This is a genomic window from Roseibacillus persicicus, from assembly GCF_014651675.1.
In the GTDB taxonomy this organism is placed as follows: Bacteria; Verrucomicrobiota; Verrucomicrobiia; order Verrucomicrobiales; family Akkermansiaceae; genus Roseibacillus; species Roseibacillus persicicus.
This window is the reverse complement of sequence record NZ_BMXI01000020.1, coordinates 1-57671: the sequence shown is the minus strand read 5'-3', so window position 1 is coordinate 57671 and position 57671 is coordinate 1. Positions and strand designations below refer to the sequence as shown.

44 protein-coding genes, 1 tRNA gene and 1 CRISPR repeat array (1 of these 46 running past the window's edge) are annotated in these 57671 nt (G+C 56.2%); of the genes, 29 read left to right on the top strand and 16 right to left on the bottom strand.

What is annotated here, in order from left to right; all coding sequences use genetic code 11:
• Nucleotides 1-1879, top strand: the 3' portion of a protein-coding gene (gene murJ, locus IE099_RS18865; protein WP_189573729.1) for a murein biosynthesis integral membrane protein MurJ. It extends 203 nt beyond the left edge of the window; only the last 1879 of its 2082 coding nucleotides appear in the window; the start codon falls outside the window, past its left edge; it ends in the stop codon at nt 1877-1879.
• 10 nt (nt 1880-1889) lie between these two features.
• Here murJ and IE099_RS18860 read toward each other — a convergent pair whose 3' ends face one another.
• Nucleotides 1890-2684: a glycine-rich domain-containing protein gene (locus tag IE099_RS18860; RefSeq protein WP_189573726.1), complete on the bottom strand. Its 795-nt coding sequence runs from the start codon at nt 2682-2684 to the stop codon at nt 1890-1892.
• A 202-nt stretch (nt 2685-2886) separates the two neighbouring features.
• Here IE099_RS18860 and gap point away from each other — a divergent pair, with 202 nt between their 5' ends.
• Nucleotides 2887-3891, top strand: coding sequence for a type I glyceraldehyde-3-phosphate dehydrogenase (gap, locus tag IE099_RS18855; RefSeq protein WP_189573724.1), 1005 nt, complete (start codon nt 2887-2889; stop codon nt 3889-3891).
• A gap of 183 nt (nt 3892-4074) precedes the next feature.
• Nucleotides 4075-5121, top strand: a complete 1047-nt coding sequence (locus tag IE099_RS18850) for a ThuA domain-containing protein (protein ID WP_189573707.1) — start codon at nt 4075-4077, stop codon at nt 5119-5121.
• A 137-nt stretch (nt 5122-5258) separates the two neighbouring features.
• Here IE099_RS18850 and hemQ read toward each other — a convergent pair whose 3' ends face one another.
• The gene (hemQ, locus tag IE099_RS18845; protein WP_189573705.1) at nt 5259-6095 is read right to left on the bottom strand and encodes a hydrogen peroxide-dependent heme synthase; all 837 of its coding nucleotides are present in this window, start codon (nt 6093-6095) and stop codon (nt 5259-5261) included.
• Nucleotides 6092-7333: a hypothetical protein gene (locus tag IE099_RS18840; RefSeq protein WP_189573702.1), complete on the bottom strand. Its 1242-nt coding sequence runs from the start codon at nt 7331-7333 to the stop codon at nt 6092-6094. Before IE099_RS18840 ends, hemQ begins: the two co-directional genes overlap by 4 nt.
• 153 nt (nt 7334-7486) lie before the next feature.
• On the opposite strand from IE099_RS18840, the gene IE099_RS18835 reads away from it, so the two are divergent.
• From IE099_RS18835 to IE099_RS18805, 7 genes are all read left to right on the top strand, one after another.
• Nucleotides 7487-7720, top strand: coding sequence for a ferredoxin (locus IE099_RS18835; protein ID WP_189573699.1), 234 nt, complete (start codon nt 7487-7489; stop codon nt 7718-7720).
• On the top strand, nt 7717-8094 hold the full coding sequence (locus IE099_RS18830; protein WP_189573696.1) for a DciA family protein: 378 nt from the start codon (nt 7717-7719) through the stop codon (nt 8092-8094). The genes IE099_RS18835 and IE099_RS18830 overlap by 4 nt, the downstream gene beginning before the upstream one ends.
• Before the next feature lie 8 nt (nt 8095-8102).
• Nucleotides 8103-9086 carry a dihydroneopterin aldolase gene (locus IE099_RS18825; RefSeq protein WP_189573693.1) on the top strand — a complete coding sequence of 328 codons (984 nt, stop codon included), beginning with the start codon at nt 8103-8105 and terminating at the stop codon, nt 9084-9086.
• 86 nt (nt 9087-9172) lie between these two features.
• On the top strand, nt 9173-9775 hold the full coding sequence (locus IE099_RS18820; protein WP_189573690.1) for a sigma-70 family RNA polymerase sigma factor: 603 nt from the start codon (nt 9173-9175) through the stop codon (nt 9773-9775).
• Nucleotides 9776-9821: 46 nt separating this feature from the next.
• On the top strand, nt 9822-10247 hold the full coding sequence (locus tag IE099_RS18815; protein WP_189573687.1) for a hypothetical protein: 426 nt from the start codon (nt 9822-9824) through the stop codon (nt 10245-10247).
• A 91-nt stretch (nt 10248-10338) separates the two neighbouring features.
• The gene (locus tag IE099_RS18810; RefSeq protein ID WP_189573684.1) at nt 10339-11169 is read left to right on the top strand and encodes a PDZ domain-containing protein; all 831 of its coding nucleotides are present in this window, start codon (nt 10339-10341) and stop codon (nt 11167-11169) included.
• A 110-nt stretch (nt 11170-11279) separates the two neighbouring features.
• Nucleotides 11280-13139 (top strand): matrixin family metalloprotease, encoded by a 1860-nt coding sequence (locus IE099_RS18805; RefSeq protein ID WP_189573681.1) that lies wholly within the window; start codon nt 11280-11282, stop codon nt 13137-13139.
• A 7-nt stretch (nt 13140-13146) separates the two neighbouring features.
• On the opposite strand, the gene IE099_RS18800 is transcribed toward IE099_RS18805, so the two are convergent.
• The 3 genes from IE099_RS18800 to IE099_RS18790 form a co-directional block, all read right to left on the bottom strand.
• A complete protein-coding gene (locus IE099_RS18800) occupies nt 13147-13950 on the bottom strand; it encodes a DUF3108 domain-containing protein (protein WP_189573678.1) in 804 nt (267 codons plus the stop codon).
• A 63-nt stretch (nt 13951-14013) separates the two neighbouring features.
• Nucleotides 14014-14358 (bottom strand): phenylpyruvate tautomerase MIF-related protein, encoded by a 345-nt coding sequence (locus tag IE099_RS18795; RefSeq protein WP_189573676.1) that lies wholly within the window; start codon nt 14356-14358, stop codon nt 14014-14016.
• 237 nt (nt 14359-14595) lie between these two features.
• Nucleotides 14596-15438: a hypothetical protein gene (locus IE099_RS18790; protein WP_189573673.1), complete on the bottom strand. Its 843-nt coding sequence runs from the start codon at nt 15436-15438 to the stop codon at nt 14596-14598.
• A gap of 405 nt (nt 15439-15843) precedes the next feature.
• Between IE099_RS18790 and IE099_RS18785 the strand changes: the two genes are divergently transcribed.
• The 5 genes from IE099_RS18785 (at nt 15844) to IE099_RS18765 (ending at nt 21720) form a co-directional block, all read left to right on the top strand.
• Nucleotides 15844-16833, top strand: a complete 990-nt coding sequence (locus tag IE099_RS18785) for a DHH family phosphoesterase (protein WP_189573670.1) — start codon at nt 15844-15846, stop codon at nt 16831-16833.
• A gap of 16 nt (nt 16834-16849) precedes the next feature.
• Nucleotides 16850-17575 carry a tRNA pseudouridine(55) synthase TruB gene (gene truB / locus IE099_RS18780; RefSeq protein ID WP_189573667.1) on the top strand — a complete coding sequence of 242 codons (726 nt, stop codon included), beginning with the start codon at nt 16850-16852 and terminating at the stop codon, nt 17573-17575.
• Nucleotides 17576-17584: 9 nt separating this feature from the next.
• The gene (locus IE099_RS18775; protein ID WP_189573664.1) at nt 17585-17980 is read left to right on the top strand and encodes a hypothetical protein; all 396 of its coding nucleotides are present in this window, start codon (nt 17585-17587) and stop codon (nt 17978-17980) included.
• Between the two features lie 205 nt (nt 17981-18185).
• Entirely contained in the window at nt 18186-19823 is a 1638-nt protein-coding gene (locus IE099_RS18770; RefSeq protein WP_189573661.1) for an NAD+ synthase, read from the top strand.
• Between the two features lie 10 nt (nt 19824-19833).
• Entirely contained in the window at nt 19834-21720 is a 1887-nt protein-coding gene (locus IE099_RS18765) for a right-handed parallel beta-helix repeat-containing protein (RefSeq protein ID WP_189573658.1), read from the top strand.
• 21 nt (nt 21721-21741) lie between these two features.
• Here IE099_RS18765 and IE099_RS18760 read toward each other — a convergent pair whose 3' ends face one another.
• The gene (locus IE099_RS18760; protein ID WP_189573655.1) at nt 21742-24045 is read right to left on the bottom strand and encodes a DUF1592 domain-containing protein; all 2304 of its coding nucleotides are present in this window, start codon (nt 24043-24045) and stop codon (nt 21742-21744) included.
• A gap of 275 nt (nt 24046-24320) precedes the next feature.
• Between IE099_RS18760 and IE099_RS18755 the strand changes: the two genes are divergently transcribed.
• The 3 genes from IE099_RS18755 to IE099_RS18745 all read left to right on the top strand — a co-directional run bounded on the left by IE099_RS18755 (nt 24321) and on the right by IE099_RS18745 (nt 27567).
• On the top strand, nt 24321-24524 hold the full coding sequence (locus IE099_RS18755; protein ID WP_189573652.1) for a DNA-directed RNA polymerase subunit omega: 204 nt from the start codon (nt 24321-24323) through the stop codon (nt 24522-24524).
• A gap of 155 nt (nt 24525-24679) precedes the next feature.
• A complete protein-coding gene (smpB, locus tag IE099_RS18750; protein ID WP_189573649.1) occupies nt 24680-25141 on the top strand; it encodes an SsrA-binding protein SmpB in 462 nt (153 codons plus the stop codon).
• A 125-nt stretch (nt 25142-25266) separates the two neighbouring features.
• Nucleotides 25267-27567, top strand: coding sequence for a right-handed parallel beta-helix repeat-containing protein (locus IE099_RS18745; protein ID WP_189573633.1), 2301 nt, complete (start codon nt 25267-25269; stop codon nt 27565-27567).
• Between the two features lie 8 nt (nt 27568-27575).
• Here the strand turns inward: IE099_RS18745 and IE099_RS18740 are convergent, their stop codons facing one another.
• The gene (locus IE099_RS18740; RefSeq protein WP_189573630.1) at nt 27576-28430 is read right to left on the bottom strand and encodes an alpha/beta hydrolase; all 855 of its coding nucleotides are present in this window, start codon (nt 28428-28430) and stop codon (nt 27576-27578) included.
• Nucleotides 28431-28484: 54 nt separating this feature from the next.
• Between IE099_RS18740 and IE099_RS18735 the strand changes: the two genes are divergently transcribed.
• From IE099_RS18735 to IE099_RS18710, 6 genes are all read left to right on the top strand, one after another.
• Nucleotides 28485-29375, top strand: coding sequence for a hypothetical protein (locus IE099_RS18735; RefSeq protein ID WP_189573627.1), 891 nt, complete (start codon nt 28485-28487; stop codon nt 29373-29375).
• A gap of 42 nt (nt 29376-29417) precedes the next feature.
• Nucleotides 29418-31310, top strand: coding sequence for a trypsin-like peptidase domain-containing protein (locus IE099_RS18730; protein WP_189573624.1), 1893 nt, complete (start codon nt 29418-29420; stop codon nt 31308-31310).
• A gap of 1146 nt (nt 31311-32456) precedes the next feature.
• Nucleotides 32457-33413 carry a tRNA 5-methoxyuridine(34)/uridine 5-oxyacetic acid(34) synthase CmoB gene (gene cmoB / locus IE099_RS21100; RefSeq protein WP_345778132.1) on the top strand — a complete coding sequence of 319 codons (957 nt, stop codon included), beginning with the start codon at nt 32457-32459 and terminating at the stop codon, nt 33411-33413.
• A gap of 63 nt (nt 33414-33476) precedes the next feature.
• Nucleotides 33477-33872, top strand: a complete 396-nt coding sequence (locus IE099_RS18720; RefSeq protein ID WP_189573621.1) for a DM13 domain-containing protein — start codon at nt 33477-33479, stop codon at nt 33870-33872.
• 144 nt (nt 33873-34016) lie between these two features.
• Nucleotides 34017-35549, top strand: a complete 1533-nt coding sequence (gene zwf / locus IE099_RS18715; protein ID WP_189573618.1) for a glucose-6-phosphate dehydrogenase — start codon at nt 34017-34019, stop codon at nt 35547-35549.
• Between the two features lie 3 nt (nt 35550-35552).
• Nucleotides 35553-36611: a glucose-6-phosphate dehydrogenase assembly protein OpcA gene (locus tag IE099_RS18710; protein WP_189573615.1), complete on the top strand. Its 1059-nt coding sequence runs from the start codon at nt 35553-35555 to the stop codon at nt 36609-36611.
• 91 nt (nt 36612-36702) lie between these two features.
• A CRISPR array of direct repeats spans nt 36703-37728; the repeat unit is 36 nt; unit sequence GCTGCGGATTGACTGCAGGCAGTGATCAATTACCAT.
• A 47-nt stretch (nt 37729-37775) separates the two neighbouring features.
• Here IE099_RS18710 and cas2 read toward each other — a convergent pair.
• The 4 genes from cas2 to IE099_RS18690 form a co-directional block, all read right to left on the bottom strand.
• A complete protein-coding gene (cas2, locus tag IE099_RS18705) occupies nt 37776-38105 on the bottom strand; it encodes a CRISPR-associated endonuclease Cas2 (RefSeq protein ID WP_229809590.1) in 330 nt (109 codons plus the stop codon).
• A 2-nt stretch (nt 38106-38107) separates the two neighbouring features.
• The gene (cas1, locus tag IE099_RS18700; RefSeq protein WP_189573612.1) at nt 38108-39037 is read right to left on the bottom strand and encodes a type II CRISPR-associated endonuclease Cas1; all 930 of its coding nucleotides are present in this window, start codon (nt 39035-39037) and stop codon (nt 38108-38110) included.
• 9 nt (nt 39038-39046) lie between these two features.
• Nucleotides 39047-42469: a type II CRISPR RNA-guided endonuclease Cas9 gene (gene cas9, locus IE099_RS18695; protein WP_189573609.1), complete on the bottom strand. Its 3423-nt coding sequence runs from the start codon at nt 42467-42469 to the stop codon at nt 39047-39049.
• Between the two features lie 566 nt (nt 42470-43035).
• Complete coding sequence (locus tag IE099_RS18690; RefSeq protein ID WP_189573606.1) at nt 43036-44013, bottom strand: hypothetical protein; 978 nt, start codon at nt 44011-44013, stop codon at nt 43036-43038.
• Between the two features lie 104 nt (nt 44014-44117).
• On the opposite strand from IE099_RS18690, the gene ahr reads away from it, so the two are divergent.
• Complete coding sequence (gene ahr, locus IE099_RS18685; protein ID WP_189573604.1) at nt 44118-45128, top strand: NADPH-dependent aldehyde reductase Ahr; 1011 nt, start codon at nt 44118-44120, stop codon at nt 45126-45128.
• A gap of 82 nt (nt 45129-45210) precedes the next feature.
• Here the strand turns inward: ahr and IE099_RS18680 are convergent, their stop codons facing one another.
• The 3 genes from IE099_RS18680 to IE099_RS18670 all read right to left on the bottom strand — a co-directional run bounded on the left by IE099_RS18680 (nt 45211) and on the right by IE099_RS18670 (nt 52812).
• Nucleotides 45211-49773, bottom strand: coding sequence for a choice-of-anchor D domain-containing protein (locus tag IE099_RS18680; RefSeq protein ID WP_189573602.1), 4563 nt, complete (start codon nt 49771-49773; stop codon nt 45211-45213).
• A 140-nt stretch (nt 49774-49913) separates the two neighbouring features.
• Nucleotides 49914-52142 carry a serine/threonine-protein kinase gene (locus IE099_RS18675; RefSeq protein ID WP_189573600.1) on the bottom strand — a complete coding sequence of 743 codons (2229 nt, stop codon included), beginning with the start codon at nt 52140-52142 and terminating at the stop codon, nt 49914-49916.
• A 22-nt stretch (nt 52143-52164) separates the two neighbouring features.
• On the bottom strand, nt 52165-52812 hold the full coding sequence (locus IE099_RS18670; protein ID WP_189573598.1) for an RNA polymerase sigma factor: 648 nt from the start codon (nt 52810-52812) through the stop codon (nt 52165-52167).
• 144 nt (nt 52813-52956) lie between these two features.
• On the opposite strand from IE099_RS18670, the gene IE099_RS18665 reads away from it, so the two are divergent.
• The 4 genes from IE099_RS18665 to IE099_RS18650 all read left to right on the top strand — a co-directional run bounded on the left by IE099_RS18665 (nt 52957) and on the right by IE099_RS18650 (nt 57465).
• Nucleotides 52957-54390 (top strand): DUF2868 domain-containing protein, encoded by a 1434-nt coding sequence (locus tag IE099_RS18665; RefSeq protein WP_189573596.1) that lies wholly within the window; start codon nt 52957-52959, stop codon nt 54388-54390.
• Nucleotides 54391-54448: 58 nt separating this feature from the next.
• On the top strand, nt 54449-55918 hold the full coding sequence (locus IE099_RS18660; protein ID WP_189573595.1) for a DUF3482 domain-containing protein: 1470 nt from the start codon (nt 54449-54451) through the stop codon (nt 55916-55918).
• 68 nt (nt 55919-55986) lie between these two features.
• Complete coding sequence (locus IE099_RS18655) at nt 55987-57318, top strand: MATE family efflux transporter (protein WP_189573592.1); 1332 nt, start codon at nt 55987-55989, stop codon at nt 57316-57318.
• Nucleotides 57319-57373: 55 nt separating this feature from the next.
• Nucleotides 57374-57465 (top strand) — tRNA-Ser (locus IE099_RS18650).
• 77 nt (nt 57466-57542) lie between these two features.
• On the opposite strand, the gene IE099_RS18645 is transcribed toward IE099_RS18650, so the two are convergent.
• Nucleotides 57543-57671 (bottom strand): transposase (locus tag IE099_RS18645; protein WP_189573587.1); only part of this gene is annotated, 129 nt, incomplete at its 5' end.

The following is a 57671-nucleotide window of genomic DNA, read 5'->3' as shown; positions in this document are numbered from 1 at the left end:
AAAGGTTATCGATGACCGTGAGGATGGGATTGAGTTTGCGAGCAAGGCTTTCTCGATGCTGCTGCTGGTGCTGGGGGTCTTTACCGTCGTCGCCATTCCGGCCATGCCGTTGTTGATGAATGTGGTGGTGCCTGGCTTCAAGGCCCGCGACGTTGATCCCAGCTTCTTTGGCAAGAAGACTGAGATTGTCCTCAATGAGAAGCCACAGGAGATCGAGATTGCGACGAAAGGCGCGCGCGCGGTTTACTTGGAGCTGGTCGAGAAGGGTGATGTGAAGATCCACTCAATCGCCTTCGAAACAGAGAAGAAGACCTTCATGAGCCTTTTTGGAAAGAAGGGGCAAAGTAAGGCGACGGTGCTCGGAGAGCCGGTGACCCCGGAGGTCGCTCATAGCTCCAGCTATGCCACGGTATTGGAGCCCATTGACTTCAAGGTTCCGGCTGAAGTGGAGGTGAGGAAAGCGGAGGAGAGCGAGAAAGACTACCAAGAGCGGCTTCAAGAATACCGTGACGAATTCAAAGCCGAGATTAAGAAAGACAACTTCGTCCTGCAGGGGATTTCTTGGGATGGCGGGACCTTCGCAGGGGAAAGTGGGGAAGATGTTTTTAAGTTTGGAAGGCCTTCGGGTAAGGCCGGCAAGGGATTCGGTTGGTTTTCAGTGCAGGTTTCGGGAAATGGAACGCTCAAGATCTACCGCAATGATCCGGGCACTTTTGACAAGACCGTCAAGCTCACGCGGATTATGTTCATCTATTTGTTATGCATGGCGTTGGCCGCGCATCTCAGTGGAGTTCTCAATACCTTCCGGATTTTTGGCATGCCCGCAGCGGCACCGATTATTCTCAACGTGGTGTTCCTCGTTTCGCTTGGGTTCGTCGGTTGGTTCGGCTGGTTGCCGGGAGAGACCTTGGCCTGGGGGGTTGCACTAGCGGGCTTCTTGCAATTGGCAGCACTGTGGTGGACCTGCTATCGAAAGGGAGCGCCCATCAAGGTGGTTCGTCCTAAAATGGATCCTGAGATGAAGAAGCTTTTCGGGCTGATGGGCCCCGGGGTCGCATCTGCCAGCGTGCAGCAAATCAATCTCTTGATCGGCGGTGTCATTGCTTCCTTCCAGCCGGGGGCGGTGTCTTATCTCTACTACTCGGACCGGGTCTATCAATTGCCTCTGGGGATGATTGGGATCGCGCTGGGGGTGGTTCTCTTGCCAGAGGTCACCAGGCAGCTGCGGGGTGGAATGGAGAGACAAGCGGGCAAGACCATTACGCGCGGGATCGAGCTTGGAATGCTTCTGACTTTACCTGCCGCAATGGCGATGATCGTGGTGCCGACAGAATTGATTGCGGGGCTCTTTCAGCGGGGAGAATTCGTGCGCGCTGATGCCGTCCAGACAGGATACGCGCTTGCTGCCTTTGGTGTGGGGTTGCCGGGCTATGTTTTGATTAAAGTTCTTCAGCCGGGTTATTTCGCCAAGGGAGATACCAAGAATCCGATGCGGATGGCCGTGATCATGGTCGCGGTCAATATCGTCGTCAGTCTGTTACTATTCCCGTGGATTGGGCATGTGGGACTGGCGGTTGCGACCTCGGTTGCCGCTTGGGTGAATGTCTTCATGCTTTGGCGTGGGTTAAAGGGCTTCGTGACGCTGACCGAGGCCACGGTCTTCAAGTTGGGTAGAATGGTCTTGGCCAGTCTGCTGATGGGGGTCGTTCTTTACTTTGCCGCCAAAGGGTTGGGGCCGTGGTTCGAGGGCACCGGACTTCAGCGAGTGGTCGCCATGATTCTTTTGGTGGGCTCCGGAATCTCTGCTTTCGGAGCGCTAGCCTTGTTCCTCCGGGCGACCAACGTGAAAGATCTGCGGGCTGGCTTTGGAAAAGGGTAGTGGGGCGCGCTCAGCTGCCGCATCCTCCTCCACCGCAACCTGAACTGCAGCCTGAACTGCAGCCTGAACTGCAGCCGCTGTCATTATGGTCGTCGTGGCTGCAGCCTCCTCCGAAGAACCACCAGCCTCCGACCCCGCTGCCACCCTTTCTGCCAGCGCCGCCTCTTCGTTTTGGCTTGGAGCCTCCCTTGGCGATGGATGCAATGAGAGAAAGAACCGCCAGAAGGGGCAGGCCGAGGATGACGAGAACTCCGATCGTTTCGCCGCTCATGTCGTTGACGCATCCCGCGAGGGCGAGTGACCCGACGAGGCATCCGCTGACTGCGAGAGCTTTTTTTCGAGAAAGAATCAATTTGTCGCGGACGTCAATCCGGCGAAAGTCGCTCTGAAATCGTTCGCGGGCGTTCGGCCAAATGTCCGAAGGTGGGCATTGTCCGAATTCGCGCTCATAACTTTGCATGGTCAGGAGATACCAATCCTTGAATTTTTCACCTTCCTTTCTACCCCCTTTCGTCGGGCCGTGATGAATCTCCTGACCCAAGGTGTCGCGGCAAAGATCGTGCCAGTAGGAGCGGGTGTAGATGATGTGGAGATGCCAGGCCTGGTCCACCTGGTCGGAAGGAGTCACCGGATGCCCCGCCTCGAGGCAGAGATAGAGGAATTTCTTGTATTCCTCCATCACCCGCTCGGCAAAGCCTTGCGACCACTGATTCTCGCGCGCCAAACGTTGGGAGAATGGTAGAGCGGCTTCCGGGAGGTCGAGCTGGAATGCCTCCAGTCGACTCCACAGTTCAATGTTTTTCATGAAAAGAGACTACGGTAGAGGAGGTATCGGCGAAAAGGTCAAATTCTCTCAATAAAGAATCGATTCTTTTCAGTTTGCGTTCCAAAATGCCTCGAGCAAAGACCCAAGCGGATGTTGACGGTGGGGAAGTCCTTCGCTAAGTCCCGTGCGCTGGCGGGCTAATTCGAGTGCGCCAAACCCACAAAAACAAACCGCTCATTCTATGGCAAAATACGGAATTAATGGATTTGGACGCATTGGACGCATGGTCCTCCGTTCACTGGTCGAAAAAGGTGAACTCAGCAACATTGCTGCGATCAACGACCTGACCGACAACAAAACTCTCGCGCACCTTCTCAAGTTTGACTCCAGCCAAGGCATCTTCGATGGAGAGGTGAGCTACGACGACGACTACATCATCGTGAATGGCCACAAGATTCACGCCTCTGCAGAGCGTGACCCATCCAACCTGAAGTGGGCTGAGTGGGGCGTGGACGTTGTTCTTGAGTCGACTGGATTCTTCGTCGACCGCGCAGGTTCCAGCAAGCACCTCGAGGCTGGCGCCAAGAAAGTGCTTATCTCCGCACCTGCGAAAGATCCCGACCTCACCATGTGTCTCGGCATCAACGACAGCGACTACGATGCTTCCAAGCACAACATCGTTTCCAATGCTTCTTGCACCACCAACTGCCTCGCGCCTTTGGTTAAGGTCCTCAACGACAGCTTCGGCGTGGTCGAGGGCATGATGAGCACCATTCACTCCTATACTGGTGACCAGCGCCTTCTCGACGCTCCACACGGCGACCTCCGTCGTGCGCGTTCCGCAGCAATCAACATCGTTCCTTCTTCCACTGGAGCGGCGAAGGCGATCGGCCTGGTGATTCCTGAGTTGAACGGTAAATTGACGGGTGGTTCATTCCGCGTTCCGACTCCTACCGGTTCTTTGACTGACTTCGTCTGCACCGTTAAGGAAGACGTGACTGTGGAGGCGATCAACGCTGCCTTCAAGGCTGCTGCTGAAGGTCCTCTCAAAGGGGTCCTCGAGTATTCCGAAGAGCCTCTCGTTCTTCAGGACATCGTGGGCAACCCCCACAGCTCCATCTACGACTCCGACCTCACCATGGTGATGGGAACCCGGATGGTGAAAGTTTGTTCTTGGTATGACAACGAGTGGGGCTACTCCAGCCGCGCTGCTGATGCCATGAAGATGCTCGGTGACTCCCTCTAAGAGAGAGCGGAACATCAAATTCTTTTTCAAAGAACGGCGGGACTTGGTTCCCGCCGTTTTTTTTGGAGGGCATACCCGAAGCCGGATTCTTTATCCGGAGTCAGATTTTATTTTCAGTGAGATATTTGTTCATTTCGATTTCGTCTTTTTCTTTCTGGGAAGGTAGAAGGGGCAATCATTTCTATGAAAATTCCTACTCCCGCCGCAGTGCTTCGATTGCTTGCCTCTTGTTCCATTGCTCTTACTTCTCTTGCGAATGGTGCTTCGTCTCATCCGCTGCCAGATTCGGACCAGTGGTTGAAGTTTGAGGGGGGAGAAGGACCGGGAGCGGGGAAGCACGTGGTCTTGCTAGCCGCCGAGCAAGAATATCGTGCCGAGCAGGCGCTCCCCATGTTGGCGCGAATGCTGGCCAAGCATCACGGATTTCATTGCACCGTTCTCTTTCTCATGAATGAAGAAGGGCTGGTCGACCCCACTTTACCATCACCGTTTAAGGAAGAGGGGCGCAAAAGTATCGTGCCGGGCTTGGAACATTTGGAGAAGGCAGATGCCTTCATCTGGATGTCGCGTTTCTTGCAGCTGGAGGATTCGGACTTGGGCCATCTATACTCTTACTTTGATTCAGGGAGACCGATTATCGCTTTGCGGACCGCCAATCACGGGTTGTGGCGTGATGCAAAACCCTATCAGAAGGATGGCGAAGACGTGAGTCTCGATAGGCTGTTAGGCGGCAAGTTCCGTGGTCACCATGGGGGATGGAAGCGGGAGGCTACCTCCGGAGTGATCGTGCCGGAGGCGAGGGAGCATCCTATTCTACGAGGGGTTCAGGATGTTTGGGGGACGACCGATGTTTACCGATGTCATGTCGATGGCAAGGTGCCTGAGGACTGCACGCCGATTCTGCTGGGCCAGCCCATGCAGTCTTTGGACCGGGAGGCTCTGCCGAATCTTGAGAGAGAGGCCCTACCTATTGCTTGGACGAAGTCATGGGTCGGGAACAAGGGGCTTTCCTCTCCCGTTTTTCATTTCACGATGGGATCGGCCAAGGACTTCGAAAATGAAGGAGTTCGTCGCATCACGGTCAACGCTCTTTATTGGGGGCTTGGTCTGGCGGAGCAAATTCAGCCGGACAGCGATGTGTCTATCGTTGGCGACTACACGCCCCTGCAAGACGGATTCAAATATGAAGAGTTTGGAGTCCGCCCTCGTCCAGTAGACTATTACCGATAGGAGAGAAGCGTGTTTTGGTATCTTTGATTTGTTAGGTCGAGGCGTCGCTCAAAAGAGGCGCGATTCCGCTTTTGCGAGCACAAAAAAAGGCTCACCGCCCAGGGAGGACGATGAACCTAAAATTTCAAAGGATCGCGCTACAAACAGATCCGACGGAACAACTCGTCCAGGGGCAATTGCAGTCCGATGTAAAAGTCACCGAATTCGCCGTAGCGGGCGGAGACATCGTCGAAGCGCATTTCGTAGACGATCGATTTGATCTGGAAAGTGTCGTGCGCGAGTAGAGTGACTCCCCATTCGTGCTCGTCGAGGCCGGTGGAACCACTGATGAGCTGGAGAATTTTCCCCGAGTAACGGCGCCCGGTTGCAGCGTGGCCTTTCATGAGTTCGCGCCGCTCATCGTATTCCGTGCTATACCAGTTGTAGTTGGGATTGTTGCCGCGCCGCTTGGACATGGGGTAAAAGCAAACCACGGGCCAGGGAGGAAGAACGGGATAGAGCCGATGCTGGCTATACTTTTCCATCCGTTCGTCGAACTCCTTAAGCGCGGCTTCGAACTCCTCGCTGCCTTCGGTGAGGCCTTTCTCCGCTTTCAGCGTCTCCTCCGCGTATTGATCGCGGGTAGTGGTGTATTCCGAGCGTTCGGTCTGCGAAAGGTAGGAGTAAGCTGGCGCCAAAACCTCAGGTCCGAGGGAGAGGGTAAGTCTCTTTTCGAAATGAGTGGCTGCCACCAAGTCCGGAGTGAGCAACATGAACCCGATGTCGGCCTTCGGAGTCGTCACCGCAAAGGCGAGAAGCTGGGTGTCGGGAAAAGAGCGGATCTCCTGAATCAGCTCGGTGAGGTTGGTTTTGGCGTCCCGCTGTTCCTCGCGGGAGAGGGTGGACCATTGGGCATGGTCGATTTGATAGTAGAGATGGAGGACATGCCATCCTTCTTCGGGACGGACGCTTGGTGCTTGTGATGCTTCTGTCATTGGGAATCTTTTCGTCTAGCTGAAATGGGAATGGCCATGAACTCGTTGTATTCTCGGCCGTCCTTGGACTCGAGGATGACGAATTCCCACTGGAATTTTTCGTCCGCGAGGTAGGAGATCAGTTCTCCTTCGTGCTGAAATCCGGTGGTGGAGTGAATGGTGGCCACGTTGCCCTGAGTTGAGGTGGTTACGTCGGAGGCCGGCAAAAAATTACCGCCCGAGAGCTCAACGGTTGAAGAATCGCCGACATAGTTTCCTTCCTCATCACGAAAGAGGAAGCGGAGGGCCTTGGCTGTCGATTCGGGAGCGATGGTGATTTGAATCTCTGGGATAATCTCGATGCTTTCCGAGACACCTTCATCAGTATCGTCGCCTTCTCGAATCGGGCTCCGCCAATAGCTATCGAGTTCCGCTATGACCACCGACTCTCCTTTGAGAGGATACTTGAGCTTGGAGACGATCACAGTATTGGGGATCCGGGCCGCCACGACGCTGGAGGACCAGATGGCCCCGGCCAAGAGAGTGACGAACAGGAGACCGAGAGAAGCCTGCTCCAGGATCGATAGCGAACCCAATGCATCTTTGCCCATTGTGATGAGGCTTGAGTAGTCCTTCTGGTTGGAACCCCTTGGAGGAGAGGTCTCCGGGAGAGTCGGCTCGCTTGGGGAAGGTTTTTCGGGAGTGGACTGGTCCGCGACCGGCTCCAACGAGGGTTCGTCCGATCGTGCGGGTTCAGGTTCGGTGGTCGGGCTGGGCTCGGGTTCCAGCGTCAGGTCGTCCTCATCGAGTTCCCCAAGCCGATCGGGTTTCTGGATAGCCATGTCGACTGAGCGTCGCATGCGGCCTATTTTGGCTGGGGCCTTCTCTTCTTGAGCTGAAGCTCCTGCCTGGTGGGGCGGATTGGGTTCGTCGCTTGGAGGAAGTTCTGCTCTCCGGATTTCCCGCAGGTTGGTCTTGCTCGCCGAGGTTGGCAGGGTGGATTTCACCTCAGTCTCTTCGGCAGGAGCGTCGTCGAAGTCGTCGCTGAGCTCCAAATCCAATTCATTGACTTCGGAGGTCGACGCGGGAGCCGGGGTTGAGGGCTCTGGAGCGGATTCTGAAATCAAATCCGCGGACTGGGAAGCAGGGGGAGAGGCGGGTTCGGGGGATGGGATCTCGCGGTCCAGGAGGGGTTCCTTTTCTAGCTCAGATTCTCCTTCAGCAGCTCTCTCTTTTTTCCGCTTGCGGCGACGACTCATAAACTTGGGGTGATATTAGAAAGGCCGAAAGGGCTTGGCGAGTCTGGATATCCGGAAAGAAGGATTAAACAATGGAATCCCGGCAAGACTAAAAAAACTGTTGCAACAGAAGCAGTCTTGGCGGACACCTTCCACAACAACTCAACAAGACAAATGGCTGACAAAGACGATAAGCATGAGGAAAACATCAAGGGTACTTTCTATGTGGATACCCAGTGCATCGATTGCGATCTTTGCCGCGAAACGGCCCCTGCAAATTTCACCCGACAAGAAGACGAGGGTTACTCCTACGTCTACAAGCAGCCTGAGAACGATGAGGAGCGCGAGCAGTGTGAAGAGGCGATGGAAGGCTGTCCTGTCGAAGCCATTGGCGACGACGGTGAATGAAAAAGTCCTTCGGTAAGCGCAAGGCCCACTTCACGAAGAGGGTGGTGCGGGATTGGCAGGGGGGCGACACTCCTATGCCGACCGAAGAAAATTGCTCCAAAGCCGGTGACTGGGTGGAGTCCATCCTTGGGAGCTTGAAAATTTCGGATGGGCTCGAAGAGGGGCGTATTCGGCAAAGCTGGAAAAAAGTGGCGGGTGACTTCGTTGCCGCCCAGACCGAGGTGATTTCGCTCAAGCGCGGGGTCCTTGTTTTACGGGTTCTGCAGCCTGCGATGCGATTCCATTTGGATCAATCCCGCGGGGATCTGCTTCGGAAGGTGCAGGCGGAGTTGGGAAAGAAGGCCGTGCGTGAGGTTCGGTTGATTAGTGGTTAGAATTTCTCATGATTAAAAATCTGATTCTCGATTGGTCCGGCACGTTGGTGGATGACTTTAGCGCGACCCTGATAGCGACCAATGAGGTCTTCAAGGTCCATGGCATGCCGCCCTTCAGCGCGGACGACTTCCGGCGCGATTTTCGGCTACCTTATCCGGAATTCTATCAAGAGTTTCTGCCTGGAAAGCCTTTGGAAGACCTCGAGGTCTTGTTCAAAGAGGCTTTTCGCGAAGCTGAATCCCTGGTGCAGCCATTGGAACAGACGCTTGGCTTCCTGGAGTCGGCGAGAGAGAAGGGGCTTCGGCTCTTTGTCCTCTCTAGCATGAATGAAGAAGCCCTGATGCGACAGGCGGAAGACTTTGGGCTCTCTAAGTTCTTCGAAGAGATCTACGCTGGGGTTCTCGACAAGCGGGAGAAGATCGGTGAGATCACGCGCTTGCATGGTCTCGTCCCTTTCCATACCGCCTATGTGGGGGACATGGTGCACGATGTTCATGCCGCCCAAGCGGGAGGGCTGCATTCGGTCGCATTGCTTTCCGGATATGATCCAGTGGAGCGTTTGGCTGCCGCTAAACCCCAGATTATTCTTCCGCATGTGGGGGAGCTGGTCGGGCTCTGCAGTCCGGCTGCCGTGGCTCCGATTCGGCCGGACATCGTAGTGCGCAAATTGCGGCTGCCCATCTGCATTGGAGTGCCACCGGAGGAGAGGGCCAAGCCACAGGAGCTCAAGGTGAGTTTGGTCATCGAGACCTTGGAAGGTCTGGCCGAGTTATCCGACGATTTGGAGAGAACGATTGATTACTTCGCGGTCTCGGAGGCTGTCAAGGCCCTGGCCAGCGAGCGTCCCCGCAAGCTCATCGAGACCTTTGCGGAAGAAGTCGCGCAAATGGTTCTGCGGGACTTTGGGGCCGCGGGGGTGAAGGTGGAGGTTGAGAAGCCAATTCTTACAAATTGCGAGGGAGTGGTGGTGAGCTACGAAGGCAGACGCTGATTCGGGCGATGCCACGGAACCTGAGCTCTGATTTTGACAGTAAAGGAGCGACGTCTATTGTTTGCACACCCCTTTGTAGATAGTGGATGAGTGAAATCTCCAGAATAGATCCCGATCAGGAATTGGTCGAGAGAGCCCAGGCCGGGGATACCCGTGCCTTTGACGAGCTGATTATGAAATACAGTCCCAAGCTATACGGACTGATCTACAACATGACGTCCAACAAGGACGACACCAACGACCTGATGCAGGACGTCTTCGCGAAGGCCTTTCGCTCCCTGGGGCGCTTTCAGGGAAAATCGACTTTCTACACCTGGATCTACGCCATTGGGACGAACATGACGCTCAATTTTTTAAAGAAAAGGAAGCGGCGCATGGCCAGTAGCTTGGATGAAGTGGATTCGGGCATCCAGAATGACCCCGCATTCATCGATTATACGAACCGGGCGAACCCGCGAAAACAAAGTGATGTTCATTCTTTGCAAGAAAAATTGAACGATGCGCTGCAAGCCTTGTCGAAGGACCATAGAGCAGTGGTAACCATGTTTGATATTCAGGGCATTCCCCACGCCGAAATTAGCCGGATTCTAGGCGTTTCGGAGGGGACAGTGCGCTCGCGTCTCTTCTATGCACATCGCCAGCTCCAAGGGCATCTCGAAGAGTTCAGGCTGAGACCAGCTGAAGTTTAAGATTGCTGAACTAAAAAAATTTGATAAAACAAGCTAAGTTTTAACCATGACCGACACTCAAGATATCCCAGCTGACGAGTTGGAAGACCTCCAGCGGCTGCTTCGTCTCAAGAATTACGAGCAACCGGTTGATGGGTATTTTGAAGATTTTCTCGATGAGTTTCATCGTCGCCAGCGCGCGGAAGCGGTGAGTGGCAAGGGAGCCTCCCTTTGGACCCGGATCGCTGATTGGTTCAATGACTTGGGTGCCGCCAAATGGGCTATTGGAGCCGGAGTGGCTTATGCGGTCCTGTTTCTGGCTTTTTTCGGGACGATAGGCACCAAGGATTCTCCTGGTGTAGCAAAAGAAACTGAAGACTTTCTCCCCGAAGGTAGTAAACTACAACATGTTGAATTGGGTACGGAGACCGAGACGAAGCCGGGCGAGGAGCCTAGCGAGCGTTCTCTGGAGGTGCTTCCGCAGGAATTTTAGTCCTGCCTCAGGAGCAGGCCTGTTTTTTGCGGGTCTGTTGGTTTTTGCCTGTCTAGGGCAAGGGCTGAATGCCGCCGAAAAAAACTTTTCGGTGTTTTTCAGTAAAAAAGATGCTCCGGGACAATCGCGCTCGGAGCTTATTTTCTTGGATGAGAATGGTCTGGCCGTGGTCGTCACTGAGGCAACGGTCAATTTCCGCTCTGGCCGATATGATGGCAAGCCAGTCACGCTGATTGCGCACGATCCGGTGAGCCGGCTCACTTTGATTCGGGTCCCTCTGGCTCCTGGAAGCCAGACCAAGCCGGTGGAGCTGGGCAGTTCTCTGGGGCTACCCAACGGGAGTGCGCTTTACCTTGGCATTGAAGGAGACACCTCGCTGTCCCGACTGGTGAGCCGAGAGAGTCAGTACAAGGACAATCCTCTGCCCCTCGAGTTGATTCGCCTTCATCATCAACCGGAGCAAAAACCTTTTCTCGGCCATCCGATCTTCGATTCGGCGGGGCGGTTGGTCGCAATCAATTATCGCAAGGCTCCTGAATTTGGAAATGGGAGTTTCGCCTTCCCGGTGGAGGCCTTGCAACGGGTTCAAGGGGCTACGGTTGTGGATGGAGTCGTCCAAAGGAGCTGGTTTGGCGTGGAGCTATTGGCGAGCGACCCCTTTGCGGTCGTGCAGGGGGTCCGGCAGGCTTCCCCCGCGGCGAAAGCGGGGTTGATGAAAGGGGATATCCTGCTGCAGATTGGACCTCGTCAAGTGAAGCGGTATTCCGATGCGATTGATGCCTTTTTCTATCTTCGGGAGGACGAGCCAGCCAATGTGCGCTTTTTGAGGGGCACGGAGGAACTCGAATTGGTGGTGGTGCCCGAGCTGGTGCCTGCCGTTGCGCCGACCTCTGAAGCTACCGCGAAAGAGGGCGGAGTGTAGGGCTTCTGAGCTGCGAGGAGAAAGGGGAGTTGGTCTGTTCTACTTGAGAGGACCGTCGGCCCTTTGATTAAGGTTTGTGGAATATCTAGGTTTTTGTTAAAATTTGGGGGATGTCTCGTTCTCCTATCTTTCGCCAGGTGGTATGTTGCGCTCAGCTCTCGTTCCTTCTAACCCCCTGGGCTCACGCTGGTTGTTATGACGAGTGTTGCCCCACGCATCGCGCGGAGGCGGCAGATGCCATGGTCCTGGCAACGGTGACCAATATCGAAGTCCTTCCGAAGGGAGGGCATCGCTTGCAGACCGTAGCGACACTCACCATTTCGGAGGAATTGCAGGGACGTCAGATTCCAGCCCAGCTGGAGGTTTCCTTTCCGGGGGGAGAATTGGGCGAAATCACACATTTTGACTCCCGTCATGTCGAGCTTCAGAAGGGGGGCAGCTATCTGATGCACTTGCAAAAAAATGGTGAGCAATGGATTCCCTATCAGGCCTCCGCGACGAAAGTTGATGTCGTGATGTTGGCTGAGCAAAAGAGCGCTTTTCTCGAGGGAGGCAGTGTCAAATCAGCGAAGAAGTCCTCTGGGACGAAGTCTGATTGTAGCGGAGTTTCTGTCCCTGCTTCTCAAACCACTTCGACGGGGTACTTTGAAAGCAGCGGTATGCCCGGTCGTTGGAGGCGTTGTGATACCGGTCAGCCTATTCTGGTCGAGATTGATAGCGAGGTGTTGCCTTCTGGAATTAGTCAAAGCATCGCTATCGCGGCAGTGAGAAACGCTCTTGACGCTTGGGAGGCGGTTTCTGGCTTGTCCTTCATCATCACGGCAAATTATGACTTCGGACAAACGGTCAAGAACATGAATGGGGGAGAGACCGTCCTGCATATACAGCTACACAACAGCTATGGCGAAATTTCTTCTACCTCCACTTTGGGGGTTGGGGGAGGGTCGACGAGTTCAGCTTCCGGAGGAACGGTTGGAGGGGTGGCTTTTCGAAAGGCCTTGGATCGATATGTGGTTCTTAATCATCTTTCTTCCAGTCTAGAAGATCAGAATACTCTCGCTGAGGTCTTAACTCACGAGATTGGTCATGCGCTAGGGTTGGAGCATTCTTCCGAGGATTCTAATGAAACCGACGCCATTCTGGAAGATGCGACGATGTATTTCCAAGCTCACAAAGATGGGCGTGGCGCGGTCACGAATTGCTATGACGAGGATCGGATCCTGTTCGCCTATCCCGAGGTTTTGCCTCCGATTGCCTTTACACGAAAGATGCGGGTGTGCACCCGACCCTCTTCCCAACCGAATTCTCCTGCCAATCGAATTGTATTGGAGGGATACTCGAACACCGGTGCGGCGCTCAGTTACAGTTTTCCCAACGGTCTTGGTTCCGGGGTCGGAAGCTGGTCATTTGAGCCCTCGACCCGGACTCTTGAGTTCACCCCTGCCACTTATTTCAGTGATAGTGTGGCGACGGAGGGGTCTTTCTTCAGTTCTTTGGAATACGAGGTGACCGATGGGTCTAATTCAGCGACAGGGGTGGTGAGAATTGTCGCTCTTCGGCAGGATAACAATGGAAGTAATCCTGACATTGGGGCGAACAACCCTTTGCCCGAGGCTTGGTTGGAAGAGGTCTTTGGAGCAGCTGCTCTGGCCGCAAATCCCACCAACCCTCTGTTTCAAGCGGATGGAGATTTCGATGGTGACGGGGTTAGTAATCTAGTGGAGTTCCAGATGGGCTCCGATGCTGCCGATGCTTCCTCAGGTCCGGTGGTGGTAGAGCTTGCCGAAGACTACTCGTGGTTCGAGCTGCAGAATGCAGTGGCTGGGAGCTTGCTGAAGTTCGAGTTGGGCTCCGATCTGGAAAGTTGGCAGAGCCTCTCCATGCTGGAGGCCGAAGAGGGGACTAATCGAATCTATCTGGTGGCTCCCACTGCACAGCGTGCTTTCTTTCGGGGAGAGTTCGGCAACTAGGCGACTTTTACTGGTAGCTCCGCGAGGTCAGCACTGCCCGCACGTCTCCGATAAAGACCTTGGAGCGAAATTCCAAAGGCAGGCGCTCGGCATCATCGGAAATCCAGAGAACCAGGCTTTTGACTTTGTCGTAGGCCTTGAGTTCCAAGGTGGTCTTGTCGATTTTCTGGAGACTGAGGTCGTATTTGATCGTTCGGCGGGAAGACATCACTTCGTTGCCGAGGTGTTTGACACGGCAGAGGTAGGGGGATTTGAAGGGCATAACCACGAAGACCGCTTCCTGCCCTGGCTTCATGTCCAAGGAGCGCACCCAGAGCACCGCCGAATGGACCCCGAGGGCGTTCGGGTAGGAAAAGGTGGAAACGGAGGAGCTGGTTTTCCCGTTTTTCACCTTTTTCTCGGTCGAGGTGACGCTTTTGGAAGTGAATCGGGTTTCGGTTAGCTTTTGTTCCTTCTTGGTCTTCTCGTCGGCTACAAAAACTTGTGGGCGGTAGTTCGCGGGCCGGAGAAATGAAGTGTAGTTAAAATCAAAAGGAAAAAGTCCCCGGGCAAAGCCAACGGTCTCACCATAGGATTGAGCGATGAAGCTCTTGGGATAGCGGGGATCGGGATGGCCGAAGCGAATGGTCGCCTGTCCGGCGGTCACGCTGCCGTTCCAGCTCAGGTCGTATGTGAGCTCAATCGGGCGAACCTTCAAGTTCGGGCCGGGTGCGGTCAGGTTGACCTCGGACATCCACTGAGGCTTGGCGTGGGACAAGGGGGCGAGGAGGAATAGGGCGAGAAGGGGGGTCTTCAGGTTCATCAGCTTCATATTTGCTGTCGGATTGAACGCCGGCCGGCGAAAGGTTATTCAAACGATTGTTTGAATGCTTTTTTAAAAAACATCATTTCCGAGACCCCAGTGGCCTCGTGGTGTGTCGACGAAGCGACTGAAACACCGGTCTTCGCTGACGTGGAGGTGGACGCGGGCCATGTCGGAGAGAAGGGTCGCCAGTTCCTTGTTCTTGCTTGGATCAAGCCCGAGGACTTTGAGCTCCAGAAAAGCGGCCGGTAGCTCGGAACTCGCAAAATTAAGCGATAGGCCAGTTTCGATACAGGCCATGACGTAGGCGGGGTTCTTCCCGAGAACTTGCGCGACTACTTCAGTTGCAGCCTCCAAGAATGCAGAGCGCTCGGGTTGCGTTGGAGTCGCGTTCGTTTGGACATGGAGGTAGGGCATTGGATGAGTAAGGTCGGATTGGAGGCACTATCTTGCGGCTGGGAGGGATGGAAGTGAAAGAGGGGAGTCTGTCAAATTTCACAGAGGATAGTGGCCTTATGGTTAAATGTTTAGGGGGTTCTCCACTGTTGGAGTTGTTGGGTGGGAGTCCCCTACAGAAAAAAGAGAAGCGAAATGACTCCGCTTCTCTTTATCTTTTATGAAGTATGTAAATGAGGTTTCCCTTTGTTGCAGAGTCTATCTGCGCCTCTTGCTGACAAGAAGTAGCGAAGCCGCGAGAGAGAGAAAGGCCGCCGAGGGTTCGGGGACCGGGGTGACGGTGAAATTGCTGAATGAGATCAGGTTCTGGTTTGCAGCTGTCCCTCCCAAGGCGGAGACGTCGGCAACTGCTGAAGCTGCGAAGTTAAACCCCACTGAAGTGAGGTCCTGGGTCGCTACCGTTTCAAAGGTGATGGTATCGGTAGAAGCTCCGCCCACAGTAATGAGGCCGAGCAGGTCAATTGCGCTTAGCAGTCCGCCGGCGCTATTCTGAAGCCCGTTGCCAGTGAACTGTGCTGTGGAAGTCGAGAAGAGATCGACTGGAATGCCGCTGAGTGTATCGACATCAAAGGAAATTCGATACGTCTGGCCGGCTGTAATGTCTGCGGCTACCGCTGCGGTCGAGTTCCAACTCTGGAGGACGCTAGACCCAGCCAAAGTGTTGAGCGGGTCGGTTAAGCTCGACCCTGCCACCAGGACCTCGGTTGTTATTTCCCGTCCAAAGCTCAAGCTGTTGCCATCCATCTGGGTATAGGGGGCAAGCTGGACGTCAACCAACGTAGCGATCCCCAGAGATGTTCTCACCTGAGAGAAGCCGCTGAGGGAATGGGTCCAAGTCGTTGTGCCTGATGTGAATACTTCCTGGTGAGGAGTCAGGTCTGCGATGTTGACAACTGCAAGAGCATTGGAGCCCGGCTGACGAGCTTTGTGATTGAAGTCTAGTATGCCGGGTCCCGAAAGAACAGCTCCCTGCGCTGAAAGCGTCGAGAGTGCTGCTAGAGATGTGAATGCAAATGTTTTTATGATCAGTTTAGTCTTCATGGAACATAAGTGTTTTAGTTTATAGTTTTGCAAATGGTCAACATGAATTAATTGTTAGATAAATTTTCGCTAACCTGTTAGATGAAATTTCCTGAGTTTGGTTTCATGTTTTTCGGTGTTCCTCTTCTTTCATTTTATGACATCTGATTTGTTGCATGTTGTTACGATTGTAAATGTTTGACGCTCAGGTTTGCTTTGAAGTCTTTGTAGAATCTTTCAAGATGTTTTTCTAAAAGCTGAGGCGGCGTTTTTTAAAAAAGATTGGGTCGTTTCTGCTGCTGCGGCGCTTGGCATTTTTTTCGTTTTTTTAGCGAGAGCGCGGATGTTCGGGAGAGGGCTTTCGCTGGATAATGTTTTTCCGGTCTTGCTTGGCAGGCTTTGCTGTGTTGAGGATTCGGGCCCCTTATGTCTCAAGCTACTTCCAAGGATGCTCTGGTCTCTCTTTTCGAGGGGCATCAAACCTTCGCAATCAGCAGTCATCTGCGACCTGATGGCGATGCGATCGGCTCCATGTTGGGGCTGGGGTTGATCCTGGAGGGCTTGGGGAAAACGGTGCGCTACCTTCATCAGGATGGGGTGCCGGAGAACTTGGCTTTTCTCGAAAAGGAATCCGTCAATCCGATTGGTCGGGCAGGCGAGCTTGATGACTGCGAGGCGGAGGTCTTCGTGGCGCTGGATACTGCGAATCGTGAACGTCTGGGCGAAGATGTTTTGGCATTGATTCCGAAAGACGCGGTTCAGGTGACGATCGATCACCACATCACCAATGAGTGTTATGGCGACCATGTGTGGGTTGATGCGGAATCGCCTGCGACCGCGCAAATGGTTTGGGAGTTGGCAAAGTCTGCAGGTTGGGAGTTGCCCGCAAGTGCCCGAGTGGCGCTGTATGTGGGTGCTTCGACCGATACCGGGTCTTTTCAATATGCCAATACGACCGCCCGGACCCATGAGATGGTGGCTGATTTGTTGAAGGCGGGATTGGACGTGGCGGAGGTCAATCGCATGACTTATCAGAATTTTCCCTGCCGTCGGGTCGAGCTGTTGCGCCTGCTTCTGGAGACCCTGGAGCGTAGTGAGGATGGGCGCCTTGCCTGGTGGTCGCTGACGATGGCGATGAAGCAGGAGGTTGGATATCGGCCGGGAGACAGCGAAGGCTTGGTCGATGTGATGCGCGGGATTGATGAGGTGGTCGCTTGTGTCTTTTTCGAAGAAATCAGCGATGGGACCATCCGGGTTTCCACTCGGTCAAAGACCACTGAGGTTAACGTCAGCGAGTTGTGCGGGCTGTTTGGCGGCGGGGGGCATATTCTGGCCGCAGGGGCGCGCTTGGACGGCCCAATTGAGGAAGCCCGCGAGAAAGTGGTGACGGCTTTGAAAGAAGCGGCGAGTCGCTAAACAATTTTACAAATAGATGGATCAGAACGAACAAATTCCAAGCGGTGTTCTCTTAGTCGACAAGGCTCAGGACATGACTTCCCATGATGTGGTCGCCATTGCGCGTCGCTCCCTGGGTATTAAGAAAATCGGGCATTGCGGGACTCTTGACCCGATGGCGACAGGCTTGCTGATGCTGGTGATTGGTAAAGCCACTAAAATCCAGGATTTGCTGATGAGCGAAGACAAGGAATACGTGGGCTCGCTCACGCTGGGAGCCACGACCAATACTCAGGATGCCAAGGGGGAAATTGTAGAAGAGCGCCCCTATGATGAGGTGAGTGAGGAGGGTGTCCGGGAAACATTCGCCAAATACACCGGTCACTTTGAGCAGATTCCCCCGATGGTGTCGGCGATCAAGAAGGATGGCGTCCCGCTCTACAAACTGGCTCGAAAGGGGCAGGAAGTGGTGCGTGAACCGCGGCCGATCTACGTCACGGGCTATGAGATTTCCCGCATCGAGTTACCTGAAGTGGACTTCGTGGTGCAGTGCTCGAAGGGGTTCTATGTTCGGACTTATGCTCATGATATCGGAGCGGATTTGGGATGCGGAGCTCACCTCAGTGCCTTGCGCCGCACGCGGTCTGGCAAATTCACGCTCGAGCGGGCGATTACAGTCGATCAGTTGAAGAACGAAGATCGCGCCGACCTCGTCAATTCCTTCATCAGCTTGGCCGAGATTTCGCTGATGCGCGGAGCCTGAGGCCGAGCCATGACCGATTCGGAGCTGGTAGCCAAATATGAAGATCTCGTTCGCCGTCAGGTCTTTTGGGGTGAATCCCGGGAGACCGTTACGAAGCGCCTTGTGGTGAATGGGGCCACGCGAGCTCAGGCTGAATCTCTTTATCGCCAATTGTTCCGGGAGCGAGTCCGCTTCATCCGTCACGAGAGTTGCGGGCGAATATGGAAAGGAGTTGGTTATCTGTCGCTGGCTGGTGGCGCCCTTTTTGTCGGCTGGCTAGTGAGCGGAGGCTTCACGGTGTGGACGAATCGAATCATCATTTTGCCAGCGCTCCCGTCGATTTATGGCCTGTGGCACCTCTGCATGGGGGTGTCAGGTCTCTTTACCGCGACGATCAGATCAGGATCGCTTGCTGGCTTTGATTGATGTCGCAGTGAATCACACTGAGCTGCTCGAGAGAGAAAATGAAAAGGACGGCTTCTCTTTCAACGAAAGGGAGCGGAGGTGAAGGGCTGGTGGCCGCTTGTTTTTTCGAAAGTTCGCAATGACCCTGAATCAGGGTTTATCTGTCGCCGATCGCCGCTATTGTGCGCGGGCCGCCGCTCTTGGTTCGGGGGTGTGATAAATTGCTATGAAGATTGCGCTTGTTCAAATCAATGCGGTAGTGGGGGACTTCCCCGGTAATGCAAAACGAATTCTGGCTGGCTACCGCGAAGCGCTGGAAAAGGGCGCGGAGCTGGTGGTGACGCCGGAGCTTTCACTCGTGGGTTATCCGCCCCGGGACTTGGTTTTTAAAAGCCAATTTGTGCCCCGTTGCCTGCAAGCGCTCGACTATCTCGCTGGCGAGGTGGGTGAGGTGCCGTTGTTGGTTGGCTTTGTGGATCGATGCGGCAAGCGGCCGGCGCGACCGTTTCGCAATGCGGTTGCCTGGTTGGAGGAGGGGGAGATTCGCGAGCGGATTTGGAAGACCCTTTTACCGACCTATGATGTTTTTGACGAGTGGCGCTACTTTGAGCCAGGTGAAGAGTGTCGGGTCATTGAATTCAAAGGCCGAAAGGTAGGGGTGACGGTCTGCGAGGATATCTGGACCGAGGATTTTCTCTATCGGCCTCTTTACGAGCGCGATCCGGTGGCGGAGCTGACTGCCTTGGGCGCGGATGTGGTTGTCAATCTGAGTGCTTCTCCTTTCGCTCTCAACAAGCCCGTTGCGCGACGGGACCTCTTTGCATCCGTGGCGAAGAAGGCTGGTATTCCTCTGGTCTATTGCAATGCCGTCGGGGGGCAGGATCAGCTGATTTTTGACGGTCATTCGGCGGTGGTCGATGGCCAGGGGGAGGTGATGGCGAGTTTGGCGGGCTTTCGGGAAGAAGTGGAAGTGGTCGATGTGGGCACCAGGAAGGAGGGCGTGATCTGGCCCGAATTGAATGAGAATGCCCAGCTGTATGAGGCTCTGGTGCTGGGGTTGCGGGACTATGCGACCAAATGCGGCTTTCGCGAGGCTTGTCTGGGGCTCAGTGGGGGCATCGACTCCGCAATGGTGGCTGCGCTGGCGGCAGACGCTCTGGGTTCTGAAAATGTGAGAGGCCTGACAATGCCGAGCCGCTTCAGTTCGGAGGGCAGTATCAGTGATTCAATGGCATTGGCGCGCAACTTGGGCATTCGGTGTGAAGAGGTCCCAATTGGCGAAGTCTTTGAGGCTGCCAAGGGGGCCTTGAAGCCCGTTTTCGATGGAGCGGAAGAAGATGTCACCGAGGAAAACATGCAGGCGAGGGTGCGGGGGCTCTTCCTGATGTCGCTTTCCAACAAAACAGGCGGAATGCTCCTCACCACAGGGAATAAGAGCGAATTGGCCGTGGGGTATTGCACGATGTATGGAGACATGTGCGGTGGGTTGGCTGTGATCTCGGACTTGCCCAAGACGCGGGTCTACGAGTTGGCCCGGTGGATGAATCGCGAGCGTGAAGTCATCCCGTGGTCTACTATTGAAAAGCCGCCCAGCGCGGAGTTGGCCCCAGACCAAAAAGACCAGGATACCCTGCCTCCCTACGAGGTGTTGGATGGAATCCTGGAGCTCTACGTGGAGCAGCACATGAGTGCTTCTGATATCATCGAACACCATGAATTTGAGGAGTCTATCGTCCGGTGGGTGCAAAGGAGAGTTGACCTCAACGAGTGGAAAAGGCATCAAGCTGCCCCCGGCTTACGAGTGACATCAAAGGCTTTCGGGATTGGACGTCGCATGCCAATCGTGCAGAACTTCCAAGGTTAACTTCACCCCCATGAAATCAGAAAGCGGAATGTCCTACGAGGAGGCAGTCAAAGTGCTCGGCCTCAAACGCGGCGAAACAGTCGATAACTATCAGCGTGCCTTCGAGGAAGTCCGTAAGCATATGCAACGCCTTCGCGATGAGGCGGATACGGCGGAGAAGAGGGCGAATTACGAGCTGGAATTGGCTCGCTTCGAAGAAGCCCTCGTCGTGGCGGAGCGTCATCAGCCTAAAAAGAAGAAGATCGTTGCCGGTCTATTCGTGGGGCTGTTGCTGGTGGGATTGGTTGGAGGAGGAGTGGTTCTCGGTCCGAAATTTTTAGAAAGACAGGACAAGTTGCGGGCTGCGGAGGCGCGTTTGCCGGAAGCGGCCGAGGCGGTCGACTTGCGGAACTGGGGAGTGGCTGAAAAAATCTACGAAGACATTCTGAAGCTGAAGCCCAAGTCGCAGGAGGCGTTGGAAGGTCTGAAGACGGTGGAGATCGAGCAGGAGGTGGAGCGCCGCATGCAGGTGCGCTTCGCTCTCGGCAATGTGCAGTCACACATCGACAAGCGCGAGTGGGATGAGGCTGAGGAGCAGATGAAAAAAGTCCTCGCGATGGAGCCTGACGATGAGCAGCTGAAGGCTTTTGCCGAGTCCATGAAAGAGAACCGGCGCCTCGATGAGATCGCGAGCCTTTCCGAGGGGATCGAGCAAGCGCGCATTGAAGAGCAGTGGGAGGTCTTGGTCGCGAAGACGGAAGAACTTGCCAAAGTCGATCCCGAGAACCCTCGCTTGCCAGAATTTGAGAAGGAAGTCGCGGAGGCCAAGCTGATTTTATTGGGATATCGGCAGGAGGCCGACGAGATTTACGAGAAGGCTCTCGCTCTGGACAATGGGGAGTTCTCTTTGGAGGCGTTGAATCTTCTGCGGGAAGCCCAGCGTCTGGCGCCTTCCGAGAAGGCTGCGGCTCTCTATGAAAAGATGTCTTCGTATGTCCAGACCCTCGCGGTTCCGGATGATGTTCCGACTTTGGCCGAAGCTCTCGAACAAGCTCGCTCGGGCGACAAAGTGATTTTGTCCGAAGGAAAGTATTCCGAGTCCCTGCTGGTGCCTGCCGGGGTCTCCATCGAAGGGGTGAAAGGCAAAACAATTTTGGAAACAAGTTCGGACGAGGGCAGTGTTCTGGTGGTTTCCGGCAAGGGCGCACCTGCTCGTCTTGTCGGGCTGACCATCCGTCATTCGGGCGTGTCCAATGCCGATGAGCGCTTTCCTGTTGTTTTGATCCAAGGGGCACAGGCTGTTCTGGAAAATTGTGAGGTGAGCTACGGGGCTGGTCATGGGGTCGCGGTGATCGATGGCGCTCGGTGCGAAATCACTTCGACTGAGATCAAGGGCTGTGGTTGGGACGGAGTCGCGGTCACAGGCGAGGGGAGTGAGGCGATTCTTCAGGAGTCGCGCTGCACTGCCAATTTGCACCATGGGCTGGATGCTTGGGATGGGGCCCGGGTGTGGGTGCAGCGTTCCCGCTTTCAGGACAATGGACTCACGGGGATTTTTCTGACTTCTTCAGGGAAAGAGTGCCGGGTTGAGAGTTCCAGCATCGAGCGCAACCGCGAGGTCGGCATCGTCGCTTCCTCCGGAGTCCACGCCTTGGTGAATGGCAATCTCATTTCCGGCAATATGTTGGGTGGAGTTTTTGCTCAGGATAAAGGCACCAAGCTGACGGTGACCTCCAATACTATTGAAAAAAATGGAGAGGTCGGTCTGGTCGTGACCAAGGATGTCTTGCTGGAGAAAGAGGAAGATAATTCCGCGCAGGAAAACGACGGTCGCCAGAAGTGGTTGAACGCGGACCTCACCCAAGTCGAGGCAAAGCCCAAAACGGAAGAGATTCTGAAGGCTCTTCCTGTGGACTGATTCCGTTTCGGTCGCCGCGTCCTAGGGGCGGCGTTTTTGGAAAGGAACGGAATCGATGACAGCCAGGATGGCTTCATGGAGGGTGCCGTTCTTTTGCTCCATGCGGGCGACGATTTCGTCAATGGCAGGGGCGTCGTAGTATTCCACCCCGCGGCCGAGAGCGTAGGTGAGGAGTTTCTCGGCCAGGCAGCGGTGAAAGTCGTCTTTCTTGTCGATGGCCAGCACCTGCTTCAATTCTTCCACTCCTTGGAATTCCTCTCCGGTCACCAGCTCTCCAGCAGTTTCGATGGGGAGGTTGTTTTCTTTCTCACGGAAAGTTCCGACCGCGGTGAATTTTTCAAATGCCAGTCCGATGGGGTCCATGCGTTGGTGGCAGGAGCGGCAGTCGGGGTTCTTGCGATGTTCAACCATACGCTCCTTCATAGTCAGTTTTTTGCCTCCGTGGGACGACTCTTCCAGCTCCGGCACGTTTGGAGGAGCGGGTGGAGGAGGGGTTCCCAACAAGTTGTCCAAGACAAAGAGTCCCCGCTTGACCGGCGAGGTGCGGGTGGGGTTGGAGGTGACCACGAGAAAGGTCCCTTGGGTCAGGATGCCGCCCCGATTGCCCGGGACTTTGACTTTCTCAAGCTTCTCGCTCTCTACGCCTTCAATGCCGTAGAAGTCGGCCAGCCGTTTGTTCAGGAAGGTGTAGTCTGCGGAGATGAGTTCGGTGGCGGGGCGTTTTTCTCGCAAAATGTGGCGGAAAAGAGACTCGGTTTCTTCCCGCATATCCCTGCGCAGGTTGTTGTTGAACATCCGTTGGCCCTCGTTGAAGCGGACGCGGAGAATGACCTCGGGCCGCATGCCCAGTTCCTCAACATCCCGGGCCTGCAGCCATTGGCCTACGAAGTTGGTGATGAAGCGATTGCTTTTGGGGTCCTCCAGCATGCGCTCGACCTGCTGCTCCAAGTTTGCCCGCAGAGTTCCCGCCCGGGCTTGTTCGCGGAGTTCGTCGTCGGGGAGAGATGACCATAAAAAATACGATAAGCGGGACGCGAGTGACCACTCGTCAATGAGCGGGTAATCGCCGGTCGCGTCGGTAGCGGCCATCTCGGTGCGGAGCAAGAAGCGGGGAGAAGCCAGGATGGCAGTGCCGCTCTGGCGGATCCCTGCCTCGAAGGTTCCGCTGATCTCGGCTGCTTCCAGAGCGATTTCGGTCAAGCGGTCGAGGGTGTGATCGGGCACTGGACGGCGCCAGGCTTTGGAGGCCAGGTCACGCAAGACCGCTTTCGTTTTGGCCGGCCACTCGGAGCGGTGTGCGGGTTGATTTTCCTCGGAGATGACTTTGCGGTAGCTTTCGGGAAAGCTGAGTTTCGTGGTGCCGAGCGGCCCCACAATTCTCATGTTCTGCACGGCAACTCCTAGCTCTCCCTGGCCGGGCTTGGGAGCTTGTCCTGCCAGAATTTGGAGGGAGAACTGATGCTCTTTTGCCTCGAGGGGGACTTTCGCCCGCAGAACCAGCCCGTCCTGGAAATCCCAGCCCAGTTCCTTGCGGGCCAACTCTTTCCCGTCTACGGCCATCACCAGAGTGGCGCTGTGGTCAGTGGCTGCGGCGCTGCCTTCGACCTTGTAGCTGAGGATGACCTCGTATTCACCCTCGTCGGCGAGCCAGCGCTTGGCGGCGACGGTCTGGGGGCGGGCAAACTCGATAAAGCGCCCGGTATCCTCCTTGTTGCTGGGGTCGACGAAGCCCGGGGCGTAGATGGTGGTTTCGGGCATCTTGGCGGCATGGTCCTGCACCGCGCGCGCCATGAGAGATTTGGCGGCCTCAAAGTAACGTTCGGCGAGCAGGGGGGATATGGTGAGAACGTCCCCGATGGTGTCGAAGCCGTAGCCGGTGTCGTCAGGGGGGAAGTTCTCCGCAGTATTGAAGTCGAGGCCGAGCAGGTCTTTCACTGTCGCCTGATACTCCACGCGATTGTGGCGGCGGGCGGTCACCCGTCCCGGGTCAGGGTTGGTCCGGTCGATGCCCAGCGGATTTCGCTCGAGCCAATCGAGCAGGTCCTTGCGCTCTTCGGCATCGAGAGGATCCCCGTCGGCGGGTGGCATCATCCCCGTACGGACGTTGCGCCAGACTCGCTCCCAGAGGTCTCCATGATCTTCGTCGAGCGAGAGGTCGTCCAGTTTGATTCCTCCTTCTTTCTTTCCGTAGCCGTGGCAATCGTAGCAGTAGAATTCCATCACCTCGTCAATGGCGTCGGGTAACTGAGCCGCCGAAAGCGGAAGCAGGGGGCAGAGAGTGAGAAAGAGAGAGCGTAGCACGATAAAGAATTTACGAGAATCCATGGCCAATCTTGCGAGATTGCGGCGAAGTCTGTGCATTCGGCCTCAGGGGGACACAAGGGAAAAGGAGGAGGGACCGTTTGACGGGTTCTGTGGCACGGGCTTCGTCATCGGGAAGCCGTGGTTCGGAAATGTCTTGTCAATGCCCGCATTCCATGTAAAGCCCTTCGCCCCCCGTTGATTGGGGGGACTAAATTTTTGATTACGTGATGATGGAAGAGGATAAGATTGTCCAATTCAACCCACCGAAGCCAGCGTCACGGTTTTCTGGAACACCTATGAAAAGCGAGCTTGTCGAGAAAGCGTCCGAGGTCATGCCCGACCCCCAAATCCTGATCAACATGGTGTCTTGCCGGGTCAAGCAGCTCAACGATGGACGCGCTCCCTTGGTCGAGACTGTCCCCAGCATGGGCGCTGCTGATATTGCCTTGACTGAAATCATTGAGGGCAAAATCAAATTGGCCGAGACGCCTGCGCCTTAGTCATCGCCCCAATGGCAAGGATTTGCGCTTTGCCCAATCCCTGCTAAATATTCTGGCCAATCCCATTGGCTCTCAAGCCTGCAGGTCGTCTGCGGGCTTTGTCATCTCTAGTGGCCGCCGCAAAGGTGGCGCCCCCGCAACTTCCCAACTATCCGATGAACACTGACATCGCCACAAACAAGAAGGCCCTGCGCGACTTCCATATTCTGAGTAAGATCGAATGTGGCATCGAGTTGCGCGGCACCGAGGTGAAGTCGATTCGCGATGGAAAGGCGAATATCCGTGATGCCTTTGCAAGGGTCGAGAGAGGGCAGGTCTTTCTCTACGGCTGTGATATCCAGCCATGGCAGACTGCGGGCACCTGGTTTCAGCATGAGAGCAAGCGCCCCCGGCGCCTGCTGTTGCACAAGAGTGAGATTCTCAAGCTTCAAGAGTCGACTCAGGTGAAGGGGGAAACTCTGGTGGCTCTGCGGATGTATTTCAAAGGGCGTCGCGTGAAGGTGGAGCTCGGATTGGCCAAGGGTAAGACTCATGGCGATCAGCGCCACGACTTGAAAAAGAAGGTGGAGCTCCGCGAGGCGCAGAGAGAGATGGCGCGCTTCAATCGCGGTCGGTAGAATGGCCGCTAGTCAGGCGGAGGGAGAAAAGAGGCTCCTTTGAGCGAGGGTGACTCTGGAATTAGGCGGGAAAAAACGATTTGAGAGGTCGTAAATAGTCAGCAGCTCGTCCGCTGCAACGATTCATGAAGCTCTCTATCTGCCTTGCTCTCAGCCTCTCGATTTTTCCTGTTTTTTCCCAACAAGCCGAACCTCAAGTCGCCAACATTTTCGTTTCCCCGGATGGCAACGATGAGAATTCAGGTTTGGAGAGTGCGCCCAAAGCAAGCGTCAACGGCGCGCTGCGGACATTGCGAGCGCTGAGGCAGGAGGGGGAGTTGACCGAGGAGTTCCAAGTGAATGTTTGGCTTCGTTCGGGGCGCTATCGAGTGGAGGAAACGGTCACTCTAAGAGCTGGCGACAGTGGGACCGCGGAAAAGCCTTTCCGGATTGCCGCGTGGCCAAATGAGAAAGTGGTGTTCGATGGTCGTGAGCCGATCGAGCGCAGCCTTTTCGCGCCGGTTGAGGATTCCGCCACCCTTGAGCGATTGGCAGAAACGGCACGCGGCGAAGTGCTGGTGGCTGAGATTCCAGAGGGGGACTTGCATCGGCTATTGGCTTTGCCCGAGTCTCAGGTCAGCTTCGGTTCCCGGATGCTGCAGATCGCCCGTTATCCCGATCTGGGATTTGCCACCTTTGCCAAGGTTCTGAAGAAAGACTCTCGCATCGCCAATGAAGTCGGAACGCGGGAGGAGCCCAAAGGGGCAACGGTGACGCTGAATCCGGCGGTTCCCAAGGAGTGGGCGGCGGAGGTGAAAACTTCGGAAAAAGCGCGGTTAAGTGGATACATAACCGAGACCTGGGCCAAAGGATCCTTTGTGATCGCGGACATGGACGGCTCGAATGGAGCGATCACCATGCGGGATGCCACCGGCTACGGCTTGCCACGGCCTCACGGTAGTCGGGCCTTTCTGGAAAATGTGCTGCCAGCCTTGGACCGCCCGGGGGAGTGGTTCTACGATGTCGCCGCAAGGAAGCTCTTTCTCTGGCCACCGACCGATCTGGCGCAGGATGAAGTCATCGGGGTGTGGGCTGGAACCGATGCCTTTACCATCAATGGTGCGAGTCATGTGAAGATCGAGAACATCGCCTTCGAGAATTTCGGCGGCCGTCCCAATGGCTCCGGGGTGCTCAATATTCGAAGCGGAACCGACAACCTCGTCGCCGGGTGCCGAATTCAAAACGTGGCAGCTCCAATGACGGCGTTCAACATCACCGGTGGGGTGCGCAATCGCATTCTAGGATGCGATATTTTCGATGTCGCGAATGCTTCGCGTCTGAACGGGGGGAGCTACAACGCGGAGGGCTTTACGGCGGGAGAAAATACGATCGAGAATTGTCACTTTACCCAAATTTACTCGACGGACTTCTACGGCAAGGTCTGCGGTATGGGGGGCGCGGGCAATGTGTTTCGCAATAATTTGGTTCACAATCACAATGGCCAGATTGTGACGATTGCGGGTGTCGAGCATCTCGTGGAGAAGAATGAGGTTTTCAATACCGGGATAGAGGAAGGCGATGGAGGGGCCTTTTATCAGGGGGCAATGATGTCGAGTTGGGGAAATACTTTTCGCCACAATTTCTTTCACCACATCATGTGTGTTCCGAAGATGTATACTCGGGCTGCCATCTTCTCCGATGATGGCGATTGCGGGGACCATGTTATTGGCAATGTCTTTTACAAGGCAGGCGAAGGTTTCAAAACGAATACGGGCTCAGGGCATCTCGCGGAGGACAACATCACCATCAAGGGGATTCACGCTTTCCAGTTTTTGAGCGGTCGCTCCGAGTCCCGCTATCAGCGTTACACGGGTTTCCTGGAGGATAATCCTACCTCCAGCGAGAAAGAAAACCTCATCGGGAAAATGCTCAAGGTCATTGGGACCGAGGGATGGGAGGAAGGGGCCAAGACTGAGAACTGGCATCACTACGTTTCGCCCTTTTGGCAGGAGCGCTATCCGCGAATGAAATCTCTTTTTGCAACGTGGCAAAAAGAAAAGCGGATTCGCGTCCTCAATGAGGTTCGCAACAACCATGCATTTGGCTTCGGAGATCGAAACCCGCACGCGATCCCCGAGTTTACCAAACAGAGCGGGAATACCTCCCGGAGATCGCTTTCCATCTTCAAGGATCCCGACAAGCTGAACTTTGCTTACAAGAGAAAACGTCCCAGCTGGGCTCCCGATATTCCGTTCGCCGAAATCGGGATCTATCAGGATCCGTATCGCCCCGAGGTGCCGGACAAGGATCGGTATCGGGAGGCCGTGGCCGAGTTTTGGGAAAAAGAGACTTCCGCTCCACCCCGCGAATATGTCGTGAAGGAGGTGAACCAGAGGAGCTACTTTAATACCGGCAAGCTGGTTCTGGGTCTGTTAGATGAAGAATAATGACCCCTTTAGAAGACGAGCGGTTCTTCGGGAGAGAGGAATCCAAGGTCAACCAGGAAGCCGTCGAGAGCATTGAGGGAAAGCTGATAGAGCTGCTCGTTGGTATTGTAATTGAAGAAGGTGTGCCCCGCGCCCTCGTAATCGACTAATTCGCAGCGATTGCCTTTGCGGCGATAGCTCTTGGCGAACTTGGCGATCTGATCGAACGGTGCCACCCGGTCATTGCGGCCGTGCATCAGTAGACAGGGGGGGAGATTCTTGCAGGGGAGTTGGCTCTGAGGGCTCAGCTCTTTGGCTTCCTTGGGTGACGGGAATCGCTCGTGGCCAACCCCCTTGGGGGAAGTGTCCACGATGGCCGAATAGGCCGCGACTGCCGCAGGTCTGCAATCCGGTTGATCCGGGGTGGCGGAGGCGCTTTGCAGGGCGGATGAAAGGGCGAGATGGCCGCCCGAACCCGCGCCCACGACGACAATGCGTTCGGGGTCGACGCCGATGATTCCCGCATTTTGCTTGAGGAAGCCGATGGCCAGCCGGGCGTCCTCCATGGCTTCGACCGGATTGGTGCGATGTTTGTTGAAGACGCGATACTCGACTGTCACCGCAACCGTGCCTCTGGAGGCAAAGTGATGGCAGTGGGGGACGAACTGGGTCGGCATCGAGGTGTCCCATAGGCCACCGTGGAAGAAGAGAACGCAGGTGAGGTGCGCGGCTTCCGGATTGTGATCGGGAGGGAGGAAAAAGTGGGCGATGAGCTGACCTTGCGGTGACTCGAAGTAGACGTAGGAGTGAGCGTCTTTGAGAAGCTCGCGATCACGGGCTTCCCCAAAGGCCGGGGCCTCTTTCAAACGGGACAAAGACGACATAAGAAGAAAAAAGGTGGTCGAAGGCTAGGGTGTTTGTCCATAGTTTCTCGCATCATGAAGACGCTTTTACGGCCGACGGCTGTTATCTCCCTTGTTTTGGTTGCTTTTGCCCCGCTTTTGGCGGCCCAGAATCCCATGCAACCGGTTCTGGAAGGGGTTTACAACCAGTGGAGGCAGTCAATGATTTCCAAGAGCCCGAACCGCTGGAGCCAGACGACCTCTTTGCGCCGGCAGGTGGAGATTCGCAACCGCATCTTTTCCGAGCGTCGCCCGTTCCCCGCCAGCTTGTTTGATCTGCCGGCTGCTCCCCCCGATTTGCGGGGGCTGACTCCTGCCCGGCTGAAGGTGCGGGGGCCGACTGCGAAAGCGATCTACTTTGGAAAAATCGACTTTGGCGTGGGCGGAGCTCCAACCGAGAACATTCTCGTGCTTTCATTCGTGCAAGAAGCCGGTTGGAAATACGATGGCGCCGAGTTTATCAACCTGATGGCTCTGCCTGATGTTCGGGCCTCCCTGGCGAAGGGCGATTATAGTGTCCTGGATAAGCCCGAGTTCGCTCCCTCGGGGGCTCCTCCGGTTAATCCACCGATTCAGCTCAAGGGCCCCGTGCCATATATCGCCAAGGTGTATGCCTACTGCCCGGGACGCGAAGTCACGGTGCAGGTCAATCGCCGGAGTCGACACGTGCTGGCCAATACCCAGCAGGCCGAGGTCGTTATCGGAGGGGCTAGTCCCGGAAACAACGAAGTTGAATATGTGGTGAAGAGCCTTCCTGGTTCGACGGGGAAGGAGCCATTGACCATTCGTGTCTATCTGATGTCGGAGAAGCCTGGCGTGAAGATTCCCGCTGTATTCGAATACACCGTTCCCGAAGGCGGTGCGGTGAAAAGCAGTGGTAAGGGGAGCTTCGTGCTGAATCCTGCCTTGGCTGCCAAATTGCGATAGCGGGCGGGGTTGACGGTTGCAAAACCGAAGCGAAATTAAGCAATGAGAATTCTTTCCCTGCTGACCCTTTTCCTGAGCTGCAGCGTTGCTCTCGGCGAGGTGGTTTTGCGCGACTTGCAGGCTGCCATTTTGCCTGTGGTCGAGCGTGCCCGACAATCCACGGTGGAGGTCGGAGCGATGGGGTCCACGGGCAGCGGGGTAGTGGTTTCGGCGGACGGATTGGTCCTCACCGCAGGTCACGTGGTGACCAATCTGGATACTGGCGAAGTGGCCAAAGAGGTCTCTATCCTTTTTGACGATGGCGAGGAAGCTCGCGCCAAAGTCTTGGGAATCCACCGCAAGCAGGATGCGGCAATGCTCCAGCTGTTAGGGCCTGGTCCCTGGACGTTTTCGCCCTTGGGTAGTTCCGCGACCATTCGCCCCGGGGAATGGGTTGTGGCGGTGGGCCACCCTTCCGGCTATGATGCCTTGCGCGCGGCTCCGGTTCGATTTGGGAGAATCATCTCAAAAAGTATCGACTACTTCATCGGCAGCGATTGCGTGCTCTTCGGGGGAGATTCCGGGGGACCCTTATTTGATTTGGAAGGAAAGGTCGTGGGCATTCACTCGTGGATTGGGGAGGATGTGCAGACTAATACCCACGCGGGGATCAGCGGATTCCTGGCCGATTGGGAGCGGCTGAAATCCGGAGACAGGTGGGGCACGTTATTGCCACCGCCCAGCCTCGATGAAGGAACTCCCGTGCTGGGCGTGATGTTCAATAGCGATTCGCATGGACGCAATGTTGTGTTGGATGCGGTGCTGGCGGATTCGGCGGCGGAAAAGGGAGGTCTGCGGGCTGGAGACATCATTCGGAGTGTCAATGGCGTTCCTGTCAGTGGAGCAAGTCTGAAGGAGTATCTCCGCAACCTCGACGCGGGGGATGAAGTGGTCTTGGAATTTCTGCGGGGGCAGGAAGAGCTCATCACGCGAGTCAAGCTGGGGCGGGTCAGCGCTCTGCCCTTTGTAACGGAGCAGGGACAGGCGAATTTAAATAGGCAGGCTGCGGAACTTTTTGGGGCGTTCGAGGAGGTGACCGACGAGCTGGGAAATGGGGTGGTGAGAATTTTCGCGAACGGGCGGCAAGTGGGCTTCGGCACTGTATGGGAAGGGAACCGGGTCTTGGCGAAATGGAGTGAAGTGAAGAGGGCCAAGGGGCTGGCGGGGGTCGACTCCGATGGCCGTGAGTTCTCGCTCGAGGTGCTCGAGATTTTTGCCGCCCATGACTTGGTCGTGTTCAAGCTGCCTGCGGATATCAATTTGCGGCCCATCGGTTTGCTTGGTGCTCCGGCAGTGGCGGGGACTTTGATTGCGGCGGTGCGGCCCGATGGGATTCCGGAGGGGATTGGAGTAGTCTCAGTGGCGAAGAGGAGCCTTCTGGAAAGTGCTCGAGGATTTCTCGGTGTGGGCCTGGACCCCGCCTATAACAGCGGAGGAACTTTGGTGCAGAGCGTGGAAAGAGGCAGCGCTGCCGAGGAAGCCGGTGTGCAAGTGGAAGATGTCATCGTGGCGGTCAATGGACGTCAGATCGGCGGGGTTAAGGAGCTGCAAACGGTTCTCAGCCGAATTGGGGCCAATCAGGAGGTGCGTCTGGACGTGCGCCGTCGCACCGGTCCTCTCGAATTGGTGGCGACTTTGAAGCCGCGCCAGTTCATGCCTGACTTCACCAGTCAGCGCGAACGGATGATGAATACGATGGATGAGCGGGGGCTGAGCAGGATTCGCGACCGCTTTCCGAGCGTCCTGCAGACCGATATGACCATCTCTCCCTCGGAAACGGGGCTGCCTGTCGTCGACCAGAACGGTCGCATGTTGGGCATCGTGCTCGCGCGTGCGGGACGGGTCATTACCTACCTGCTCCCGGCCGAAACGATCTCCGAACTACTGGATTCCTAGTAGTCGCAGATGTTGGCGGTGAAAGAGCTCGCCGCTTTTGAGGGTGGTCATTGTGTTCTTGTTGAAAGCCCTCTTTTCTTTTACCGAGGAAAGCAGATGACTGAACTCTCTCAGAAGCTTCGCGCGCTGACTTCCACAATCTTGGATGAAGACGTTCCGGTTTACACCTTGCGGCCGCTGATTCTCGAGGTTTTGGAGGTCTTCAGGCTGGTGGCTGGAGGTCAATTCACGCAGCGGGATGATATCGTTGAAGGGGAGAACTGGACTTCCGAGGGCCTGGCTGTTTCTCCGGTCATGGCTGCGATGTGTGTGGAGGATTATGCCCGCACGGTCGTCTTCATTCGAGGGGTTCACGAGGCTGTTATCGCGGCTGGCGACACGGCGGGTGGGAGGCCGGTGAAGGTGCTTTACGCCGGGTGTGGTCCCTTTGGAACTTTGGTCGTGCCCTTGCTCTCGGTTTTTGGTGCAGAGGTTTGTCAGTTTGTGTTTGCTGATATCAGCGAAGAAGCTTTGGAATCGGCCCGACAGACCGTGGAGGGGCTGGGGTTTGATGAGTCGGTAGTGGACTACGTGTTGGGGGATGTCTTGAACTACGAGGTTTCTAGTAGTTGGGTCCCTGACGTGATCGTGTCCGAGACCATGCAGGCTTGCCTGAAGGCTGAACCGCAGGTGGCCATCTTTCGCCATCTCTTTCGACAGGCGCCCCGGGCACTCTTTGTTCCAGAAGAGATTTCGATCGAGTTGAAGTTTGTAGACCTTGTGCGTGAGATTGCATTCGCGGGGGAGAATGAGTCGCGGGACCGTGTCGAGGTTGGCGCCGTCTTTAAGCTCAATCGCGACTCATTGGCCAGTTGGCGTTCCTTGGAGGGCGGGACTTTGCCCGCTGCGGAAGTCCAGTTGCCGACCTGCGAGCTGGGCAACAAGCAGCCAAAGCTCTTTACGCGGATTCAGACTTTCGGAAAGCATGTGCTTTCAGATTATGCGTCTGGTCTCACGAGTCCGCGGGAGCTTGAGATTGAAAAGGGGGATTTGTCTGCCGGTGAGTCGTTGAGATTCCACTATCGCTTGGGGGAAAGTCCGGCCTTGGTGTGTGAGGTCATCACGGGGGATAAAGCGGCGACTGCTGGAGCTGAGAGTGGGGAGAGCATTGAGTTTCCGGGTGTTTGGAAGGAGTTGGCACGAATGGGGCAGCAGAACTGGCTCTCGTCTCTACGCGTCCAGGTTTCGCGGCAATACTCTGGTGAAGGTCATGGGGACCTGCCGAGGTGGCGAGCGGTTTTGAAAGAATTGCAGCGCTTCGAAGGCCTCGGCTACGAGCTGCGGGATGGACGGCTCCATTTCTTGACCCAGGCTGATGCCGGTGAACTCAAGGAGGTTTTAATGAAGCTCTCGCCCTGGCGCAAAGGGCCGTTTGAGTTCGGTGACTTGTTCGTTGATACCGAGTGGCGCTCGGATTGGAAGTGGGAGCGTTTGCGGGAGAAAATTTCTCCCGTAAATGAGCGACGGATTTTGGATGTCGGATGCGGCAATGGATATCATCTCTGGCGAATGCTGGACGAGGGAGCATCGCTGGCACTGGGAATTGACCCCTCCATGCTCTTTGGCTGCCAGTTCCTGGCCGCACGCCATTTTGGCGGAGAGGATTTGCCCCTTGGGGTGCTGCCGCTGGGGATTGAAGACCTGCCTGCCAAGCTCGGGTGCTTTGACAGCACTTTTTCCATGGGAGTTCTCTATCATCGCAAGTCGCCCGTGGAGCATCTCGAAGCCCTGCGTGACACGCTCGTGAAGGGCGGTGAACTGGTGTTGGAGACCCTGGTTGTAGAGGGCGACGAGAATACTGTGCTGCTGCCCGAGGGGCGCTATGCCCAGATGCGCAATGTCTGGTTTCTCCCCAGTGTGGAGCTCTTGGCCCGCATGATGAAGCGGGTGGGATTCCGGGAAGTCGAAGTGCTCGACGTCTCGGTGACGACTGTTGAGGAGCAGCGGGGGACGGAGTGGATGAAGTTCCAGTCTCTCCCCGAATTCCTGGACCCCACGGATCATAGCAAGACTATCGAGGGATATCCGGGGCCTTTGCGGGCTGTCTTACGCGGGATTCGTTGAATATTCGAGAAAGAGGGAATAGTATCAAGGGTAGGCACGTCCCACTGAAACAAGGAACACCCAATGACAACTTCACCACTCAGGACTTTCGCTCTCTCGCTTCTCGCACTCGCTTTTTCCATCGGCATTGCCTTCGGCCAGTCAGGCGTTTGGACCAAGAAGGCGAACACCATCAACGGAACCTGGTCGATCAAAGAACAGGGTGGGAAGAAAGTCCTTGTGCTCAAGGACTTCAAGACCGCGACTGCGCCAGACCTGAAGATTTTTCTCTCGAAGCGCACGGTTGCAGACCTGAGCTCCCGAAACGCGACCCAAGGTTCTCTCCTGGTTGCCAAGTTGAAAACCACCAAGGGTGACCAGAGCTACGCCTTGCCGGCGAATGTCGACCTCTCCAAATACAAGAGCGTAATCATTCACTGCGAAAAGTATTCCAAGCTCTGGGGGGCCGCCAAGTTGTAGAGCTGCGGCCACGGCGAAAACTACCTGCGGAATAGCCGGTTCATGGGACTATTTTTCAAGGATGAATGAAATTAATGGTCAATGTGGGCTCGATTGGTTCATTTGGGTTTTGATCGGGCGGTGATTTATTGAAAGAAGAGGGCTGTGAGTAATCCTTTTCGAGATGATTTGGTGGCACGGTTGCGTGCGGACGCCTGCACGGTTGTGATCTTTGGCGCGACCGGCGATCTGAACCACCGTAAGTTGATTCCAGCGCTTTATAATTTGGCAGTCGATGGCGAGTTGCCGCCGGGAGTTCGCATCGTCGGTTTTGCCCGTCGCGATTGGTCGAATGAGTTTTTCCGTGAAAGCCTGGAGAAGATCAACAAGGAGGTCTCGCGCAGCGGGCATGACCCGGAAGTCTGGGCTAAGTTCGCGGAATCCATCGAGTATCACTGCAGCGAGTTCACCGACCAGGAAGGTTACAAGGGATTGGCGGAGCGGCTTGACGCCATCGATAGCGAGAGGGGAGGCAAGGGCAACCGGCTCTTCTACGTCGCGAGTGCCCCGGAGTTCTTCGATGATATTTTGGAAAGCCTGAAAGGGGCTGGTCTCAATGAAGCCAAGGAGGGCGGCTGGTCACGGGTGATCGTGGAGAAGCCCTTTGGCACCGACCTCGCGACAGCCCAACACCTCAACGAAGTGGTCAACGCGACTTTTCAGGAAAAGGACACCTATCGCATCGACCACTACCTTGGCAAAGAAACGGCCCAGAACATTATGGTGCTGCGCTTCGCCAATGCCATTTTCGAGCCGCTTTGGAACTCCAGCTACGTGGACCACGTCCAGATCACTTGCGCCGAGCACTTCGGCATGGAGGGGGGGCGTGGAGGCTATTATGACAAGTCCGGCGCTCTCCGCGATATGGTGCAGAACCACCTCTTGCAATTGCTGAGCCTGGTCGCGATGGAGCCTCCGACCGACCTGAGCGCGGACGGAGTTCGTGATGAGAAAGTGAAGGTTTTCCGCTCGATGCGTCAGTGGGACACTCCCGAGAAGGTAGCGGAGAACGTGGTGCGCGGGCAGTATGTGAAAGGCTACATCAACGGGGAAGAGGTTCCCGGTTATCGCGAGGAAGACCGGGTCAATCCCGAGAGCGAGACCGAGGCCTACGTGGCGGTGAAGGTCATGCTCGACACCTGGCGATGGAGCGGGGTGCCGTTCTATGTGCGCATGGGCAAGCGTTTGCCCAAGAAGGCTACTGAAATTTCCATCCACTTCAAAGACGTCCCCGGTGTCCTCTTCAATGCCGTGCCTGGCGGTGTGCCGGGAGCGAATGTTCTCGTGATTCGGATTCAACCGGATGAGGGAATTTCCCTGCGCATGAATTCCAAGCTGCCCGGCGCGGCGGTGCGCATGGAGCCGGTGAAGATGGATTTCCACTACTCTTCCAGCTTTGGAAAAAGCAGCCCCGAGGCTTACGAGCGTCTTCTGTTAGACGCCATGGCTGGCGATGCTACCTTGTTTGCCCGTCGGGATGAGGTGGAGGAGGCCTGGCGCTTCGTCGACCACATCGAGCGTGCTTGGCACGAGAGCGACAACAAGCCGCCCATGACCGAGTTCACCGCAGGCAGCTGGGGGCCGAAGGAGGCCGACGAGATGCTGGGTCGCGAGGGAAGAGAATGGAGGAGACTGTAGACCATGAGTGCTAACCTTGGACAGCCAGTGGAAGTCGGCTCCATCGGTAAGGAGCTGAAGAAGATTTGGGAGGCGGATGAAGCCGCCACCAATGCCTCTTTGATGAACTTTGCGATCTATTCCGAGCAGGCCGGTGCTCTGGAAGAGAACTCGGAAGCGATCTTCGCGCTCACTCGCGAGCATGCCTGTCGGGCTATTCTCGTGGAGATGCAACGGGACGCTCCCAAGTCACAGATCGAGGCCTGGGTGACGGCCCATTGTCACCTCGCGCACGGGCGCAAGACCGTCTGCTGCGAACAGCTTTCTTTCCGCTTGAAGGGAAAGGCCATCGGCCGGATGCGCAACACGCTCTTCTCCAATCTGAATAGTGATTTGCCATTGGTCTTCTGGTGGCAGGGTGAGCTCTCGGACTTGTTTGAGGAAAGGCTCTATCGTCTCACTAGCCGCTTCATCGTCGACTCCGCCGAGTGGTCGGATGTGCCAGCGGGCTTTGCTCGTCTGCGCGATGCGGTGGAGGACTCGCGCTGCCAGATGGCGGTGCAGGACTTGGCCTGGACCCGGACCTATCATTTCCGTTTGGGGATTGCCGGTTTGTTCGACGATCCTTTGGCTCAGGAGATGCTCGAGAAAGTCAACTCAGTGAAAATTGCAGGGCAGCCTGGTCACTGGACGAGCGCTTGGTTGACCCTTGCGTGGCTGGCAACCCAGGCCGGTTGGGCATTCGTATCGCGGGATGAAACTCGATTTGTGTTTGCCGCCAAAGATGGCCGCGAAATCGTCGTCGAGTGGGAGACCGAAGAGTCGTATGCGCCGCTTTCTCTAGTCTCGCTAACTGATGGCAAGACTACCGTGGAAGTGAGCCGCAAGGCCGCCGATAGCCATCTCAGCCTGGAGCTCCACGCACCGCATCACTCCCTGAGCCAAGTCGCTCCTGCAGACCCTGACGGAAAGGTGGAGCTCGTCGCCGAACAGCTTTCCCGCGGCGGGAAAAACTCCCTCTTCCGCAAAATCTGGCCCGCCTTTTTTGACGTGCTGGGGATCGATGGCGAGCAGGATTGTTAGTTTCTCGGAAGGAGGATTAGAAGAGGTGATTATTCCCTTAGTGGGGGCCTAAAAACTGCGAATGGCAATTTTTCTATCGAGTTCACGAGGTCCGCGGGATTGACTGCAGGCAGTGATCAATTACCATTGGACGGAATTGATTCGTTATTCAAACCTGGCTGCGGATTGACTGCAGGCAGTGATCAATTACCATTTACGGCCTTCCCGTCATCCTGGACGACGAGCTGCGGATTGACTGCAGGCAGTGATCAATTACCATAACAGCGCCGAAAGCGTGAAGACCGCGAGCGCTGCGGATTGACTGCAGGCAGTGATCAATTACCATGCCTGGGTGATGGGAGGACACAGCGTCGTCGCTGCGGATTGACTGCAGGCAGTGATCAATTACCATGGTCACCGAAACCCTCGACAAGGCCGCCGTGCTGCGGATTGACTGCAGGCAGTGATCAATTACCATTCCCGCGCATAGAGACGCAATCCGACCGCTGCTGCGGATTGACTGCAGGCAGTGATCAATTACCATAACTAATGCAGTCTTGATCTAGCAGGGCCCGCTGCGGATTGACTGCAGGCAGTGATCAATTACCATAGCGATTACTTTAACCGAACACCAATTAGGGCTGCGGATTGACTGCAGGCAGTGATCAATTACCATTATCGGTGGGACCATGTTCTAGCCTATCTTGCTGCGGATTGACTGCAGGCAGTGATCAATTACCATGCATAATATTTCGGTGATCATCGAAGAGCTGCTGCGGATTGACTGCAGGCAGTGATCAATTACCATGCTCGAAAGTGACTCTCCTCAAACCCCTGCGCTGCGGATTGACTGCAGGCAGTGATCAATTACCATGACGAGACGGTGAACCCTTACCGCTCGCTCGCTGCGGATTGACTGCAGGCAGTGATCAATTACCATACCCACGCCCACAAGTCGGAAGACGAGCGCGCTGCGGATTGACTGCAGGCAGTGATCAATTACCATACCTATCGATTGGAGCAAGTGGGGAGTTATGCTGCGGATTGACTGCAGGCAGTGATCAATTACCATGCGCGGCAGATTATTAAGGACTTTAAAACCGCTGCGGATTGACTGCAGGCAGTGATCAATTACCATCTTAATCTCGGAATTAACTTATATTGAGTCGGTTCCGAGATTTTTCGCTAGAACATTTCGAGCTGTGCTGGCTCGTCTTCGGTCCTAATTCTGCGTTTTCCGAAATAGACTTCCATGCGGGAGAATTGTTTGTCGGTGAATTGACAGACGCGGACTTCGCCGTCGGGTGGCACACAAGAGCGGATGCGTTCGAGGTGGACTTCGGTGTTTTCCTTGCTGGCGCAGTGGCGATAATAGACGGAGTATTGCATCATGGAGAAACCGTCTTCGAGAAGGTCCTTGCGGAAGCGCTGATATTGTTTTTTCGCTTTCGCTGTGTCGGTAGGGAGGTCGAAGAGGACAATGATCCACATGGTTCGGTAGGCTGAGAGTTCCATAATTAGAAGGGGTCGTCAGGCCATTGGGGCTCGAATACTGGAGAGTGGAGGGTTTGGCTTTCGCGGGTGAGTAAGCGGTGGAAGCTGTTGATGTAGCGGGGAAGGGCGGCCATGAGGGGGCCGGTTTGCCCGTTGAGGGTGACGGTGTGGGTAAGGAGGCTGAGAAGGGCTTTTCGATTTCCAGGGGTTAGGGCGGATGGAATGTCCTCTTCACTGGCGAGGATTTGTTTAACAGTGTAATCGACGAGGGGACGCAGGGGTTCCATGAGGTCGTCGGCGAGGCAGAAGGGGTTGTCGCGTTTGTGGTGGAAGACGCCGAGAGCGGGTTGGAGCCCAGCTGATACGAGGGCGCGGGCTGTGGCAGCGCGCATAATGGCGTAGCCGTAGTTAAGGAGGGCGTTGAAGCGGGATTCGCTGGCGGGGTCGCGTTTGTCGCCTTCTTGATATCGGTCGGGGAAAAGGGCAGGCCAGTAGATGCGGGCGGCTTGGGCTTCGTGGTTTTCGGAGTCGCCGGATTTGACAGCTTGAGTGAGGGTGTGGAGTTTTTTGCGGAAGGGGTCCTCTAGGAGGCTGGCTTGGGCGGTGATTTTAGCGCGGACGATGGCTTTCCACGCTTGTTTGCGGGCGGGGAGGTCGGCTTGGAGTTGAGCCATCATGCGGGGGACCAGCTCGGTGTGGGTTAGGGTGGGGAGGAGGAGTCCGGCGGGGAGATGTTTGTCGTTGCAGATAACGACAACGGCCCCGGATTCAAGGAGGGCATGGAGAATAGCGGAAGAGAGCGAGATGGCGGGGTGCTGGAGAATGAGAACCCCGATATCTTCGCAGGCGAAGGTGCGTTCGCCTTCATCGTTAGGAAGCTTGATGACGAGTTGCTGGTGACGAAGGGAGAGACGAACAGGCCGCTGGGAGATTTCAAGGGTGTGTTTGACCATTTCTAGCGCTCAGTTGACGTCTCGAATTTCTCCAGAAGGGAGGACTATTACTTTGCGGGCATTGGGAAAATTATCTTCAAATCTGTTCGGTGAGCTGGTCTTTTGAATACTTACTGCTCTTCCTGTTATTGGGTCCTTTTGATTATTTTGTCTCGCATCGCAGTGATGGACAAACTTCACAGTTAGCTGGATGGAATGAATACCCTTGAAAATGAACAGTCGAGTTTCGTTGTTTGTTTCCGATGTGATTGAATCATTATAAGTTAGGTGGAAGCGGAACTCGGCTTCCGGGGGCATATTGGGATAGTGCTTTTGGACGATGTCCTCTCCGTTTCGCTTCCGGCGGCTGGCTTCTAGGAGGGTAACGGGTTCGAAGTGGCTTTTGCCGTCGCCAAGGGAGAAGATAGCAACGTGGTGGGTGTTGCCGGGGATGATGAGTTCTTTGGCGTTGCCGTCGGGCCGGAGGGGGACGGCAGCTTTGTTGGGGATAAGCAGGCGGACTTTCTTGATGGGAATGGCTTCGCCTCCTTTATTGTTGGGGAGGGTGATTTTTCCCAGTTCGGCATCTTGGAGAGGATTTTTCTTTTTGAGTTTATTGAGGAGGTCTCCTTTCAATCTGCGGTTGTCAGTTTCGAGGGCGTGAATGTCGCTCTCGGTAAGGGTTTGGTGTTTCTCAAAATGAGCCCGCACATCGTCATCCATCTTTTTACCGAAGTCTTCGGGGTAGAGAATTTTCTCTTGTTCGAGATATTGCTGAACGACATGAGCTACTGACACATCACGGATTTTTGCGATTTCGCCGTCGGAGAGGGTGGCGAGTCTCTTGCGTCTAACAAGAATACCCGGTTCACTCGTAGAACCGTAATTTGTCTCTTCGTGAAGAGGGCCGGAGACTTTTCGGTTGGGCCGATGAGAGACCCAGATTGCGTCGAGTGAGGCGGCGGCTGCGACTCGGAACTCGGGCCAGGGGGAGACTAGGTTTTCGAGCTGGGGTTTGAGTCGGTAGATACGAATTTTTTCTTTGGATTCTTCGTCTTGTTTGTCTTTCCAGTGGTTTTCGTATTTAAGTTCCTTGGTCACTTTCTGCAAAAGAGAGCGATCGCAAGCGGCGATGACGATTGCGTCGAGGGCGTGGTGGCGGTGGTCGTCGCGGTTCTTGAGATCGAGGAGGTCATGGCGGAGGAGATCGTTGAGCTGCCAATGACGGCAGAGGAGAGCTGTATGTCTGCCCTTGGTGCAGAAGATTCGGTGTTCCTCTTTCTTAGGAAAAAGGGTGGAGAGGTAGTGTCGGGCGACACGGGTCATGTAGGCAGTATCGACGGCGTCGCGCTCGGCGAATCCATCGGGGAGTTTGTCCGCAAGTAGACGTTTGCGTTTGGGGTAGGGAAGGTCTTGGGCGCGCTGGGCAAGGGCTTCGAATTCGGTGGAACCTTCGCCCAGCCACTCGCTAGGGAGGCGGTCTCCCTTGAGCCTGTTTTGCTCGGTAAAGCAGACGACCTTGTTGAGGTAAGAGTCGTCATTGGCGCGGCGGGGGTAGATGTGGTCGATGTCAACATTTCCGCCCAAAAGGTCTTGCACGCTGATGGGCTCGCCCGAGTAGATGCAGGTTTTGTTTTGTTCTTCCCAAAGGCGGAAGAGGAGGATGGCGTCACGTGTAGGGGCGACATTGTATTTGGCGAGTTCGTTTTTGGCTCGGGTGCGTTCTTTTTCGTGCTGCTTGGTTTTCTTGGCGTGTTCCTCACGTTTCTTGGCAGACATCTTGAGGTCGCGGGCCATTTCAAGGTGAATGGCGGTTGGTTTGCCGTGCTTGCGAATGATGGCGTTGACGACTTTGCGGAGCTCGTGCAGGGCGCGGAGGACGAGAGGGTTGTTGAGATGTGGAAAATGGGGTTCGTAGTGTGAGGTGTCACTGGGATTTGTGAGCTGGGTCAGGTGAGGAAGGATATCGAAGGATTTACTAGAGGTCTCGTCACGTCGGGGATAGCCAGCGAGGTGGCGGGCAGAGAGATGGTCTTCGTCCTTCTTTCCCTGATAGAGTTTTCCTTCGCGCATGTGGGGAAGCATCTTTTCTAGCGCGACGACAGAGAGGTGGCCGTAGCCGGTGGGGAGGGAGGTCTTGAGGAGTTTGTCAATGTCGTCGTGGGAAAGCGTGGGGACTTGTTCGAGGAGTTCGCGAGTCTCGTCATCAGTGCGTTGGATGACTTTGCCTGAATTGGAGTCGTCGGGTAGGGTGAGAATTTCGACGATGCGGTTCTTGCCCGCTTCGTCGAGTTTGGGCCAAGTGGATTTGAGGGTGTTGGCGAGTTTGTTTTCGGTGGGGAGGCCGGAGATGTTTTCGCGGTTGTTGGCTTCGAGGTTGAAGGTGATGTGGGCTTCCTCGGGGCTATCTGGGAGCTTGGTGATTTTCTTTTTGAGAGCTTTGAGGGTGGGCTTTTGGGTGGTCGAGAGATAGGTGATGGCAACTTGCCGCTCTCCATCATTGAGTTTGCGCTCTTGGGGTTTGCCGGGGCTGGATTGGTCAAGGTAGCGAAGGTTGTTGAGTTCTTGAAGCATGCGAAACTCTTGAAAGCGGCGATCAGCGACTGGGGCGCGGAGTTCGTCTGGTTCGAGTTCGCAATGGCCGATGGAGGACAGGGGCCAATAGACGCGACGCTGAAAAAAGGTGAGGTTTTCGAGGCCGAATTGTTGTAGGAGAGATTCGGTTTTATTGCGGGGAATGGGTTTGGTGACGGCGGTGGGGTCATCTTGTGGGCCGTGGCTTCCGTAGCGGAGGGTATCGGTGAGTTCGGGATGGTGCTTGGCTTGCTCCCTCCATATGAGGGAAAACTCATGATGGAGCATGTGGCGATGGATGTGCCGCGCTCGGAGTCGAATGGTATTGCCGTGCTCGCCGCCTTCTTTCTTTCGGAGTTGATAGAGGTGGTTGCCGAGGGTCTCGTGTTTGGCTTCGTCTATTTGCGTTTGTAAGCGGGAGATATTGCCCAATAGTCCTTCGAGTTCTTTCTTGTCGTCGCCCTCGGCGGCATCGAGTTCAGCTTTGCGAAGTGAGAGGAAGCCGCGACGTTGGTTGAGATGGAGGATGACGCGAGCAAATTCGGGGAGAGTGATTTTTTCGTTGATGGCGCGGTGACGAAGCTCATAGGGATCGAGATTTTCCCAGTCTTGAAGAGCGCATTCTTCACTGGGGATCCACTGCAACTCTATGAGAATCTGTCGAATCAGTTGCTTGCGCTTCGCCTTGCGGGAACCTCGGCGGCGAGCTGTACGTTTGCTCCGGCGCTTGAGATTCTTGGAGGTGTAAGCATCTCGTTCTTTTTCCATGCCAGCAGGGAAGATACGAACACCAGAGTCGATTGTCTTTTCTTCTATGGAGAGGCATGCCCAACCAAGGGAGGCGACGCCCATGTCGAGTCCGAGGGTATAATTTTTCATCTAACAGGGACTCTAACTTGACAAGGGAAAGAATAAAGCCTTAACTGAACGAGGTAATTGATCACTGCTTGTTGTTCTTTTCGTAGCAATAATCAGATTTAGCGGGCAATGCTCTACGGAGTATCCCGCCTTTTTTTTGTTTCCGATAGATATGCTAATGTATTTCAAGAAGCTCCTTAGCTTATTTAGGCAAAGCTTTCAATTGACTGTTTTCTTTTAGCTTGCTTCAAATTAATGAGTTACAAGATCCCTTGGTTTGTTCACTCAGAAAGGAGAGCGGGCCTGCATGGAAGGCGTCAATTCGGAGGATTCTCTATTCGAACTAGTTACGGTCGATAGGGAGCTGGCAATCAAGTTCGATCTAATCTACTCCTTAAGAAGAGTTCAGCGCATTTGATGAAGAGCTTTATTGGAAAAGACAGTATGTGTAAGGATTGGCTTGGAATCCTTGCTGCGCATTCGTGAAATCAGTTTTCGACAAGTCGCTTGGGCATGGAAGTCGTCGAAGCTGAAGCAATTCAACCTTGGCTGCGAACTGGTATCCTTAGACCAAAAATTTTAGACCTTTAAGAAGTGGGGACTTCGCGAACTCTGATGAAGTCTCTGTTTTCCGTTGCGATGAAGGTCTTCGTGGTGAGTTCGGTCGTGACCTCGCTGGCTGGGATGTTGACTGTGGTGGTGGGATTTTCGAAATCCAAAGTCGGGGAGCTTTCGATCACATAGGCGCTTCCGATTGTGGACTCGAATGTGAGAGAAGCTTCACCACTCGCCGCATCGATTACTGCAAAGTCAGTGATCACCAAGGGCGGGACGGGTTCTTCATAGGTGAAGGCGATGGCCTGCGGAGCGATGATTGCGCCAGTGGCATTGGCTGAATGAAGCACGCCCACCGTCGCGGCTGCATTTTGGATGCCCACTGTGACTCGGCTCGACTGCAAAGTTCCATCAGATTCGGGGTAAGAAAGATAGATGCTTCCATCAGCGAATAGTAAGGCTTGAAAGGTGAACTTACCTGACCCTAGTCCCGTGAAGTGAAACGCGTTTTGCCACTGAATAATGGTGACTGCGGTGTCGCTTTTGAAGGGGTGTTCGGGGAGATTGGCAAAACTCTGCGAGAAGACTCCTCCCGCAGGGCCAGGGAAATCTCCGAACTCATCGACTACCAGATCATCGTGTAGAGCATAGATGCGAGATCCACCTCCGCTAAAGACTCGAAAGGGGACTGAGGGGCGGTTGTTGTAGTCTCCTCCGGTGTCACTCAGGTCGCTGGAAAGATAGCCATTTGTGGAAACTCGAATCGCAGAAAGAGTCTCGCCATAGAAGGGGAAGCCAGCGGGGATTTGCACGGTTTGCGCGCCTTCGTCACCAGTGCCTTGAAAAAAGATTCGGCTTCCGGTGGTGGAAATGTCGATGAAATGGAAGGCGGGACCGTCGGGTTCGCTGGAATCAGTCACGGAATACCCAAAGCTATCTGGACCGTTCGTAATCGCGGGCAGCGAGGCACTCAATGCGAGAAAAGAAAGTAAGGCTAGGGACGCTTTCATTGCGAGATGCAAGGGTAAGGGAAGACGCTCGTCAATGGGGAAGCTGTAGCGAAAGCGTTTCCTTCTGCTTGACGGGGTGAAAAAGCAGGTCGAGGGGTGGGGATATGAAATACCAAGCATACGCCGCCGATTCAGCCGAAGGAAAACTGTCCATCCGAGACTGGGAACTGGGAGAACTGGGGCCGAATGAGGTCGACATCGACGTGGACTACTGCGGCCTCTGCCATAGTGACGTGAGTATGCTTAAGAATCACTGGGAGATGACGGGTTACCCGATCGTTCCCGGGCATGAGGTGGTGGGGCGAGTGAGCGCGAAGGGAGAGTCTGTCGCTCACCTGGAGGTGGGCCAACGGGTGGGCTTGGGCTGGCTCGCGGGATCCTGTGGGACTTGTCAGCCGTGCTTGGGTGGTCATCAGAATCTGTGCGCCGATTCCAAAGGCACCATCGTCGGCCGTGCGGGAGGCTTTGCCGAATCCGTGCGCGCGGAGGCCCTGTGGGCGATTCCATTGCCGGATGGTGTCGATTCGGAGGCTGCAGGTCCGCTCTTCTGCGGGGGCATCACGGTCTTTAACCCCATCGTGCAGAACAATATTTCTCCCATGGACCGCGTGGCGGTGGTGGGGATTGGGGGACTTGGCCACATGGCCTTGCAGTTTCTCAATAAGTGGGGTTGCGAGGTGACCGCTTTTTCAACCAGTCCGGACAAGGAAGATCAGGCCCGCGAACTGGGGGCTCATCACTTCGTCAACTCGCGCGACGATTCTCAACTCGATAAGGTGGCGGGGAGCTATGACCTGATTCTTTCCACCGTGAACGTGGAGTTGGATTGGGAAAAATACGTTGCCGCGCTGCGTCCGCAGGGAACCCTACATTTGGTGGGTGCCGCTCCCAAGGTGGAGTCGAGTGTCTTTGCCCTCATTCAAGGTCAGAAATCCATCAGCGCCTCGCCAGTGGGCAGTCCCGGAATCACCGCCCGCATGGTCGAGTTTTCCGCTCGTCACCATATCGCGCCCAAGGTGGAGGTCATGCCGATGTCCGAGATCAACGAGGCTTTCGACAAATTGGAGAAAGACAAGCCCGCCCATCGCATCGTGCTGAAGGCGGACTTCAACTGAGGCTGCTGCTTCGAAAGAAAAAAGCCGCCTCCGGTTTCCCGGAGACGGCATTTGGATTGCCTTCGAAAGGGGGACGTGCGTTTTAAAGGTTCTTCTCGAGGCGGAAGAACGCTTTGGGGTCGGTGGGGAGGTTGATAATATTGGGCAAATTGATCGTCTGCGGGGAATTGGAGCCGGTGATGTTTCCGAAGCCAGGAACAGTGACCCAGCTGTTTGCCTCCAGCGTTGTGCTTTTCTTGATGCTATAGGTTTCGCCCGGAATTGAGGTAAAGGTCACACTGGCGTCGTTCCCGTTGATATCGAACCCGGTAATCGCGAGCGCGCCAGTTGCTTCCTCAATCTCTGCCGTGATGGAGAAGGTGTAGGATGAGGCGGTGGTGTCGTTGCTAAAGATGGAGACTACGCCATCCTGCACTCCGCTCAGGTCGGTGCTCAAGGTCACGTTGAAGGGACGCTGCTGGCCGGGAGGAATGGTCGCCGGAGTGGTGTTTGTATACACTGCATTGTTCACGGTGAGACCGTAGATTTCCAAGTCCGCATCACCGTCATTGTGAATCACAAAGCTCTGGGTCGCGCTGGCCTCTCCCACGGTCAAGGTGCCGAAGTCGGTGCCGTCGGAAAGACGGGGCGAGCTGTCGCCGTTGGCAATGAGCAGACCGCCGGCATTGGAGACCACCCGGATTTCGGGCAGAAGACCAGGGTCTTGTCCGATACCTCTCACCGCGAAGGAATAGGGATCTTCATCCGCATCATTGCTTTCCAGCACGATGACGGCATTGCGGGTTCCTGTGTCGGTAGGGTCGAACTCGACTTCGAACTCGCGGGTTCCCCCTGGCGCGATGGTGACATTCAGCGGACTGGTCGACAGGCTGCGGATGGTGAAGTCGCTGGCATGGTCGCCAAGCACGCTCTTGTCGTTGATGACCAGGTTGGTGGTGCCGGTGTTGCGGATTTGGAAGGGGACGATGAGGGAGCCGCCATTGGGGTTCACTTCGCCGAAGAGGGTTCCATCCGCGCTCCGGGGAGTGCTGTCGCCGTCGCTAATGAGCTCGCTGAAGGTCGAGCCTCCGCCACGAACTTCCATCTCGGGCCCTTCACCCGTGCCCACGAGGGCAAAGGTGTAGGGGTCGCGTCCGGTGGGGTCGTTTGAGCGAATGGTGATGATGGTTTCGACTTCGTCCGTGCTGGTGGGGGTGAAGGTGATGGTGAAGTCATCGCTACCACCCACCGGGATATTGGCGGACAAGCCGCTGATCGTAAACTCGGGCTCGCTGCTGACTATGGAGCTGATGCTGAGGGTGTCAGTGCCGTCGTTGACGACCCGGTAGTTGCGGGTCTTGGTTTGGCCGAGGGTCACGGTGCCGAATTGGGTGACATCCTGATTGGGGTCGAGGTCATTGTCGCTGATGTCAAAGGGGAGTCCGGTGGAGGTGAGTCCGCGAACGCGAATCTCGGGGTCGCCGATGCCTTCGCCTCGCATGGAGAAGGTGTAGGGATCCTCGTCGGGGTCATCGTTGCGGAGCTCGAAGATCACGTTTTCCACCCCCACATTGTTCGGCTCGAAGGTGATGTTGAAGAAGTGGGACTCACCGGGCTGAATGGTGCGAACTCCAGTGATGGGGAGCAGGCCGCTGACCGAGAATTCGTTCTCGGTATCGCCAATGAATTGGCGACTGGTGATGCGCAGCACCTTGTTGCCGGAGTTGTCGATGCGGAACTGATAGGTCTCATCGAAGCCGACCCGGGTGGTGTCAAAGTCGGTGCCATCGGCAACCCGAGGCGTATTGTCGCCGTCGAGGATGGGCCCGAACTGACTCGCCACTCCGCGGCCCAGGACCTCGATCTCGGAAGCCTCGGCATTACCCTCGATGGTGAAGTTGAAGGGGTTCTCATCGGAGTCATCATTTCCGAAGGAGAAGACAGCGGTCTTGGTCCCGAATGAGGTGGGGGTGAAGCGGATATTGAAGTCGATTCTGTCCCCGGGCGCCAAGGTCCCGTTGGCGGGAAAGCCCACGGTATTGAACTGGGAGGCACCCGAGCCCGAGAAGCTGCGGTTTCCCAGATTCAGGACGCCATCACCATCATTGTGAAGGCGCACCAGCATTTCGTAGGTGTCGCCCACTTCGGTATCCGCAAAGAGAGTGCCGTCGTTCGAGCGGGGAGTGGTATCGCCGTCATTGATCTCGGTCAGGGTGGTGCCAATTACATCGCGGCGGCCCTGCACCCGGATTTCGGGGGAACCGATTCCAACCCCAGTGAGGGCAAAGGTGTAGGGATCTTCGTCCGGGTCGTTGTTAGCGATAGAGACCGTGGCATTGCGCACTCCCGTGGTAGAGGGGTCGAAGGTGATGACGAAGTTCTGGGTCTTGCCCTCGCCAATATTGACAAAGGGGTTGCCGGCGAAGAGGCCGGAGATGCTGTAGTCGCCTGCGGCGGGACCGGTGATGGTCGTTCCGCTTTCAATATTCAGATTGACGTTCCCCAGGTTGGAGACCCGGAACTCGCGCTGGGCTTCATTGCCCACGCCGGTGACATTGGCTTCGCCGAAGTCCGTTCCATCCGCTTCGCGAGGGGTGGTGTCGCCATCCGCGATATCGAGGAAAGCCTCACCCGGCAGGTGACCGGCGACTTGAATCTCGGGAGCTTCCGCCGTTGCTTGAATGGCAAAGTTGAAAGGGTTCTCATTGGAGTCGCCATTGGCGAAGGTGAAGGTGGCGTTCTTCGTGCCGAAAGAAGTCGGGGTAAAGCGAATCTGGAAGTCCACACTCCCACCAGGCGCGATGGAACCATTGGTGGGAAAGCCCGCCGTATTGAACTGATTGGCGTCGGTGCCGGAGAAGCCGCGACTGCCAATCGAGAGGGTGTCGTCGCCATCGTTGTGAACCCGAACCAGCATGTTGTAGGTGCTGCCCACGTCGGTATTGGCAAAGAGGGTGCCGTCCGTGCTGCGGGGGGAGGTGTCGTTGTCGAAGATTTCTGTTAGGAAAGTTCCGGTGACATCGCGGCGCCCCTGCACCCGGATTTCAGGAATGCCAAAGCCGATTCCCCGCAGGGCGAAGCTGTAGGTTTGTTCATCGGGATCGTTGCTGTCCACGAGGAAGGTCGCGTTCTTGGTTCCCAACGAGGAGGGATTGAAGGTGATGGTGAACTCGCGGTCGTTGCCGGCGGCGATGTTGAAGGCCGAGTTGACTCCGGTGAAGGAGAAGTGCGACGCGCCGCTGCCTGTGATGCGGGGATTGGAGAGGTTGAGGCCATCGTTTCCGTCGTTGGTGATTTTGAATTCATTGGTGTTGGAGCCACTGCTCACCCGGACGCTGCCGAAGTCTGTTCCTTCCGAAGTTCGAACCGTAGTCTCGCCATCGGCGATGTTGTCATAGCCTCCGGTGCCCACGTTCGGACGGCCCGAGATGCGGATTTCGGGAGCTTCTCCCACGCCGCGAATGGTGAAGTTGAAGGGGTTCTCGTTGGAGTCATTGTTGCCAAAGGAAAAGGTCGCGGAGTGGGTCCCGGCCTCCAGTGGGGTGAAGCGGATATCGAAATCGCGAGAGCCTCCCGCCGGAATGCTTGCCGTGGAAAATCCGACCGTGCCGAAGTGGGCTGCGCCGGTTCCCGTGATGGAGCGGTTCTGCAAAGTCAGGGTCGCGTTGCCGGTGTTGTGGATGCGGATCACGGAGTCGCGGGAGCTGCCTACCGCAGTGTTGTCAAAGAGGGTTCCGTCCGCGCTGTTGGGAACGCTCTGGCCATCGGTGATGGGGTCGAAGGTGGTGCCAAATTGGTCGCGCTTTCCCTCCAGGGAAATTTCGGGAAAGGCGGTGCCGACTCCGGTGATGGTGAAATTGTAAGGACTTTCGCCCACGTCGTTATTGTCGAAGACAAAGGAGGCCGTCTTGGTTCCCGCGCTTGTCGGGGCGAAACGAATCTGAAAGTTCCGGTTGTTGCCCACTCCCAGGTTGGAAGTTCCCAGGCTGACGATTTGGAAGTGAGCGGCCCCGCTACCGGTGAGCCGAGGATTGCGGATGCGCAGCACATCGGGCGCGGCGCTGGAGTTCCGGATGTAGAAGTCCCGCTCAATATCCGAGCCCACCGATACCGAGCCGAAATTCGTGCCCGCTGATGTCGATGGGGTGCTGTCACCGTCGAGAGTGAGCAAGTCGCCACCTGAGGTGGGGTTGTAATAGACCGAAGCCTCTCCACAGCGGCCCTCGCCCTCCACCGCGAAGGTGTAGACACTCTCCGCATCGGGATCATTGCTATCGATGCGGATTGTTGTCTGGCGCGTTCCGTGGGTGAGGGGGGTGTAGCGGATGGTGAATACCCGTTGTGAACCGGCAGCAATCGTGAAGTTGCTGGAAGGAAAACCCGGGAAACTAAACTGGGAAGAGGTGCTGCTCGGGCTATTGCCGTTTACGAAAACCGTGAGGGTTTGGTTTCCGGTATTGCGGATGCGATAGGTTCGGTCCTTGGACTCGTTGCAGAACTCTCTATCGAAGTCAGTGACGACCTGATTGGGGTTGAGGTCATTGTCACTGATGTTTGGCCAACCAATACCATCACTACCTTCGATGATGATATTGGGGACCGCGTGGGCCTGCTGCGTCAGCAAGGCGACGAACAGGCTGGTGAGGAACTGGAGGAGCTTTTTCATGGTCGTTGTGAGGTTGTTGGCCCTCTCACTTTCGGAATGCGGCGAAATGAAAGAAGGTGTTGTCCTCCTCTAGCCCGCAGTCCTCCCCCGATTTCAGGATTTCTTCCTTTTTATGAAAAATCTCAGCCCTTGCCCAAAAATCAGGGTGCCAGCTCTTCAATGGCCTTGAGGGCCGCGGGAGGCGCCTCCTCATTCAGCGCGGTGGTCAGAGCGGCGAAATCAGGTTCGTTGCCAGGAAAGGCAAACTCGAGGTCGCGACTCTTGCGAAAGCTTCCTTTGGCCTTGCGCGTCCACATCGAACGCAGAGTCACCAGAGTCCCTTTGGTTGGTTTAGGTAGAACGATTGCCTTGGAATAGAAAGCTGCACCGAGCCGAAAGATGTCGTTCTCGCTGTTCCACTGGATCAATTCAGCTGCGGCGGTTGGTGATTCTCGGGCCGCCCAGATGAAGGCGTGCTGGGGTGCGAAGGTGGTGGCTTTTGAACGGATGCGAACGCGTTTCAGGTGAGCGTTCCAGTGGTCCATGATGACCGCATCGGTCGAAACGAGGCAGCGCTCGAATCCGAGGTCGACCCCACAGTTCGAGTCCACCCGGGTTATGGTGAGAGCGCGCGAGCCGGTGAGCAGGGAGTCGGTGAAGAGGATGCGGCTGGGTTCGGGGTTGGTGTCATGGGGGCGGCGATCCCATACCGAGGCGACCGAGGCCTCGGATAATTGGAAGCGGCAGTCCTTCACCCGCACCAGCGACCCATTGGACGATTGGATGACTGCTGGACGAGCGGCGGAATTGACGTTCATGGGCGCGGTGGACGCAATGAAGGTGCAGTTGCGGATGAGGTGACGTTCGCCCACCAGAGAGAGGCAACCGGGCGAGGTGCGCTCCATTTTTTTTGGTTGAAAAGTCAGCCCTTCCAGAAAAAGTGGGGAAAAGGACTTGAGGTGGGCATTCGGCCCCGTGTTGGCCAGCACGGGACGGGCTCCGTGGACCGCGCGGATGGCGAGAGGCTTTCCTGCTGGAATGGTGATGATGTTGACGGGAATCACCTCGCTGCGGTGGAGTTCGACCGTGGCGTTCGGGGCGGCGGCTTGGATCGCGCCCGAAAGCGTTTTGTGGGTTCCCAGTTGCCCTCTGATGGTGAAGCTTTCTCCGGAGAGAATCACCAGAGCGCGGTTGGTTTGGTCGCGGACCTGCGGGACCTGGAGCAGGCCGAAAGCTACTAGAGTGATAGTAGCAAGGGAGAGTAGGATACGTCGTCGTCTCGCCTTCTTTTTTCCAATCGGGGCGCGCTCGGATTCCAAGGCCGCGATGAGGGTTTCGGCATTGGGGAAACGCTCTGCGGGGTCTTTTTCCAAAAGCTTTTCCAAAAGTCGCGCAAACCAGGTGGGGAGCCTCGAATTGAGCACCCGGGGATGGGGTGGCTCGCTCTTGGCGACATTTTTCAGCACTGCAGCACTGGTTTCGCCAGCGAAAGGAAAGCGACCGGTGGCACAGTGATAGAGGACTGAACCCAGCGAAAAGAGATCGCTGCGGCCATCCAGCAGTTCGCCCACGGCCTGCTCTGGCGACATGTAGAGAGGGGTGCCCGCCACGCTGCCCTGATAGGTCAGAGAGGGATCGGTGATGCTGCGGGCGATGCCAAAGTCACAGACCCAGATGCGTTCGCTGTTTTCCTCCAGCATGATGTTAGCCGGCTTGATGTCGCGGTGGACAATGCCGGCCTGATGGGCGGCGGCCAAGGCTGAGGCTGCTTGCAGGGCGATGCTTTTCAGGCGGGGGAGCGGAAAGTCTTCCTTGCGATCCAAGGCATCCTGCAGGTTCCCGCCGCTCACATAGCGCATCGCAAACCACGGGCTGGGATCATTGTGGACGCTGTAGAGGGGGAGAATGTTGTCGTGCTCCAGTGCCGCTGCCGCGCGGGCTTCCCGCAAGAACCGCTCGCGGGCGGTGGCGTTGCCGGCCAGGTCGGGGGAGAGGGCCTTGAGGGCGGCAATGCGCTTCAGAACCGGGTCGCGGGCGCGAAAGACGATGCCCATGCCTCCGGTGGCAATGACATCGGTCACTTCGTAGGGACCGAGGGTGCCCAGCACGCCTTCGACCTCGCTGGGGGTGAGGATTTCTTTCCAGATCCCGGGCCTGACCGGTGGCAGCGGGGAGGGGCCGATGGTGCGCAGCAGCTTCATCAACTGGGAGACCTCTTCGGGCGGGGTGGTGGTCGCCGCTATCTCGCTCAGCGCGGCCGGAACCTTTTCCTCCGGGGGAGGATTTTCGGCAAAGTATTTCTCCAGCCCCTCCGACTCCTCGTGGGATAGGTTTCCCGCCAGCCAGGCATCAATTGTGGCGTCGTCAGGGGGGCGGGCGGGGTCAGGCATGGGGCGGGTCAACTTCCTCTAGTCAGTCCGCGGCTTTCGATTTCGAAAGATTTCGATTATTTGTCAGATCCTGTTCCCACTGCTCCGCATCGACGGAGGTCACCTTTTCGCGCAAGCGTTGCAGGACACGGGATTTGGCCACGGCAACCGCGTTTTTCGACATGCCGAATTCGCTAGCCACTTCTTCAGGTGGTTTGTCTAGCAAAGCGGTGGCCTCAAAGACCTGCCAAATGCGCGGGTTGAACTCGGGTTGAATCTTTTCCAAGGCCCAGGCCAGCAGCTGGCGCTGATAATCGGTCTCCCATTCCTCCTCGTGGGAGGTGTCGACTCGCTCGTCCATGGCCTGCAGCACGGAGATTTCGGCAATGGACAGGGGGCGGCGCGAGGATTTGCGGAAATGCTTTCCCACCGCATGGCGAACGGCGGTGAAGAGCCAGCCCTTGAACTTTCCCCGCGCCGGATCGTATTCGAAGTTCGCCATCGCCAGCGAGACCGAGCGCATCACGTCCTGCACGATGTCGGCGGTATCGGCGTGGCTGATGCTTCGCTTTTGGCAGTAGCCATAGAGCAAAGGGGTGTAGATTTCGGTGAATTCCGCCCAAGAATCGCGGTCTTCCGGGCTACGCAGTCGTAGCAGAAGAGTTTGGCGAGTTCTGATTTCATCGGCCATTAGTGATTTAAGATAAAGGATTTTCGAAAGAGGGGCAATGTTCGGGACAGGTCTTTTTCCGCTGCAAAGGCTGTGCCATGCAGCCGCGATTTTCCTGCTTTACCATTTTAACCCACCGGAATTTAGAGGACTGTTTTCAAAGAAATGGCGCGAGCAGTAAAAGAGGACAAGTGGACCCTGGCGGATTTGGCGGACTTCGAGTCGGTCTTGACCAGTGATGACGCCAGCCGTGGAGCGCGTCGGATCTATCGGGAGACGGTTTCTCCGCAGTTGTCGAGCGACCTCGATGAAGCCACCCGTCGGCGGCAGGGCTTGCGCCTGTGGCTGGAGGCGAAGCGGGGGGATGATAATTTGGCGGGGCAAAAGCTGGAGTCGGGCCTACGCCTGGCTGGGCTGGTGGTCAAGGTGCTGGCTCTCCTCGCCGGTCTGGGGATCGCGCGCGGTCTTTTGCAAGAGCTGCCCATGGGCGGGGGCCGGGGATACAATATCTGGCTTTTCCTCGGGGTGACTCTGGGACTGCAGTGGCTGTTCCTGTTGGGAGGCGGCGTTGCTTGGCTACTCTTTCGCAAAAGCGGACGACTGACCTGGAGCCAGGAGTTGCTGAGCTTTCTCGGGCGCAAGTTTGCAGGGAGTCGCTTGGGGCCGACCTGGTCGCGGCTCATCCAGATGCGCAGCGAGGGCTATGGTTCGGTGCTGGGCTGGCGCCTGGCCAGTATCAGTCAGCTGGGCGCGGTCTGGCTGGGCTTCGGCATCGTGGCCAGTTTCATCGGCTGTTTGTGGTTCTTGAAAGTGAATTTCTACTGGGAGTCGACCTTGCAGAGCTTCAGCGAGACGCAATTGGTGCGGGTCACCGATGGACTGTCCCTGCCGTGGTCTTGGGCGGGGGAGCAATGGCGTCCGGGCTCCTACGGGGTGGAGCAGGCGAGCCTGGAGGTGCTGCGCGATCCCCTGCGGGCTCCCGATCCCGGACCTGAGGAAGAGGTCAATCGCGTTTGGATGCGCTTTCTGGTGCTGGCGATTCTGGTCTGGGGCATTTTGCCGCGTCTCGTCCTTTATTTCTATTGCGTTGCTCGCGAAAAGCGGGCGCTGGCGAGCCTGGACTTTCAGGAAAGCCGCCACCGCAACTTGTGGCGCGAGATGGCCAAAGTAGAGCGCACGGTGGTTAAAACCAGCCAGGCCGACGGGGTGGTCCTGCTCGATGTCGGAGGCTCGGGGCTCAGCGTGGAATCGGTGCGACCCTTTCTCCTGCAACAACTCCGCGTCAATCCGGAGTCCGTGCACCAGACCGGGGTTCTCGATGCCAGCAAGGAGGAGGCCGCGGTAGAGGCGATGAAGCAAGCCGCCCTGGGCGTGGTGATGGCAGTGGAGGGGTGGAGTCTCTCCGGTCCGCAGATGAAGAGAAATTACGAAATGGTGCGGGGCGTCATTGGTGAAAAGAAACCCATCCGCTTCCTCGTAGTGGGAACTGTGAAGGGGGACCAAGTGACCGAAGTGGACGAGACCGAAATGGCCGAGTGGGTCAAATTCGTCGATGGTCTGCGCGACCCTGCGGTGGAAGTAGTGAAGTGGGAGAGTTGACGAGCAAAGGTTTGCCACTTACTTGGCGAAGTGGCAGCTTCCTCCCAGCCCGAATGAAATGAGCGACCTGGTTCCCAAAGACATCCCGACCTTTGCCGTAGTGGGCAAAGTGAACATGGGGAAATCATCCGTCCTCGCGACCTTGCTGGAGGTGGATGATGATCAGGTCATTCGGATTTCCTCCACTCCCGGCGAGACCACCCGGTGCCAGATTCTCCCCGTCGAGTTCGATGGGCGGGAGATGATTCGCTTCATCGACACCCCCGGTTTTGCCCGTCCGCTGGAGGCGATGCGCGCCATCGAGCAGATGCATGCCGATAGCGGGGCGAGCGGTTCACCCGGCTTGGCTGCCATCCAGGCTTTCGTTGAGGAATACGGGGGCACGGGCGAGTTCGAGGATGAGTGCCAGCTTCTAGGGCCGCTGGTCGATGGCGCGGGCCTGCTCTACATCATCGATCCCAGCAAACCCCTGCGCGATACCTTCATCGCCGAGATGGAAATCCTCCGCTGGACCGGACGCCAGCGCATGGCCTTGCTCAATGAAAAGGGCGAGGAACCGGAATATCGCGACGAGTGGAAAAACCGGCTCGGCAGCTACTTCAATCTTGTGCGCACCTTTGATGCCCACGAAGCGCGTTTCGACGAAAGGCGGCGCTTGCTGAAGTCTCTTCTGGAAATCGACGAAGACCATCGCGACCTCATCGAAGAGACCATCGTCTTCCTCGAAGAAGAGTGGACCCAGCGCCGCGAGGAGAGTGCGGAAGCGATCATTTCTTTCTTGGAAAAGGGTCTGGGTTACCGGGTGGAAAAGCGGGTGGAGGAGCGCGATATGGAGATGCCGCACCGGCGCGAGAAGCTGGGGCAGGAGCTCACCAAACGCTACTACGATCAGATTGCCAAGATGGAGAAAGAGACAGTGGAAAAGGTTCTCCACCTCTATCGCCATCACCTTGGGCGCGTCGAGGTCACTGCCACGGACTTCACTGGGATTGACCTGGAGCAGCAGGAGACTTGGCAAAAGTGGGGACTCTCCCGGAGCCAGCTCGCCATCGCAGGCGGTCTAACAGGTGGAGCCGGCGGGGCGACGATTGATATCGGCACCGGCGGTTTGACTCATGGCCTCGGAACGATTTTAGGTGCAGTGGGTGGTGCGGCGGCAGCCTTTTGGAAAGGTAGCGAGCTCCCCGATCTGGCGCTTGATTTGCAAAAGGGCGTCAAGCTGGCCCATGGCGAAGGAACGGCCCTGCGGCTGGGACCGCCCAAGAATGAGAACTTTGCCTGGATTCTGTTAGACAGCGTGCTCGGCCATTATCGCGAGATTGTCAGCCGGGCCCACGGCAAGCGCGAGGAACTGGTCCTCGGTCACGACTCCATGAAGGGCGGCATCGTCCAGTCCATCAAGGGCGAAGATCGCCGCGTCTTGCAGAAGTGGTTCACGAGTTGCGCCAAGAGCAAGGTGGACCGTAGTCTCGAGCCCGAGGTCTTCACCGTGGTGAGCAAAGTTCTCGCCGACCTCAATCGCAGCTAAGGTCCCCGGGAGCAGGGAGGTTCCTGTTCCTGATTCGCCAAGCTGTTTTTACGCACCCCTGACCTTTCATGTCTTTTCACACTGAAGCCCGCACCACTCTGAAGCTCGCTTTCCCGCTCGTCATCGGGCAGGTCAGCCAGATGCTGTTGGGGGTGGCCGATACCGTGATGCTGGGCAAGGTGGGGGTCACTGAACTGGCAGTCCTGACCTTTGCCAACTCGCTCTTTTACCTGCCCTTTGTCTTTGGTATCGGGGTTCTCACCGCCATCTCGGTCTTCACCTCCAATGCGCGGGGAGCGAACGATGCTTCTGCCGGGCGCGCCAGCTGCCGCCATGGATTCCAGATCGCGACGGTGTTGGGCTTTGTCCTCTCGTTACTCTTTTGCGCGCTGACCCCGCTACTCGGCTACTTCGACCAACCGCCGGAGGTGGTGGCGCGCACCCCGACCTTTTACCTCATCATCATGGTTTCCATGATGCCGGCGCTGATGTCCATTGCTCTCAAGAATCATGCCGACGCCATGGACCGGCCTTGGCCTGCTTTCTGGATCTTTCTCGGGGGAGTGGTGCTGAACGTCTTTCTCAACTGGGTCCTCATCTACGGCAATCTGGGCGCTCCGCGCATGGGACTGGAGGGCGCAGGTTGGGCGACCTTGACCTCGCGGATTCTCATCGTGGTGGGGATGTTGGCCTGGCTCAATCGTTCCCGCGTGCTCGCCGAGTGGGTGCCCAATCGCTGGTTGCGTGCACCGGTTCGTTCGGACGTGAAGCGCTTTCTCGGCATTGGCTTTCCCTCCAGTATTCAGATGACCTGCGAGGTGGCGGCCTTCTCCGGCGCCGCGCTTTTGATTGGCCGCTTTGGCGAGGCCTCGATGGCCGCGCACCAGATTGCCCTCATGTGTGCCGCCACCGCCTTCATGGTTCCCTTGGGCATCGCCATGGCGCTCAGTGTGCGCATCGGAGAAGCGGCGGGCAGGGGAGAGCACGAGCGGCTTCGTCCCATTGCGCTCTCGGGCTGGTCCATTGCTGCGACTTGGGCACTGATTTCTGCGGTCACCTTTTTCACGATGGGCAGCCAGCTGGCGGCCTCGTTCAATGACAACAATTACGTGGTCTCGCTCGCGGCCAAAATACTTGTCGTGGTCGGGGTTTTTCAATTGGTTGATAGTCTGCAAATCGCAGCCAGCTCCATGCTGCGGGGACTGCACGACACCCGGGTTCCCGCCCTCATCGGCTTTGTCTCCTACTGGCTCTTCGGCATCCCCATCGCGGTCATTCTCTCCAGCTTTTTGCAGTGGCGAGCAGTCGGGGTGTGGTGGGGACTGGCCCTAGGTCTCACCATCGCCTGCTGCACCCTCTGCTGGCGGACCTGGCGCAAGACCGCCCACGCCGCAATTTGAGCAAAAAGCAGGCTTGTCAAATCCAAGCTCACCAAGTTACCGTCCGCCTCCGCGAGGAGGGATGGCTGAGCTTGGTTTAAGGCACACGATTCGAAATCGTGCGAGGGGTTAAACTCTCCGAGGGTTCGAATCCCTCTCCCTCCGCCACTCACCGTTCATGTGGGATTATGGGGTCTACACCAAAGTTTGGGGACGAGCCGTTTTTTTGAGGTTTCAGGGGTTGTTTAACCGCACTGGGCTATGACGCGAAGTCGGTAATTGTTGAAGTTTTTGAAGCCATAGGCCCGTCGCTGGATGAGCTTCATTTTTCGGTGAAATCCTTCCGTGATTCCATTGTTGCGTGTGAAGCGCCA

Excerpts from the sequence above, each read along its gene's own strand:
- IE099_RS18860 (WP_189573726.1), bottom strand. The coding sequence starts at position 2,684 with ATGAAAAACATTGAACTGTGGAGTCGACTGGAGGCATTCCAGCTCGAC.
- gap (WP_189573724.1), top strand. The coding sequence starts at position 2,887 with ATGGCAAAATACGGAATTAATGGATTTGGACGCATTGGACGCATGGTC.
- IE099_RS18850 (WP_189573707.1), top strand. The coding sequence starts at position 4,075 with ATGAAAATTCCTACTCCCGCCGCAGTGCTTCGATTGCTTGCCTCTTGT.
- hemQ (WP_189573705.1), bottom strand. The coding sequence starts at position 6,095 with ATGACAGAAGCATCACAAGCACCAAGCGTCCGTCCCGAAGAAGGATGG.
- IE099_RS18840 (WP_189573702.1), bottom strand. The coding sequence starts at position 7,333 with ATGAGTCGTCGCCGCAAGCGGAAAAAAGAGAGAGCTGCTGAAGGAGAA.
- IE099_RS18835 (WP_189573699.1), top strand. The coding sequence starts at position 7,487 with ATGGCTGACAAAGACGATAAGCATGAGGAAAACATCAAGGGTACTTTC.
- IE099_RS18830 (WP_189573696.1), top strand. The coding sequence starts at position 7,717 with ATGAAAAAGTCCTTCGGTAAGCGCAAGGCCCACTTCACGAAGAGGGTG.
- IE099_RS18825 (WP_189573693.1), top strand. The coding sequence starts at position 8,103 with ATGATTAAAAATCTGATTCTCGATTGGTCCGGCACGTTGGTGGATGAC.
- IE099_RS18820 (WP_189573690.1), top strand. The coding sequence starts at position 9,173 with ATGAGTGAAATCTCCAGAATAGATCCCGATCAGGAATTGGTCGAGAGA.
- IE099_RS18815 (WP_189573687.1), top strand. The coding sequence starts at position 9,822 with ATGACCGACACTCAAGATATCCCAGCTGACGAGTTGGAAGACCTCCAG.
- IE099_RS18805 (WP_189573681.1), top strand. The coding sequence starts at position 11,280 with ATGTCTCGTTCTCCTATCTTTCGCCAGGTGGTATGTTGCGCTCAGCTC.
- IE099_RS18800 (WP_189573678.1), bottom strand. The coding sequence starts at position 13,950 with ATGAAGCTGATGAACCTGAAGACCCCCCTTCTCGCCCTATTCCTCCTC.
- IE099_RS18795 (WP_189573676.1), bottom strand. The coding sequence starts at position 14,358 with ATGCCCTACCTCCATGTCCAAACGAACGCGACTCCAACGCAACCCGAG.
- IE099_RS18790 (WP_189573673.1), bottom strand. The coding sequence starts at position 15,438 with ATGAAGACTAAACTGATCATAAAAACATTTGCATTCACATCTCTAGCA.
- IE099_RS18785 (WP_189573670.1), top strand. The coding sequence starts at position 15,844 with ATGTCTCAAGCTACTTCCAAGGATGCTCTGGTCTCTCTTTTCGAGGGG.
- truB (WP_189573667.1), top strand. The coding sequence starts at position 16,850 with ATGGATCAGAACGAACAAATTCCAAGCGGTGTTCTCTTAGTCGACAAG.
- IE099_RS18775 (WP_189573664.1), top strand. The coding sequence starts at position 17,585 with ATGACCGATTCGGAGCTGGTAGCCAAATATGAAGATCTCGTTCGCCGT.
- IE099_RS18770 (WP_189573661.1), top strand. The coding sequence starts at position 18,186 with ATGAAGATTGCGCTTGTTCAAATCAATGCGGTAGTGGGGGACTTCCCC.
- IE099_RS18765 (WP_189573658.1), top strand. The coding sequence starts at position 19,834 with ATGAAATCAGAAAGCGGAATGTCCTACGAGGAGGCAGTCAAAGTGCTC.
- IE099_RS18760 (WP_189573655.1), bottom strand. The coding sequence starts at position 24,045 with ATGGATTCTCGTAAATTCTTTATCGTGCTACGCTCTCTCTTTCTCACT.
- IE099_RS18755 (WP_189573652.1), top strand. The coding sequence starts at position 24,321 with ATGAAAAGCGAGCTTGTCGAGAAAGCGTCCGAGGTCATGCCCGACCCC.
- smpB (WP_189573649.1), top strand. The coding sequence starts at position 24,680 with ATGAACACTGACATCGCCACAAACAAGAAGGCCCTGCGCGACTTCCAT.
- IE099_RS18745 (WP_189573633.1), top strand. The coding sequence starts at position 25,267 with ATGAAGCTCTCTATCTGCCTTGCTCTCAGCCTCTCGATTTTTCCTGTT.
- IE099_RS18740 (WP_189573630.1), bottom strand. The coding sequence starts at position 28,430 with ATGTCGTCTTTGTCCCGTTTGAAAGAGGCCCCGGCCTTTGGGGAAGCC.
- IE099_RS18735 (WP_189573627.1), top strand. The coding sequence starts at position 28,485 with ATGAAGACGCTTTTACGGCCGACGGCTGTTATCTCCCTTGTTTTGGTT.
- IE099_RS18730 (WP_189573624.1), top strand. The coding sequence starts at position 29,418 with ATGAGAATTCTTTCCCTGCTGACCCTTTTCCTGAGCTGCAGCGTTGCT.
- IE099_RS18720 (WP_189573621.1), top strand. The coding sequence starts at position 33,477 with ATGACAACTTCACCACTCAGGACTTTCGCTCTCTCGCTTCTCGCACTC.
- IE099_RS18710 (WP_189573615.1), top strand. The coding sequence starts at position 35,553 with ATGAGTGCTAACCTTGGACAGCCAGTGGAAGTCGGCTCCATCGGTAAG.
- cas2 (WP_229809590.1), bottom strand. The coding sequence starts at position 38,105 with ATGGAACTCTCAGCCTACCGAACCATGTGGATCATTGTCCTCTTCGAC.
- cas1 (WP_189573612.1), bottom strand. The coding sequence starts at position 39,037 with ATGGTCAAACACACCCTTGAAATCTCCCAGCGGCCTGTTCGTCTCTCC.
- cas9 (WP_189573609.1), bottom strand. The coding sequence starts at position 42,469 with ATGAAAAATTATACCCTCGGACTCGACATGGGCGTCGCCTCCCTTGGT.
- IE099_RS18690 (WP_189573606.1), bottom strand. The coding sequence starts at position 44,013 with ATGAAAGCGTCCCTAGCCTTACTTTCTTTTCTCGCATTGAGTGCCTCG.
- ahr (WP_189573604.1), top strand. The coding sequence starts at position 44,118 with ATGAAATACCAAGCATACGCCGCCGATTCAGCCGAAGGAAAACTGTCC.
- IE099_RS18680 (WP_189573602.1), bottom strand. The coding sequence starts at position 49,773 with ATGAAAAAGCTCCTCCAGTTCCTCACCAGCCTGTTCGTCGCCTTGCTG.
- IE099_RS18675 (WP_189573600.1), bottom strand. The coding sequence starts at position 52,142 with ATGCCTGACCCCGCCCGCCCCCCTGACGACGCCACAATTGATGCCTGG.
- IE099_RS18670 (WP_189573598.1), bottom strand. The coding sequence starts at position 52,812 with ATGGCCGATGAAATCAGAACTCGCCAAACTCTTCTGCTACGACTGCGT.
- IE099_RS18665 (WP_189573596.1), top strand. The coding sequence starts at position 52,957 with ATGGCGCGAGCAGTAAAAGAGGACAAGTGGACCCTGGCGGATTTGGCG.
- IE099_RS18660 (WP_189573595.1), top strand. The coding sequence starts at position 54,449 with ATGAGCGACCTGGTTCCCAAAGACATCCCGACCTTTGCCGTAGTGGGC.
- IE099_RS18655 (WP_189573592.1), top strand. The coding sequence starts at position 55,987 with ATGTCTTTTCACACTGAAGCCCGCACCACTCTGAAGCTCGCTTTCCCG.